This is a genomic window from Mesorhizobium sp. B2-3-10 (assembly GCF_006442275.1).
GTDB classification, from domain to species: domain Bacteria; phylum Pseudomonadota; class Alphaproteobacteria; order Rhizobiales; family Rhizobiaceae; genus Mesorhizobium; species Mesorhizobium australicum.
Map to the genome: position 1 here is coordinate 224,761 of NZ_VFVT01000006.1, position 57,331 is coordinate 282,091.

53 protein-coding genes (2 of these 53 running past the window's edge) are annotated in these 57,331 nt (G+C 63.1%); 30 read left to right on the forward strand and 23 right to left on the reverse strand.

Going from position 1 to position 57,331, the window contains the following annotated elements:
- The 6 genes from FJ943_RS19200 to FJ943_RS19225 form a co-directional block, all read left to right on the forward strand.
- A protein-coding gene (locus FJ943_RS19200; protein WP_181174586.1) for a slipin family protein crosses the window boundary here: on the forward strand, positions 1–752 show its 3' portion. Its footprint begins 391 nt before the window's first position; 752 of the gene's 1,143 nt are visible here — the last part of the coding sequence; the start codon falls outside the window, past its left edge; its stop codon occupies positions 750–752.
- 175 nt (positions 753–927) lie between these two features.
- Entirely contained in the window at positions 928–1,209 is a 282-nt protein-coding gene (locus FJ943_RS19205; RefSeq protein ID WP_010909964.1) for an acyl carrier protein, read from the forward strand.
- Positions 1,210–1,264: 55 nt separating this feature from the next.
- Positions 1,265–2,455 carry a beta-ketoacyl-ACP synthase gene (locus FJ943_RS19210; protein WP_140723841.1) on the forward strand — a complete coding sequence of 397 codons (1,191 nt, stop codon included), beginning with the start codon at positions 1,265–1,267 and terminating at the stop codon, positions 2,453–2,455.
- Between the two features lie 43 nt (positions 2,456–2,498).
- Complete coding sequence (locus FJ943_RS19215; protein WP_140723844.1) at positions 2,499–3,770, forward strand: beta-ketoacyl-ACP synthase; 1,272 nt, start codon at positions 2,499–2,501, stop codon at positions 3,768–3,770.
- 36 nt (positions 3,771–3,806) lie between these two features.
- On the forward strand, positions 3,807–4,835 hold the full coding sequence (locus FJ943_RS19220; RefSeq protein ID WP_140723846.1) for a zinc-binding dehydrogenase: 1,029 nt from the start codon (positions 3,807–3,809) through the stop codon (positions 4,833–4,835).
- Between the two features lie 126 nt (positions 4,836–4,961).
- Entirely contained in the window at positions 4,962–5,945 is a 984-nt protein-coding gene (locus FJ943_RS19225; protein WP_181174587.1) for a lipid A biosynthesis lauroyl acyltransferase, read from the forward strand.
- A 69-nt stretch (positions 5,946–6,014) separates the two neighbouring features.
- Here the strand turns inward: FJ943_RS19225 and FJ943_RS19230 are convergent, their stop codons facing one another.
- Positions 6,015–6,443 (reverse strand): L,D-transpeptidase, encoded by a 429-nt coding sequence (locus tag FJ943_RS19230; RefSeq protein WP_140714882.1) that lies wholly within the window; start codon positions 6,441–6,443, stop codon positions 6,015–6,017.
- Positions 6,444–6,658: 215 nt separating this feature from the next.
- Here FJ943_RS19230 and FJ943_RS19235 point away from each other — a divergent pair, with 215 nt between their 5' ends.
- The 5 genes from FJ943_RS19235 to FJ943_RS19255 all read left to right on the forward strand — a co-directional run bounded on the left by FJ943_RS19235 (position 6,659) and on the right by FJ943_RS19255 (position 13,046).
- Positions 6,659–7,939, forward strand: a complete 1,281-nt coding sequence (locus FJ943_RS19235; protein ID WP_140723850.1) for an acetylornithine deacetylase/succinyl-diaminopimelate desuccinylase family protein — start codon at positions 6,659–6,661, stop codon at positions 7,937–7,939.
- Between the two features lie 161 nt (positions 7,940–8,100).
- On the forward strand, positions 8,101–9,579 hold the full coding sequence (locus tag FJ943_RS19240) for an ABC transporter substrate-binding protein (protein ID WP_140723852.1): 1,479 nt from the start codon (positions 8,101–8,103) through the stop codon (positions 9,577–9,579).
- A gap of 34 nt (positions 9,580–9,613) precedes the next feature.
- Positions 9,614–10,561, forward strand: a complete 948-nt coding sequence (locus FJ943_RS19245) for an ABC transporter permease (RefSeq protein WP_140723854.1) — start codon at positions 9,614–9,616, stop codon at positions 10,559–10,561.
- The gene (locus tag FJ943_RS19250) at positions 10,558–11,427 is read left to right on the forward strand and encodes an ABC transporter permease (RefSeq protein WP_140723856.1); all 870 of its coding nucleotides are present in this window, start codon (positions 10,558–10,560) and stop codon (positions 11,425–11,427) included. Before FJ943_RS19245 ends, FJ943_RS19250 begins: the two co-directional genes overlap by 4 nt.
- Positions 11,424–13,046 (forward strand): dipeptide ABC transporter ATP-binding protein, encoded by a 1,623-nt coding sequence (locus FJ943_RS19255; protein WP_140723858.1) that lies wholly within the window; start codon positions 11,424–11,426, stop codon positions 13,044–13,046. The genes FJ943_RS19250 and FJ943_RS19255 overlap by 4 nt, the downstream gene beginning before the upstream one ends.
- A gap of 16 nt (positions 13,047–13,062) precedes the next feature.
- Here FJ943_RS19255 and FJ943_RS19260 read toward each other — a convergent pair whose 3' ends face one another.
- Entirely contained in the window at positions 13,063–13,494 is a 432-nt protein-coding gene (locus FJ943_RS19260; protein ID WP_140723860.1) for a TerB family tellurite resistance protein, read from the reverse strand.
- Between the two features lie 114 nt (positions 13,495–13,608).
- On the opposite strand from FJ943_RS19260, the gene FJ943_RS19265 reads away from it, so the two are divergent.
- Both FJ943_RS19265 and FJ943_RS19270 read left to right on the forward strand, forming a co-directional pair.
- On the forward strand, positions 13,609–14,394 hold the full coding sequence (locus tag FJ943_RS19265; protein ID WP_140724190.1) for a TSUP family transporter: 786 nt from the start codon (positions 13,609–13,611) through the stop codon (positions 14,392–14,394).
- 51 nt (positions 14,395–14,445) lie between these two features.
- On the forward strand, positions 14,446–14,616 hold the full coding sequence (locus FJ943_RS19270) for a hypothetical protein (RefSeq protein ID WP_023769888.1): 171 nt from the start codon (positions 14,446–14,448) through the stop codon (positions 14,614–14,616).
- Positions 14,617–14,783: 167 nt separating this feature from the next.
- On the opposite strand, the gene FJ943_RS19275 is transcribed toward FJ943_RS19270, so the two are convergent.
- Both FJ943_RS19275 and FJ943_RS19280 read right to left on the reverse strand, forming a co-directional pair.
- Complete coding sequence (locus FJ943_RS19275) at positions 14,784–16,259, reverse strand: cobyric acid synthase (RefSeq protein ID WP_140723862.1); 1,476 nt, start codon at positions 16,257–16,259, stop codon at positions 14,784–14,786.
- On the reverse strand, positions 16,259–16,873 hold the full coding sequence (locus FJ943_RS19280; protein WP_140723863.1) for a dimethylsulfonioproprionate lyase family protein: 615 nt from the start codon (positions 16,871–16,873) through the stop codon (positions 16,259–16,261). The genes FJ943_RS19275 and FJ943_RS19280 overlap by 1 nt, the downstream gene beginning before the upstream one ends.
- Before the next feature lie 136 nt (positions 16,874–17,009).
- On the opposite strand from FJ943_RS19280, the gene FJ943_RS19285 reads away from it, so the two are divergent.
- Both FJ943_RS19285 and mmsB read left to right on the forward strand, forming a co-directional pair.
- Complete coding sequence (locus FJ943_RS19285; protein WP_140723865.1) at positions 17,010–18,176, forward strand: isobutyryl-CoA dehydrogenase; 1,167 nt, start codon at positions 17,010–17,012, stop codon at positions 18,174–18,176.
- 26 nt (positions 18,177–18,202) lie between these two features.
- Positions 18,203–19,087, forward strand: coding sequence for a 3-hydroxyisobutyrate dehydrogenase (gene mmsB / locus FJ943_RS19290; RefSeq protein ID WP_140723867.1), 885 nt, complete (start codon positions 18,203–18,205; stop codon positions 19,085–19,087).
- 283 nt (positions 19,088–19,370) lie between these two features.
- Here mmsB and FJ943_RS19295 read toward each other — a convergent pair whose 3' ends face one another.
- The 7 genes from FJ943_RS19295 to FJ943_RS19330 form a co-directional block, all read right to left on the reverse strand.
- Positions 19,371–20,015: a cytochrome c oxidase assembly factor Coa1 family protein gene (locus FJ943_RS19295; protein ID WP_015317451.1), complete on the reverse strand. Its 645-nt coding sequence runs from the start codon at positions 20,013–20,015 to the stop codon at positions 19,371–19,373.
- 81 nt (positions 20,016–20,096) lie between these two features.
- Positions 20,097–20,462, reverse strand: a complete 366-nt coding sequence (locus tag FJ943_RS19300) for a hypothetical protein (protein ID WP_015317450.1) — start codon at positions 20,460–20,462, stop codon at positions 20,097–20,099.
- A 134-nt stretch (positions 20,463–20,596) separates the two neighbouring features.
- Positions 20,597–21,976, reverse strand: coding sequence for an aspartate aminotransferase family protein (locus FJ943_RS19305; RefSeq protein WP_140661066.1), 1,380 nt, complete (start codon positions 21,974–21,976; stop codon positions 20,597–20,599).
- A gap of 244 nt (positions 21,977–22,220) precedes the next feature.
- Positions 22,221–24,290, reverse strand: coding sequence for a prolyl oligopeptidase family protein (locus tag FJ943_RS19315; RefSeq protein WP_140723869.1), 2,070 nt, complete (start codon positions 24,288–24,290; stop codon positions 22,221–22,223).
- 98 nt (positions 24,291–24,388) lie between these two features.
- The gene (locus FJ943_RS19320; RefSeq protein WP_140723872.1) at positions 24,389–25,549 is read right to left on the reverse strand and encodes an MFS transporter; all 1,161 of its coding nucleotides are present in this window, start codon (positions 25,547–25,549) and stop codon (positions 24,389–24,391) included.
- Positions 25,550–25,645: 96 nt separating this feature from the next.
- The gene (locus FJ943_RS19325) at positions 25,646–26,821 is read right to left on the reverse strand and encodes an MFS transporter (RefSeq protein WP_140723875.1); all 1,176 of its coding nucleotides are present in this window, start codon (positions 26,819–26,821) and stop codon (positions 25,646–25,648) included.
- A gap of 164 nt (positions 26,822–26,985) precedes the next feature.
- Positions 26,986–28,893, reverse strand: a complete 1,908-nt coding sequence (locus FJ943_RS19330) for a phospholipase D-like domain-containing protein (protein ID WP_140723877.1) — start codon at positions 28,891–28,893, stop codon at positions 26,986–26,988.
- Between the two features lie 258 nt (positions 28,894–29,151).
- Here FJ943_RS19330 and FJ943_RS19335 point away from each other — a divergent pair, with 258 nt between their 5' ends.
- The 4 genes from FJ943_RS19335 to FJ943_RS19350 all read left to right on the forward strand — a co-directional run bounded on the left by FJ943_RS19335 (position 29,152) and on the right by FJ943_RS19350 (position 35,312).
- Positions 29,152–30,729 (forward strand): trimethylamine methyltransferase family protein, encoded by a 1,578-nt coding sequence (locus FJ943_RS19335; protein WP_140723880.1) that lies wholly within the window; start codon positions 29,152–29,154, stop codon positions 30,727–30,729.
- A gap of 167 nt (positions 30,730–30,896) precedes the next feature.
- The gene (locus FJ943_RS19340; protein WP_140723883.1) at positions 30,897–31,382 is read left to right on the forward strand and encodes a DUF559 domain-containing protein; all 486 of its coding nucleotides are present in this window, start codon (positions 30,897–30,899) and stop codon (positions 31,380–31,382) included.
- The gene (locus FJ943_RS19345) at positions 31,379–33,949 is read left to right on the forward strand and encodes an FAD-dependent oxidoreductase (RefSeq protein ID WP_140723886.1); all 2,571 of its coding nucleotides are present in this window, start codon (positions 31,379–31,381) and stop codon (positions 33,947–33,949) included. The genes FJ943_RS19340 and FJ943_RS19345 overlap by 4 nt, the downstream gene beginning before the upstream one ends.
- 7 nt (positions 33,950–33,956) lie before the next feature.
- On the forward strand, positions 33,957–35,312 hold the full coding sequence (locus tag FJ943_RS19350; RefSeq protein WP_140723888.1) for a Xaa-Pro peptidase family protein: 1,356 nt from the start codon (positions 33,957–33,959) through the stop codon (positions 35,310–35,312).
- On the opposite strand, the gene FJ943_RS19355 is transcribed toward FJ943_RS19350, so the two are convergent.
- Positions 35,277–36,104, reverse strand: a complete 828-nt coding sequence (locus FJ943_RS19355) for a PhnD/SsuA/transferrin family substrate-binding protein (RefSeq protein WP_140723891.1) — start codon at positions 36,102–36,104, stop codon at positions 35,277–35,279. The genes FJ943_RS19350 and FJ943_RS19355 overlap by 36 nt on opposite strands.
- A 94-nt stretch (positions 36,105–36,198) precedes the next feature.
- Positions 36,199–37,209, reverse strand: a complete 1,011-nt coding sequence (locus FJ943_RS19360; protein WP_181166283.1) for a fatty acid desaturase — start codon at positions 37,207–37,209, stop codon at positions 36,199–36,201.
- Between the two features lie 228 nt (positions 37,210–37,437).
- Between FJ943_RS19360 and FJ943_RS19365 the strand changes: the two genes are divergently transcribed.
- Positions 37,438–38,295, forward strand: coding sequence for a helix-turn-helix transcriptional regulator (locus FJ943_RS19365; RefSeq protein ID WP_140714851.1), 858 nt, complete (start codon positions 37,438–37,440; stop codon positions 38,293–38,295).
- A gap of 121 nt (positions 38,296–38,416) precedes the next feature.
- Positions 38,417–39,439 carry a betaine--homocysteine S-methyltransferase gene (gene bmt / locus FJ943_RS19370; RefSeq protein WP_015317437.1) on the forward strand — a complete coding sequence of 341 codons (1,023 nt, stop codon included), beginning with the start codon at positions 38,417–38,419 and terminating at the stop codon, positions 39,437–39,439.
- Positions 39,440–39,457: 18 nt separating this feature from the next.
- Here the strand turns inward: bmt and FJ943_RS29685 are convergent, their stop codons facing one another.
- The 8 genes from FJ943_RS29685 to FJ943_RS19410 all read right to left on the reverse strand — a co-directional run bounded on the left by FJ943_RS29685 (position 39,458) and on the right by FJ943_RS19410 (position 48,084).
- On the reverse strand, positions 39,458–39,640 hold the full coding sequence (locus tag FJ943_RS29685; RefSeq protein ID WP_224623363.1) for a hypothetical protein: 183 nt from the start codon (positions 39,638–39,640) through the stop codon (positions 39,458–39,460).
- Between the two features lie 219 nt (positions 39,641–39,859).
- The gene (locus FJ943_RS19380; RefSeq protein WP_140615938.1) at positions 39,860–40,555 is read right to left on the reverse strand and encodes a glutamine amidotransferase; all 696 of its coding nucleotides are present in this window, start codon (positions 40,553–40,555) and stop codon (positions 39,860–39,862) included.
- 160 nt (positions 40,556–40,715) lie between these two features.
- Entirely contained in the window at positions 40,716–42,926 is a 2,211-nt protein-coding gene (locus FJ943_RS19385; protein WP_140723894.1) for a VWA domain-containing protein, read from the reverse strand.
- Positions 42,927–42,928: 2 nt separating this feature from the next.
- Positions 42,929–43,489, reverse strand: coding sequence for an RNA polymerase sigma factor (locus FJ943_RS19390; RefSeq protein ID WP_140723897.1), 561 nt, complete (start codon positions 43,487–43,489; stop codon positions 42,929–42,931).
- Positions 43,490–43,609: 120 nt separating this feature from the next.
- The gene (locus FJ943_RS19395; protein ID WP_140724193.1) at positions 43,610–44,788 is read right to left on the reverse strand and encodes an NAD(P)/FAD-dependent oxidoreductase; all 1,179 of its coding nucleotides are present in this window, start codon (positions 44,786–44,788) and stop codon (positions 43,610–43,612) included.
- A gap of 98 nt (positions 44,789–44,886) precedes the next feature.
- Entirely contained in the window at positions 44,887–45,624 is a 738-nt protein-coding gene (locus FJ943_RS19400; protein ID WP_140723900.1) for a dienelactone hydrolase family protein, read from the reverse strand.
- A gap of 107 nt (positions 45,625–45,731) precedes the next feature.
- On the reverse strand, positions 45,732–46,412 hold the full coding sequence (locus tag FJ943_RS19405) for a 4Fe-4S dicluster domain-containing protein (protein ID WP_181174588.1): 681 nt from the start codon (positions 46,410–46,412) through the stop codon (positions 45,732–45,734).
- A 97-nt stretch (positions 46,413–46,509) separates the two neighbouring features.
- Positions 46,510–48,084, reverse strand: coding sequence for a trimethylamine methyltransferase family protein (locus FJ943_RS19410; RefSeq protein ID WP_140615930.1), 1,575 nt, complete (start codon positions 48,082–48,084; stop codon positions 46,510–46,512).
- A gap of 288 nt (positions 48,085–48,372) precedes the next feature.
- Between FJ943_RS19410 and FJ943_RS19415 the strand changes: the two genes are divergently transcribed.
- Complete coding sequence (locus FJ943_RS19415; RefSeq protein WP_015317429.1) at positions 48,373–49,071, forward strand: B12-binding domain-containing protein; 699 nt, start codon at positions 48,373–48,375, stop codon at positions 49,069–49,071.
- A gap of 80 nt (positions 49,072–49,151) precedes the next feature.
- Here FJ943_RS19415 and FJ943_RS19420 read toward each other — a convergent pair whose 3' ends face one another.
- Entirely contained in the window at positions 49,152–49,289 is a 138-nt protein-coding gene (locus FJ943_RS19420) for an entericidin A/B family lipoprotein (RefSeq protein ID WP_015317428.1), read from the reverse strand.
- A 55-nt stretch (positions 49,290–49,344) separates the two neighbouring features.
- Here FJ943_RS19420 and FJ943_RS19425 point away from each other — a divergent pair, with 55 nt between their 5' ends.
- A complete protein-coding gene (locus tag FJ943_RS19425; RefSeq protein ID WP_140723903.1) occupies positions 49,345–49,974 on the forward strand; it encodes a DUF1638 domain-containing protein in 630 nt (209 codons plus the stop codon).
- A 5-nt stretch (positions 49,975–49,979) separates the two neighbouring features.
- Here the strand turns inward: FJ943_RS19425 and FJ943_RS19430 are convergent, their stop codons facing one another.
- The gene (locus tag FJ943_RS19430) at positions 49,980–50,900 is read right to left on the reverse strand and encodes an NAD(P)-dependent oxidoreductase (RefSeq protein WP_140723905.1); all 921 of its coding nucleotides are present in this window, start codon (positions 50,898–50,900) and stop codon (positions 49,980–49,982) included.
- Positions 50,901–51,020: 120 nt separating this feature from the next.
- Between FJ943_RS19430 and FJ943_RS19435 the strand changes: the two genes are divergently transcribed.
- From FJ943_RS19435 to FJ943_RS19465, 7 genes are all read left to right on the forward strand, one after another.
- The gene (locus FJ943_RS19435) at positions 51,021–51,596 is read left to right on the forward strand and encodes a DUF4893 domain-containing protein (RefSeq protein ID WP_015317425.1); all 576 of its coding nucleotides are present in this window, start codon (positions 51,021–51,023) and stop codon (positions 51,594–51,596) included.
- Between the two features lie 122 nt (positions 51,597–51,718).
- On the forward strand, positions 51,719–52,501 hold the full coding sequence (locus FJ943_RS19440; protein WP_140723908.1) for a formyl transferase: 783 nt from the start codon (positions 51,719–51,721) through the stop codon (positions 52,499–52,501).
- Between the two features lie 202 nt (positions 52,502–52,703).
- A complete protein-coding gene (locus tag FJ943_RS19445; protein ID WP_015317423.1) occupies positions 52,704–53,006 on the forward strand; it encodes a virulence factor in 303 nt (100 codons plus the stop codon).
- Positions 52,999–53,613, forward strand: a complete 615-nt coding sequence (locus FJ943_RS19450; RefSeq protein WP_015317422.1) for a methylenetetrahydrofolate reductase C-terminal domain-containing protein — start codon at positions 52,999–53,001, stop codon at positions 53,611–53,613. The genes FJ943_RS19445 and FJ943_RS19450 overlap by 8 nt, the downstream gene beginning before the upstream one ends.
- Positions 53,610–54,701: a methylenetetrahydrofolate reductase gene (locus FJ943_RS19455; RefSeq protein WP_015317421.1), complete on the forward strand. Its 1,092-nt coding sequence runs from the start codon at positions 53,610–53,612 to the stop codon at positions 54,699–54,701. The genes FJ943_RS19450 and FJ943_RS19455 overlap by 4 nt, the downstream gene beginning before the upstream one ends.
- Positions 54,702–54,782: 81 nt before the next feature.
- Positions 54,783–55,757 (forward strand): methyltetrahydrofolate cobalamin methyltransferase, encoded by a 975-nt coding sequence (locus FJ943_RS19460; protein ID WP_140723911.1) that lies wholly within the window; start codon positions 54,783–54,785, stop codon positions 55,755–55,757.
- Positions 55,708–57,331, forward strand: partial view of an ASKHA domain-containing protein gene (locus FJ943_RS19465; RefSeq protein WP_140661049.1) — the 5' portion only. 506 nt of this gene lie beyond the right edge of the window; the window shows 1,624 of its 2,130 coding nt (coding positions 1–1,624); the start codon lies at positions 55,708–55,710; the stop codon falls past the right edge of the window. Before FJ943_RS19460 ends, FJ943_RS19465 begins: the two co-directional genes overlap by 50 nt.

Below are 57,331 nucleotides of genomic sequence, written 5' to 3' on the forward strand. Positions count from 1 at the left end.
ATCCGGCTGTCATGCGCCGGCTCGGCCAGGCTCGGAAGGCGGAATTGATGTCCGTTCACCCGGTTGTCGACGGCCAGGCCGGGCTGCTGTTCATCGACGGTGTCCTTGTGCGGACGCTTGCCGCTGGCGTGCACGGCTTCTGGAACGTCGGACGGATGGTGCAGATCAAGGTCGTCGACCTCAAGCGCCAGTCGCTCGATGTCGCCGGGCAGGAAGTGCTGACCAGGGATCGCGTCACGATCCGCGTCAACATCGCGGCCGAATACCGGGTCATCGACCCGGTCAAGGCGGTGAGTGCGGTGAAGGACTTCTCCGAGGCCCTCTACCGCGCCCTGCAGTACGCGTTCCGCAAGACGCTGGGCGCGCTCACGCTCGACCAGATCCTCGAAAAGAAGGTGACGGTCGACGAGGAAGCGGCGGCCAAGGTCCGTGCCGACATGGCCGAGATCGGGGTCGAGGTCAGCGATATCTCGCTCAAGGATGTCATCCTGCCGGGTGAGATGCGCGAGATCCTCAACCAGGTGGTCTCGGCCGAAAAGCAGGCCGAGGCCAACGTCATCCGCCGCCGCGAGGAGACGAACGCCACGCGTTCCCTGCTCAACACGGCCAAGGTGATGGCGGAGAACCCGGTGATGCTGCGGCTGAAGGAGCTCGAGGCTCTGGAAACCATCGCCGGCAAGGTCGAGCGACTGACCGTCCACAACGGAACGGTCGGGCTGCTGAACGACCTTGTCAAGCTCCGCGACAGCTGAGCTTACGTAGCGTCAACGGAAGGGCCGCCGGGTCGACCGGCGGCCCTTCTTGCGTTTCCTGGGCATCCTACCCATCTGCGCCCGGCTTAACAGGCCTTTTCCTGCCGGGAAAAACCGATTAGACAGCGCCCAAACGAATGCGGACAGATTCCGCCCGCAAAGAAGGAAAAGCCCCTTGTCTACAACGTTCGACAAAGTCGCCAAGATCATTGCCGACACCAGCGAGATCGATATCGACACCATCACGCCCGAGAGCCACACCATTGACGATCTCGGCATCGACAGCCTCGACTTCCTGGACATCGTGTTCGCCATCGACAAGGAATTCGGCATCAAGGTGCCGCTGGAAAAGTGGACCCAGGAAGTCAATGACGGCAAGGCTTCGACCGACGATTACTTCGTCATGAAGAACCTGTGCGCCAAGATCGACGCGCTGGTTGCCGCCAAGACCGCCTGAGGTCATCAGGGCGCGTGACTTGACGCGCTCCGTCACCTGACCCACAAAGCCGCTCATGAGCAGCCCCCACGACGTCGTCATCACAGGTATCGGCCTTGTTTCCTCGCTGGGGGAAGGTCCTGACGCCCATTGGCAAAAGCTGGCGCAACCGGGCCGGGAGCCGGTGCTCGAGGCCGGGCGCTTCGCGCCCTACACGGTTCATCCACTGCCCGAGATCGACTGGAACCTGCAGATCGCCAAGCGCGGCGATCAGCGGCAGATGGAGACATGGCAGAGGCTCGGCACCTATGCCGCGGGCCTCGCGCTCGACGACGCCGGCATCAAGGGCAATGACGAACTCTGCACCACCATGGACATGGTTGTGGCGGCCGGCGGCGGCGAGCGCGACGAAGCGGTCGACGCCGACATTCTAGCCGCTTCGGAAAACCGGAACGACCGCGACGTGCTGCTCAACGAGAAGCTGACCACCGAATTGCGACCGACGCTTTTCCTGGCGCAGCTTTCCAATCTGCTCGCCGGCAACATCTCCATCGTCCACAAGGTGACCGGCTCGTCCAGGACCTTCATGGGCGAGGAAGGCGCTGGCGTCGCCGCCGTCGAGACGGCAGCCGCGCGCATTCGCTCCGGCCAGTCGACGCACATCCTGGTCGGCGGCGCCTTCCAGACGGAACATTCCGACATGCTGCTCGGCTACGAGCTGGCCGGTTACCTGCATCGCGGCCCGTGGAAGCCCGTCTGGCAAAGGCAGGGCGCCGAGGGCGGCGGCGTGGTCTCAGGTTCCGGCGGTGCCTTCCTGGTGCTTGAGCAGCGCGAACACGCGGCAAGCCGCGGACGCAAGATCTACGCTGAACTCGGCCCCGTCGTCTCCGGCCGCGCCAGGCGCGCGCGCGGAGAACTCGACGCCGAGATCGCTCTCCTGCTCAAACAGGCGCTGCCGCTGAACGGCAAGCTGCTCGCCATGTCGGGAGCATCAGGCGCGCATGCGGCAACATCGGCCGAAAAGGCGGCGCTCGACGCCAATCCGGCGATATCGGCGCGCGGTTTTGCAACGTTGACCGGGCACATGAAGGAAGCGCAGTTTCCCTTCGCCGTGGCGCTGGCGGCACTGGCGGTCGACCGCAAGGCCGCCTACCCTGTCTTTGACGCCACTGCCGAAAAGCCATTCGAAGGCATTCCCGCGAGCGTCCTTGCAACGGCGATCGGCTATCACCAATTCGAGGGCGTGGCGCTGGTCAACGCCGCTTGAGGCGGCGTTTGGCGAACGCACTGCAGAGATAAGAGGGCTCCCGATGGCCAATTTCAGAGATCACATGGGCAGGCCCGTTGTTGCCGTCACCGGTATCGGTGTGGTGACCTCGCTCGGCGTCGGCAAATCAGACAATTGGGCCGCGCTGACCTCGGGCAAGTCGGGCATCCACCCGATCACCCGCTTTCCGGTCGATCACCTCAACACACGGATCTCCGGCATGGTCGATTTTCTGCCGTCGAGCTCCAAGGGAGCAAGCCTCCTCACCTATGAACTGGCGGAAACCGCGGCGCAGGAGGCTGTTGGCGAAGCCGGCCTGAATTCCGGCGATTTCGGCGGCCCTCTCTTCCTCGCCTCGCCGCCGGTCGAACTCGACTGGCACGACCGCTTTTCGCTCTACAATTCCGACAAGCAGGATTCCGGCGCCGAAAGGCTGCTGCGCGTGGCGCGTGGCCTGAAGGAACTCGATCTCTTCGAAACCACCCAGTTCGGCTCAATCGCCGACCGGCTCGCCGACCGGTTCGGCACGCGTGGCCTGCCGATCACGCTCTCGACGGCTTGCGCCTCGGGCGCCACCGCCATCCAGCTCGGCGTCGAGGCGATCCGCCGTGGCGAATGCGACCGGGCGCTGTCGATCGGCGCCGACGGCTCGGCGACCGCCGAGGCGCTGATCCGCTTCTCGCTGCTGTCGGCTCTCTCCACCCACAACGACAATCCGGAAAAGGCTTCCAAGCCGTTTTCCAAGGACCGTGACGGCTTCGTGTTGGCCGAGGGATCCGGCGCTCTGGTGCTGGAATCGCTGGAGGCGGCGCTTGCCCGTGGGGCCGCCATTCTCGGCATCCTCAGCGGCTGTGGCGAAAAGGCCGACGATTTCCATCGCACGCGCTCCAAGCCGGATGGATCGCCGGCGATTGCCGCTGTCCGGGCCGCACTTGCCGATGCGGGTCTCGGCGAAGACGAGATCGACTATGTCAACGCACACGGCACCTCGACGCCGGAAAACGACAAGATGGAGCACCTGTCGCTGTCGACGGTGTTTGGCGAGCGCATCGGCTCTATGCCGATCTCGTCCAACAAGTCGATGATCGGCCACACGCTGTCGGCGGCGGGCGCGGTCGAAGCGGCGTTTTCCCTGATGACCATGCGCGAAGGCGTCATTCCTCCGACCATCAACTACGACAATCCCGATCCGGCGATCGTGCTCGATGTCGTGCCGAACAAGAAGCGCGATGCGCAGGTTCGCTCCGTTCTGTCGAACTCCTTCGGCTTTGGCGGCCAGAACACTTGCCTTGTCATGGCGCGGGAACCGGTCTAAGCGAGCCCTTTCCGCTTAACAGAACCGACAGGCTCCATGCGCGCACTGCAACTTATCGAGGACCGCCGCCTTGAAACGGTGGACCTACCGCCCCCGCCGCCTCCCGCGCTTGGCGAAGTGACGCTGCGCGTCAAGGCGGTGGCGCTGAACCACATCGACGTCTGGGGCTGGCGCGGCATGGCCTTCGCCAAGCGCAAGCTGCCGCTGGTCGTCGGCGCCGAGGCCTCCGGCGAGGTGGAGGCGGTCGGTCCCGGCGTTTCCAGCCTGCTGCCCGGACAATTGGTATCGATCTACGGCGCACGCACCTGCGGCCTCTGTCGTGCCTGCCGCGAAGGCCGCGACAATCTGTGCGAGCATGTTTCGGGCGTTCACGGCTTCCATCTCGACGGTTTCGCGCAGGAGAAGATCAACCTGCCGGCGCGCCTGCTGGTCCCCGCCCCGCCCGGTGTGACCGATATCGGGGCTGCCGTGGCGCCCGTTACCTTCGGCACCGTCGAGCACATGCTGTTCGACAATGCCAGGCTGCAGCCCGGTGAGACGATCCTCGTCCATGCCGGCGGATCCGGCATCGGCTCGGCGGCCATCCAGCTGGCCAAGCGGATGGGCTGCACGATCATCACCACGGTCGGCTCGAACGACAAGATCGACAAGGCCAAGGCGCTCGGCGCCGACCATGTCATCAACTACCGCGACGATCGTTTCGAGGGCGTCGTGCGCAAGCTGACGAAGAAGAAAGGCGTCGACGTGGTGTTCGAGCATGTGGGCACCGACACCTTTGCCGGTTCGATGCTGTGCCTGAAGCGCGGCGGTCGCCTGGTGACCTGCGGTTCGACCTCTGGCGTGTCGACTCAGATCAACCTGATGCAGCTCTTCCAGCAGCAGTTGAAACTGCTCGGATCCTTCGGTTGCCGGATGGAGAACATGGCCAACGCCATGCAGAAGATGGCCGCTGGACAGGTCGCTCCGGTGATCGACACCGAGGTCGGCTTCGACGATATCGATGCCGCGCTGAAGCGCATGGAAGGCCGCGACGTTTTCGGCAAGATCATCCTGCGCGTCGCCTAGAGTCGGATGATTTCAGGTCGAATTGACCTGAAATCTGAATCCGCCTCTAAATCAAGGAATAGAGCATGATGTCATCCGAAAACCGCTTCACACTTTTCGGCATCATGCTCTAGAGCCTCGATTTCCGTGCTCAAGAAGCTTCGCCGCGATCTGAAATTTCGCTATGGCAGACAATTGCGCCAGGTGAATTACTGGTTTGTTGCGCGTCTCGCGATGGTCATCATGTCGCTGCTGCGCCTGCTGCCGGTCGACAGCGCGCTGAATTTTGCCGACCGCACCGCACGCCTCATCGGTCCAAGGGTCGGACGCCACCAGGTCGCCCTCGACAATCTGCGCAAGGCCTATCCGGAAAAGAGCGAGGACGAAATCCGGGCCATCGCCTCCGACATGTGGGGCAACATGGCCCGCCTTGCCGCTGAATACATCTTCCTCGACGCCCTGTTCGACTATGACCCAGCGGCCGGAAAGCCCGGCCGTATCGAGGTCAAGGGAACAGAGCATTTCGTGGAGATCGCGGCCGAGAAGCAGCCGCACATCGTCTTCACCGGCCATCTCGGCAATTTCGAGCTGCTGCCGGTGGCGGCCGCGACCTTCGGCATGAACATCACGGCGCTGTTTCGGCCGCCCAACAACCCCTACCTCGCCGACTACATCCTTTCGACAAGGCGATCCACCATGGGAGGCTTGCTGCCTTCGATGGCCGGTGCGTCGTTCGCGCTGGCGGGGGTGTTGGAGAATGGCGGCAATATCGGCGTTCTCGTCGACCAGAAATTCTCCAACGGCCTGGACACGACCTTCTTCGGCCGTCCCTGTCAGAGCAACCGCGTGCTCGGCACCCTTGCCCGCCACTATGACTGCGACGTCTATCCGGCGCGTTGTATCAGGTTGCCGGGCAACCGCTTCCGGCTCGAGATCGAGGACAAGTTGGTGCTGCCGCGTACCGCCGACGGCAGCGTCGATGTCCACGCCACCACCCAGATGCTGAACGACGTCGTCGAGCGCTGGGTCCGAGAGGATCCAGGCCAATGGATGTGGTTCCACAAAAGGTGGGAGATCAGCAAGTGGCGGCGGAAAAACCGCACCAAGCCGGCTCCCGTCTCAAACACATGAGCAAGCCGCTGGCGGGAACGTGAGTTCCTCCGCCAGCAAACAAAGCCAGTACCAACAATCTTCAAGTGTCTAATTGGTGACGACAATGCGCGTATTGCCGAAGCCCACTTCGCGGACCATCGAATAGAAGGCCGCGGCATTGGCCGTATGCAGCCTTACGCAACCATGCGAAGCCGGACGGCCGAGCTGCCTGACGGCGCCCGTTCCATGGATGGCATAGCCGCCACGAAAGAACACCGAGTACGGCATCGGCGACATGTCGTATTTGCGCGAATACCACATCCGCGCCGTGCGCTGCGGCCGGTAGGTGCCGCGCGGCGTGAAATAGCCCGGACGGGCGGTCGAGACGGCCCACCTATAGACAGAATCGCCATAACGAACCGTCATCGTCTGCGACGACACGTCGATGTTCGCCACCAATGTGGCCGCCTGACTTGCCGCCGATGCGCCAAACAGCGCAACGACCAATACTGCTGCCTTGAGAAATGACATTTTCATGCGATCAAACCCCTTTGATTGCCCTTGCCTGCTCGCCATCACGTTGTTTTTCACCTTTTTAATGGCGGTGAACAGATAACACACAGTCTTTGACCAATTCGCCAATCCAAAGCAGTGAATTTGAACGATTTCCCGCGATAGTTGCCACAACGACACGTTGCACGGGTTTGATCACGGGCTTGCAAAACCACTGGGATCGCTGCTCAACTCGCGGCATGAACGGGCGACTCCTCAAGGCAATCGACATCAGGCGCGACGAGTTGGTGGCGCTGACCGCCGACCTGATCCGCTTTCCGACCATAAATCCACCCGGCGAAGCCTACGGGCCATGCGCCGACTATATCGGTGCGCGGCTAAGGAAGAGCGGCTTCGAGACCGAGTTCATCCGCGCCGACGGCACGCCCGGCGACACCGATCGCTATCCGCGCATCAATGTCGTTGCGCGGTTTGATGGACGGTCACCTGGTGCCTGCGTCCATTTCAATTCGCATATCGACGTTGTCGAAGCCGGCGACGGCTGGACCGTCGATCCGTTCGCCGGCATCGTCAGGGATGGCAAGGTCTATGGACGCGGCGCCTGCGACATGAAGGGGGGCCTCGCCGCCTCCATCATCGCTGTCGAAGCCTTTTTGGAAGTCTTTCCCGATTTTCCCGGCGCCATCGAGATCTCGGGAACGGTCGATGAGGAATCCGGCGGCTTCGGCGGCGTCGCCCACCTGGCCGGCCTCGGCTATTTCTCGAAACCCAGGGTCGATCACGTCATCATTCCCGAGCCTCTCAACAAGGACCGCATCTGCCTCGGCCATCGCGGCGTCTGGTGGGCGGAGATCGAGACCAAGGGTGAGATCGCGCACGGCTCGATGCCGTTTCTCGGCGACAATGCGGTGCGCCATATGGGCGCGGTGCTGCAGGCATTCGAGAACGAACTGTTCCCGGCACTCGACCGCAAGATCACGCGCATGCCGGTGGTGCCGGAAGGCGCCAGGCGCTCGACCATGAACATCAATTCCGTTCATGGCGGCCAGACCGAGGATTTCCGCCCCGGCCTGCCCTCCCCCAACGTGCCCGATTCCTGCCGTCTGACCATCGACCGCCGCTTCCTTCTCGAGGAGGATCTGGCCACGGTCAAAGCCGAAGTGACCGGCATTCTCGACCGGCTGAAGCGCGAGCGCAAAAAATTCGACTACGAGATCCGCGATCTGATGGAAGTACTGCCGCTGATGACCGAGCGCGACGCGCCCGTCGTCAAGGCGGTGGCGCAAGGCATTCATGCGATCTTCGACCGCGAGCCCGACTACGTCATTTCGCCCGGCACCTACGACCAGAAGCACATCGCCCGCATCGGACATATCCACGACTGCATCGCCTATGGCCCGGGCATTCTCGACCTCGCCCATCGGCCGGACGAGTGGGTCGGCATATCGGACATGGTGGAATCGGCCAAGGTGATGGCGATCGGGCTCAACGTGCTGCTGCGCGGCACGGCCACGGGATAACCCTGCATCGCGATAAGCTTCGGCCCGCCGACGGGGCTGGCACGGCAAAAACATTCCCCGCCATCCCGCCTGGCAGCACGAAACGCAATTTACTCCCACGCGAAATCACGCTTCTATCGCCCGGCTTGAGCACGTGTCCTGAACGCATGGGGAGTTGCACGATGAGATTGTGGAAAACCATTCTGGCCGCCGCGGTTCTCGCATTGGCCGCAGGAACCTCCGCCTTTGCGGCCCGAACCGACCTGGTCATCGGCATTCCGCTCGAACCGCCGCATCTCGACCCAACCGCTGGTGCCGCGGCGGCGATCAAGGAAGTGCTCTACGCCAATGTCTTCGAGGGCCTGACCCGGATCGGACCCAATGGCGAGGTGCTGCCGGATCTGGCGGAAAGCTGGACCATTTCCGATGACGGCAAGGTCTACACCTTCAAGCTGCACACCCGCGTCAAATTCCACGACGGCGCCGATTTCAGCGCCGATGACGTGAAATTCTCGCTCGACCGTGCCCGCGCCGACAATTCGGTCAACGCGCAGAGGGGCCTGTTCGCGGCCATCGACAAGGTCGATGTCATCGATCCGGCGACGGTGAAAGTCACGCTGAAAAACCCGCAAGGATCCTTCCTTAACAATATGGGCTGGGGCGACGCGGTGATGGTGTCGCCGAAATCCGCCGACACCAACAAGGAAAACCCGGTTGGCACCGGCCCGTTCAAGTTCCAGAACTGGGCCAAGGGATCATCGATCACGCTGGTCAAATCTGGCCATTACTGGGGCGCTCCGGTGTTCCTCGACAAGGTCGAGTTCCGCATCGTGCCCGATGCCGCGGCCTATGTGCCGGCCCTTTTGTCCGGCGACATCCAGGCCTTCCCCTTCTTCGATCCCGACAGCCTCGCACAGGTCAAGGACGATCCGCGTTTCAAGGTGGTGATCGGTTCGACCGAAGGCGAGACCATCCTCTCGATCAACAACAAGAAGCCACCTTTCGACAAGCTGCAGGTCAGGCAGGCGATCTCCTACGCGCTCGACCGCAAGGCGATCATCGACGGCGCCTCAGCCGGCCTTGGCCTGCCGATCGGCTCGCATATGTCGCCGGCGAACAAGGACTATGTCGACCTCACCGGCCTCTATCCACACAATGTCGACAAGGCCAAGGAACAGCTGAAGGAGGCCGGGCTGGAGAACGGCTTCAAGGCAACGCTGAAACTGCCGCCGCCCAGCTATGCACGGCTCGGTGGCGAGATCATCGCCTCGCAACTTCGCGATGTCGGCATCAACCTGGAGATCATCCCGGTCGAATGGGCGCAGTGGCTGGACCAGGTGTTCACCAAGAAGGATTACGACCTGACCATCGTCTCCCACACCGAGCCCAACGACATCGATATCTATGCGCGCAAGGACTATTATTTCAACTACGACAATCCGACCTTCGACAAGGTGATCGCCGACCTCAACCTCACCTCCGACGAGGCCAAGCGCAAGGAACTGCTTGGCGAGGCGCAGAAGATCCTGGCCGACGACGCCGTGGTCGGCTTCCTCTACGAATTGCCCAAGGTCGGTGTCTGGGACGCCAAGCTGCAAGGCCTGTGGGAAAATGCGCCGATCCAGGCCAATGACCTGACCAAGGTGAAGTGGAGCGAGTGAGGTTCGTGGTGCGCGCGCCACTCCCTCGCCTTCCATGAGCGCCTACCTCCTCAAGCGCCTCGCCGTCGCTTTAGCCACGCTGGTGCTTGCCTCGATGGTGGTGTTCGCCGTGCTGGAGATCCTCCCCGGCGATCCGGCGCGGCTGATGCTGGGCATGAACGCCAGTGCCGACCAAGTGGAACTCTTGCGCAACCAGATGGGCCTCAACGCGCCGATCGTACTGCGCTATCTGCACTGGGCCGGCGGCTTGCTCACCCTCGATTTCGGCCGCTCCTATACCTACTCGGTCCCGGTCATCGATCTCGTGCGTGAACGGCTGGCCGTCTCGCTGCCGCTGGCGCTGATCGCGCTCGCGCTCTCCACCTTGATCGCCATTCCGGTCGGCCTGTTTTCGGCCAGCCGGCGCGGACGGGCCGGCGATACGATTTCAATGGGCGTCGCGCAGCTTGGCGTTGCCGTGCCCAATTTCTGGTTCGCGCTGATGCTGATCTATGTCTTCGCCGTCTGGCTGCATCTGGTCCCGGCCGGTGGTTTTCCTGGTTGGGGCGCCGGCGCCTGGCCGGCACTGAAATCGCTGCTGTTGCCGGCGGTGGCGCTTGCCTTGCCGCAAGCGGCGATCCTGGCGCGCGTCACCCGCTCGGCGCTGATCGAGGTACTCAACGAGGATTACATCCGCACCGCCCGCGCCAAGGGCCTGCCCTATCGAGCCGTGCTGTGGCGGCACGCGCTACGCAACGCCATGATCCCGGTGCTGACCATCCTTGGCCTGCAGTTCGCCTTCCTGCTCGCCGGCACCATCATCATCGAAAATGTCTTCTATTTGCCCGGACTCGGCCGGCTGGTGTTCCAGGCGATCACCCAGCGCGACCTGATCGTCGTCGAGAGCGTCGTCATGCTGCTGGTCGCCGCCGTCATTGCCGTCAACCTCGTCGTCGACCTTTCCTATGCGGTGGTCGATCCCCGCCTGAGGACCCGGCAATGACGCTGCGCATCGACATCCCCGACGAGACGTTCCGCGGCGTCATGGCCAAGGCGTTTGGGAATACCGCTTTCGTTACCGGTTTCGTCATCACCGTGCTGATCCTGGCGATGGCGGTCGTCTCCTATGTCTGGACACCCTACGATGTGACGAGGCTGGTCATTGCGGACAAGACGCAAGGTCCCTCGCTGGCGCACTGGTTCGGCACCGACCATTTCGGCCGCGATATCCTGTCGATGATCATGGTTGGCGCCCGCAACTCGATCGCCGTGGCGCTGGTCGCCGTCGGGATCGGCATGGGTGTCGGCGTGCCGCTTGGCGCCTTCGCCGCCGCGCGCGGCGGCCTCGTCGACGAGGCGCTGATGCGCATCAACGACCTCGTCTTCGCGTTCCCCGCGCTGCTGTCGGCCATCATGATAACAGCCATCTTCGGGCCGGGCGCCGTCAATGCCATCATCGCCATCGGTATCTTCAACATTCCGGTGTTCGCCCGCGTCGCCCGCGCCGGCGCGCTGGCCGTCTGGCCGCGTGAATTCATCCTTGCCGCGCGCGCCGCCGGCAAGAGCAGCACGCAGATATCGATCGAACACGTGCTGCCCAACATCGCCACGCTGCTCCTAGTGCAAGGCACAATCCAGTTCGCGCTGGGCATCCTGGCCGAAGCCGGGCTTTCCTATCTCGGCCTCGGCGCTCAGCCGCCGATGCCGAGCTGGGGCCGCATGCTGTTCGACGCCCAGACGCGCATGGTGGTGGCGCCGTGGATGGCGATCTTCCCCGGCATGGCGATCGTCGTCACCGTGCTCGGCCTGAATCTTCTGGGCGACGGCATCGCCGACATTATCGACCCGAAATCGCGGCGACAGCGATGAGCCTGCTCGAAGTCGATAATCTGTCGCTGGTCATCGGCGACACACAGATCCTGAAAGACATGGAGCTCTCCGTCGCGCCCGGCGAAGTGATGGGGCTGGTCGGCGAATCCGGCTCCGGCAAATCGATGACCGCGCTGACGGTGATGCGGCTCCTGCCCCATGCCGCACGCGCCACCGGGCGCATTACATTCGACGGCATCGATATTCTCGGCGCGACCGAGGACCAGATGTGTGCCTTGCGCGGCGACGACATCGGCATGGTTTTCCAGGAGCCGATGACGGCGCTCAATCCGCTCAAGACGATCGGCGAACAAGTCGCCGAAGGTATACGCTGGCACACCAGGGCAAGCCGTGCCGACGCCGAGGAGCGGGCGCGAAAAATGCTCGACCGCGTCGGCCTGCCCGAAGCGAAATTCCCGCTGTCGCGCTATCCGCACGAATTGTCGGGCGGCCAACGCCAGCGCGTCGTCATCGCCATCGCCTGCGCGCTGAAGCCGAAGCTGCTGATCGCCGACGAGCCGACGACGGCGCTCGACGTGGTGCTGCAGGCACAGATCCTCGACCTCCTGCGCGATCTCGTGGCGGAGAACCGCATGGGCCTGCTGCTGATATCGCATGATCTCGCTGTCGTGACGGAGATGGCCGACCGCATCACCATCCTGCGCCATGGCGAGGTGATGGACGCCGGCGACACGGCGCGCACGCTCTCCGAACAGTTCCATCCCTATACGCGCCAGCTGGCACAGGCCTCGATGCATGTTCCGGCGCGCGCCAAGCCTCATCATGTCGGGATGGACCAACCTTTGCTGCAGGTTGAGGGCGTCAGCCGCGACTACCCCGGCCGCCGCATCTCGCTGTTCAGGCGCGCGCCCGACATACGTGCGGTCGACGATGTCTCCCTGTCGATGGCGCCGGGCCAGTCGGTGGCGCTGGTCGGCCGCTCCGGCTGCGGCAAGTCGACCCTTGCCCGCATGATCCTGGCGTTGGACCGGCCGAGTTCGGGCGTGATCCGCTTTCGCGGCGAACCCATCACCGGCAGCAGCGAGGCCGAGCTGAAGCCGGCCAGGCGCAATATGCAGGTCGTCTTCCAGGACCCCTACGGCTCCTTCGATCCGCGCCAGAAGGTCGAAAAACTGGTCGCCGAACCCCTGCATGTCCTGGAGAAAAAACCGACGCGCGCCGAGCGCCGCGAGATGGTGGCGCATGCGCTGCACGAGGTCGGCCTCGACCAACGCGACATGGACAAATATCCGCACGAATTTTCCGGCGGCCAGCGCCAACGCCTGTCGATCGCCCGCGCCATTATCACGCGCCCCAAGCTTGTCGTTGCCGACGAGCCGGTGTCGGCACTCGATGTCTCGATCCGTGCACAGATCCTGGACCTCTTCGCCGGACTCAACCAGAAACTCGGCATCGCCTACCTCTTCATCACCCATGACCTGGCCGTCGCCCGCGCCATCACGGATGAGGTGCTTGTCATGCATGACGGCAAGATCGTCGAGCGCGGCAGGACGAGCGAACTGCTCGATCACCCACAATCAGAGGCGGCCAGGGCGCTTGTCGCTGCGGCGCCGGATCTGCGCCGGGCGATCGCGAAACGGATGCAGGAACAAGGGTGAGTTGCCGATCCGCCCGCTACTCTTCCGGCTTCACCACGTCGACCGGGCTGATGTCGAGCAAATCGAGCGTGCGGCGCAACAGGCGCACCTCGGTCTCGGCCAGTTGCGAATCCGCCTTGGCGATTTCCGCCATGTGCTGCGCCAATTGCTTGCGCCGCCCGACGTCGAGGTCGCGAAACAGCGCGATCGCCTGCGAGCCGTTGGTCTCGTAGCCGAATTCGTTGAGATATTCGATGACCGCGTCGATGCTGGCCTCCGGAATGCCGAAAGCATCCTTGCAGATGCGCCGGAAGGCAACCATCTCGCTCTCGCTCACCGTGCCATCGGCCAGGATCATCCGGAACAGCATCAGCAGTTCCGCCGACAGGACGGGATCGTCCGCGACCTTTCGTACGCCCGGGTCGCCGTCGAAGATCGAGCGTATCTGGTCCAGCAATGCGAATGCCATGAACGGCCCCTTTCCGATTCCTCTTCAACAGAATTAGCGCGGAATCGGCCTTGCGCAAACGGGGTGGCCGTGGTCGAACGCGCGCTGCAGCCGACGGACATCTCGACATATCAGATGATCGACCTCACCGCCCAGACCATCGCCATGCTCGCTTTCGCCGCCTTTGCCGCGGGCTTTGTCGATTCGATTGCCGGCGGCGGCGGGCTGATCACCATTCCGGCGCTGCTGCTCGCCGGTTTTTCGCCGGTCGAGGCGCTTGGAACCAACAAGCTGCAAGGCATGTTCGGCTCCGGGTCGGCGACGATCCACTACGCCTCGAAAGGCCATGTCGACCTGCGCCGGCAGTTGCCATCGGCGCTGCTTGCCCTCGCCGGCGGCGCCATCGGCGCACTGCTGGCCACGGTCGTGCCCGGCGACCTGTTACGCGCGGCCCTGCCGCTGGTGCTGATTGCCATTGCGCTCTACTTCGCGCTCAAGCCCAACATGAACGATGTCGACCGGGCCGAGCGCCTGTCGCCCTTCCTGTTCGGCGTGACCGTGGTGCCGGCCATCGGCTTCTATGATGGCGTATTCGGGCCGGGCGCCGGTTCCTTCTACATGCTGGCCTTCGTGACGCTCGCCGGCTACGGCGTGCTCAAGGCAACGGCGCACACCAAACTGCTCAATTTCGCCTCCAACATCGGCGGCTTCATCATCTTTGCCGCTGTCGGCGTCATCTCATGGAAGATTGGCCTGATGATGGGCGTCGCCCAGTTCCTCGGCGCCCGCGTTGGCGCGAGCTTGGCCATGCGTATCGGCGCCAAGCTGATCAAGCCGCTGCTGGTCATCGTCTGCGTGGCTCTGGCGGTGAAGCTGCTGGCCGATCCGGCCAACCCGTTGCGTGTCATGATTGGTCTGTGATCACGCGCCTGTTACAGTGCTGATGTTCGAATCATGTTGGAGGAGCCAGACATGAATCTCAGCGCGCCTACCCAGATTGTTTTCATCATCTCCGTTGTCATCGCCATCATCGGCATTCTTGCCGCGCTTGGCGTCCTCGCGTTCATTCCAATCGCATCGGTGTGGATTGTTCTTATCGCCTACATCGTGCTGGCCGCCGGCTGCCTGATGCGCGGCGCCTGACAAGTTTCCCTCGACAAGCGGGGACTGAGAGCGCCCGGCCAAGCCGGGCGTTTTTGATTCTAATGCGGGCTCTGCTAGATTCGCTTGGCGGAAGGATGGGCAATGCCAATCGAGATGTCTGGTCGTTCGGCACCTACTGGCCGAAGGCCAGCGAGAAGGCCTGACCTTCAACGCGCCAGCGAAAAAATCGCGTCGCAGTCCAGATGGGTCTCCAACTCGGCGGCGACTTCGTCCAGCGCCCGCTCGACTTCGGCACGATAGTCGAGGCCACCGCCCTTGATGCCGAGGCTTTCGAGAAATTTCCCGCGAAAGCCGTCGGCGCCGAACAGGCCATGCATGTAGGTGCCGATCACCTTGCCGTCCGCCGAGATCGCGCCATCCTCGGCACCATTGATGATCGCCGACGGGCGCCTGGTGTCCGGACCCGTGGTGCGGCCGAGGTGGATCTCGTAGCCTTCGAGCGGCAGGCCGAACGGCACTGACCGGGCGCTGACATTTCGCACCGTCTTTTCCGGCTCCATCACCGTCTCGACATCGAGCAGGCCGAGCCCCTCGGCTTCCATGACGGAGCCTTCGATGCCGTCGGGATCGCGTACCATGCGGCCGAGCATCTGGAACCCGCCGCAGATGCCGACGACATGGCCGCCGCGCTTGCGGTGCGCCGCAAGATCCCGATCCCAACCATTCTCGCGAAACTTCAGGAGATCGCCGATCGTCGACTTGGAGCCGGGAATGACCACCAGCCCGGCATCGGCCGGCAGCTTCTTTCCCGGCGGCACGAATACCACCTCGACCTGCGGTTCGGCCTTGAGCGGGTCGAGATCGTCGAAATTCGCGATGCGGCCAAGCATCGGCACCGCGACTTTGAGCGCGCGCGCCTCGCCGGATGCCAGCCGCTCCAGCACCACGGAATCCTCCGACGGCAGCCGCGCCGCCGCCTTCAGCCACGGCACGACGCCGAAACAGCGCCATCCGGTGAACTTCTCGATCGCCTCGATGCCGTCATCGAACAGCGAAACATCGCCCCGGAACTTGTTGATGAGATAGCCGACGATTATGCGCCGATCCTCTTCCGGCAGGATCAGATGCGTGCCCGCGACCGAGGCGATGACGCCGCCGCGATCGATGTCGCCGACCAGCACCACCGGCACATCGGCGCGCGTGGCAAAGCCCATATTGGCGATATCGCGGCTGCGGAGGTTGATTTCGGCCGGCGAGCCGGCGCCCTCCACGATGACCAGGTCGGCGCCCTCGCAGACCTGGCCCCAGGACTCCAGCACTGCATCCATCAGCCGGCCCTTCAGCGCCTGGTAGTCGCGCGCCCTTGCTTCGCCGAACACTTTGCCCTGGACGATGACCTGCGCGCCGACATCGGTCTGCGGCTTGAGCAGCACCGGGTTCATATGCACCGATGGCGGCACGCCGCAGGCGATCGCCTGCAGCCATTGCGCGCGGCCGATCTCGCCGCCGCCATGGTTGTTGTCGCCGGGGATATCGGCGACGGCGGCGTTGTTCGACATGTTCTGCGGCTTGAACGGCCGCACCTGCAAGCCACGCTTTTTCGCGGCGCGGCACAGGCCTGCGACCAGCACCGTCTTGCCGACATCCGACCCTGTGCCTTGCAGCATGATCGCCCTGGCCATCAGCCCCTGCCCTGCGTCGCGGTGCCGGTGATCGTGGATTTTTGCGCCAACGGCCCGCCGCGCCAGATATAGAGCGCCAGCAGCGGCTCCTTGCCCGTTCGCATGGCATGGTTGACGTTGGAGGCATGGTGGACGACCTCGCCGGCCTCCCGCCTGCGAAAACCGCTTTCGCCCATGCGCCATTCCGTACCGCCGGTCAGCGGAATATAGATTTCCTCGGCGACGTGATGATGGTCGGGGTAGACGATCCCGGGTCCAAGAATCAGCAGCCCGGCGGCAGCCTCTTCGTTGACGAAGTGCCCACGCGTGCCGAAGATTTCCAGCCAGCCGTAATTGTCGATAAAGGCCCTGCCGAAATCAGCCTCGGTGTAGGTCTGTCCCCAATGCAGTTCGTTGCGCAGCTCGGCCAGCAATCGCACCAGCGGCCTCGCATCCGGCGGTGCCAGTCCGGCCGCGCGATCAAGATGGCGCAGGCAGCCAAGCGCATGCGGCTCCAAATTTCGGGCTGGCATATCCCAGCCGATACGCGCCACCGCCTCGCGCACCAGAGCGTCATCGACGGAAGCGAGATAGGCGTGGAACTTTTCCAGCAGCTTATCGAATTTTGTCGTCACATCTTGCTCCGGGCATGCATTGGTGCACAGCCGCTCCGCGGCGGGTCGGGTTGCGCGGCGGCATCATTGGTCTAGATTGGTCCGCGCGCAAAGCCAAAAACGACGGGCCAGCAGGTCAGACATCAGGGAGCACGCCATGGACGCCGCGGTCGATGCGAGCACCAGCCAGTTCGAACTCAACGAGGAACAGCGTGCCATCCAGGAGATGGCGCGGGCCTTCGCCGCCGATCGCGTCGCGCCCAATGCGCTCGACTGGGACCGCAGGCGACATTTCCCCGCCGATGTGATCCGCGAGACGGGGCCGCTCGGCCTCGGCGGCATCTATGTCAGGGACGATGTCGGCGGTTCCGCGCTCGGCCGGCTCGACGCCGTACTGATCTTCGAGGCGCTGTCGCATGCCGACCCGGCCTTTTCGTCCTTCATCTCGATCCACAACATGGTGGCCTCGATGATCGACCGCTTCGGCAATGAAGAACAGCGCCAGCGTTTCCTGCCGAAGCTCGCCTCCATGGAATGGCTGGCGAGCTATTGCCTGACCGAGCCTGGCTCGGGTTCGGATGCGGCGGCGCTGAAGACGCGCGCGGTGAAAAGCGGCGGCGATTACATCCTCAACGGCGCCAAGCAGTTCATCTCCGGCGCCGGCGACAGCGATGTCTACGCCGTCATGGTGCGCACCGGCGCCGACGGCCCGAAAGGCATCTCCACCATCGTCGTGCCCAAGGATGCGCCCGGCCTCTCCTTCGGCGCCAATGAGCACAAGATGGGCTGGCACATGCAGTCGACCCGCCAGGTCATCTTCGAGGATTGCAAGGTGCCGGCGGAGAACCTCTTGTCGGGCGAAGGCGCCGGCTTCGGCATCGCCATGGCCGGGCTCGACGGCGGCCGGCTGAACATCGCCGCCTGTTCGCTGGGCGGCGCCCAGTCGGCGCTCGACAAGGCGCTCTCCTACACCGCCGAGCGCAAGGCATTCGGCTCGAAGATCAACCAGTTCCAGGCGCTGCAGTTCAGGCTGGCCGACATGGAGACAGAGTTGCAGGCGGCGCGCATATTCCTCTATGCGGCGGCCTCCAAACTCGACCGCAAGGCGCCGGACGCCGGCAAATGGTCGGCAATGGCCAAGCGCTTCGTCACCGACACCGGCTTCAACGTCGCCAACGACGCGCTGCAACTGCTCGGCGGCTATGGCTATTTGCATGATTACGGCATCGAGAAGCTGGTGCGCGATCTCAGGGTGCACCAGATCCTCGAAGGCACCAACGAAATCATGCGCGTCATCATCGCGCGCGCCCTGATCGGCCGCTGACGCCAGCAAACTCCGGGAGAGAGACTATGACGACGATCGCCTTCATCGGCCTCGGCAATATGGGCAATCCGATGGCCGCAAACCTGGTCAAGGCTGGGCATGCCGTGCACGGTTTCGACCTGATGCCGGAAAACCTCGCGGTCGCGCGCGAACATGGCGTCGTCGTTATGGCCAATGCGCTCGCGGCGGTGAAGGATGCCGGCGTGGTCATCACCATGCTGCCGGCCGGCAAGCACGTGCTGTCGGTCTATGGGGACATTGCTCCCAAGGCCAGGAACGGCGCGCTGTTCATCGATTCCTCGACGATCGACGTCGAATCGGCGCGCAAGGCTCATACGATTGCAGCAAAGCACGGCCTGCTGTCCATCGACGCGCCGGTTTCGGGCGGCACCGGTGGTGCCACGGCCGGTACATTGACCTTCATGGCTGGGGGAGCCGACGATGCTTTCTCGGCCGCCGAGCCGATCCTGAAGCCGATGGCCGGCCGCATCGTCCATTGCGGCGGTGACGGCGCCGGACAGGCGGCGAAGATCTGCAACAACATGATCCTCGGCATTTCGATGATCGGCGTCGCCGAGGCGTTCGTGCTGGCGGAAAAACTCGGCCTGTCGCATCAGGCGCTGTTCGACGTCGCCTCGACCTCGTCGGGCCAGTGCTGGTCGCTGACCACCTATTGCCCCGTGCCTGGCCCGGTTCCCACTTCGCCCGCCAACAGGGATTACAAGCCCGGATTTGCGGCGGCTCTTATGCTGAAAGACCTGAAATTGTCGCAGGAAGCAGCGCTTGGCGCGGGCGCGGTGACACCGCTTGGCGCAGAAGCGGCGCAGCTCTATGCCCTTTTCAACGCCCAGGGCCATGGCGGCGCCGATTTCTCCGGCATAATAAATTTTCTGCGCGGCAACTCGGCGTAAGCAGCGGATTTGGTTTAGTTTTTTTCGGGTTCTTCCGGACCAAGGGCCGCAAATTTAGATTTGCTTAAGCTCTCGATAACTCCGCGGTAACGATGTCCCTATAAAACAGATTGCGAGGCGGACATATCGCATCCGCCCGGCGCTCCGGATCAGGTCTCGCGTACCGGAGCCCGTAAGTTTCGCAAGTGTCTTGGTAGCGAAACGCCATGCGTATCTGGCAAAGCCGCGTTCCCGATGGGGCGCGGTTTTTGCATTTCCGGCCCCTTTATTACCGACGATCCGTCTATATTCCGATCGCCGCACCCGGGATCGGCACATGGTCTTCATTGGTCAGCACGATCGGTGCATCGACGCCGTCGACGCGGACCACGAGCAGGCGCGTGCTCCATGTGCCGGCATTGCGAACCAGATGGGAATATACGGTGCCCTTGCCCTTGGCGCCGTGGACGGGAATGCTGAACTGGGCGTCGCCCGCGCCATTTGCATTGACGTTGAGATGACCGCCGACCCAGAAATTGTCGGCCAAATCGTCGCCGATGGCGGCCTTGACCCGAACATCGGTGCGGACGGCGTCCATGGTCATGCGGTAGGCGTCGCTGCCTTTGAGCACGAAAGGGATGCTGCCGACCATCGTCGCACAACCGCCGATACTGACCACCCATACGGCAAGGCCGGCAATCGCCCAATTGCGCTGCGTCTTGCGGAACTGCTCGGCGTCGCGCCAAGCCCGGTTCTGCCAAGCCCAGCGGCTGCCGCGCGCGCCGAGCACGAAGATCATGATGAGGTTGACGACGGGGATCAGCGCCAGCAGCGCGATGAAGGTGCTGTTGCCGATGCCCCAAATCCAGTTGAGGAAGAAGGCGCCCCAGTTCCAGCGATCGAGTTCGGCTGGAATTTCAGCCGGTTGGTTGAGCGGTTGTCCGGCCATGTTGTTCCCCATCGGCGTGTATGCCGATTGGTTCTAGCGCAAGACTTCGACGATGCGCAAAAAAGTTCCGGGGCTTCCGCCTCAACCCTTTGTGGAAAGGCGGCGAAAATTTGCCCTCACCGCGCGGCCGGCCGGCTTCAGCGCTGCGCTGATCGACCGTTCGGCCGCGACGCCGTTGAACAGCGACGGCGTTCGACCCGAGAGAACCTCCGGCCAGAAACGTGACGCCGATTGCAGGAAAGACATTTGCGCCGCAAGCGCGCCCTCGGCCATGGCGACGGTCTTCTCGCTGACAGCCATTGCCGTCTCCGCGCTCCAGGGCTCGCCGCTTCGCGCCTCCATGGCCATCAGCGGCAGCCGCATCATCACCACCAGCGGCGCCAGCATCAGGTCCGCGCCAAGGCTGGCCGCCTCTTGCACGCGTCGGCTTTTGCCGGTCTTTCTCATGTGGGCAATCCCCTGTCGCGGCCGGATCGGCCGCCCCTTACATTACGCGCCGAAGGCGAAATTCGTTCCCGCTCATAGCGCATATTTCCGGGATTGGGCGTTTCTTCGCAAAAACGCCCAATCGAGGTTTGCTCCTATCGCTTGCGCAGGTCCGCCTGTGCCAGGTCGAGCGCCTTGCCGATGCGCTCGCAAGCCATGTCGATCGTATCGCGGGTCCAGATCAGCGGCGGCGACAGGATCATCGTGTCGCCGGTGGCGCGCAGCATCATGCCGTTGGCGATCGCGTGGTCGCGCACCGTCACCGCGGCACTCCCCGACGGCAGGAAGCGCTCCTTCGTCGCCTTGTCCTTGACGATCTCGATCGCGCCCATCAGGCCGATCGAGCGCACCTCGCCGACCAGATCATGCCCGGCAATACGCTCCTGCAACGCGCTAGCGAAATAAGGTCCGGTGTCGTTCCTGACACGGTCGACCAGCCCTTCCCTCTCGATGATCTCCAGGTTCTTCAAGGCCACGGCGCAAGCCACCGGGTGCCCCGAATAGGTGTAGCCATGGTTGAACTCGCCGCCCTTCTCGACCAGCGTCGAGGCAATGCGGTCGCCAACCAGCAGCGCCGAAAGAGGCTGATAGCCCGAGGTCAGCGCCTTGGCCGTGGTGATGGTGTCCGCCTCGATGCCGAAGGTCTGCGCCGCGAACCACTCACCTGTGCGGCCATAGCCGGTAATGACCTCGTCCAGCATCAAAAGCACATCGTATTTGCGGCAGATGCGCTGCACTTCGGGCCAGTAGCTCGTCGGCGGTATCTTGACGCCGCCAGCGCCCATCACCGGCTCGCCGATGAAGGCCGCGACCTTGTCGACGCCGGCCTCGAGGATGGCGTCCTCGACGGACTTTGCCGCGCGCAGGCCGAAATCGTGGTCGCTTTCGCCCGGCAGAGCCAGCTCGTAGGCATAGGGCATCATCACATGGACGATGTTGGGCACCGCACCGTTGAGCTGCTTGTGCATGGCATCCATGCCACCGAGCGAAGTGCCGGCAATGGTCGAGCCGTGATAGGCCATCTTGCGCGAGATGACGCGGTTCTTCTCCGGCTTGCCCTCAAGCACCCAGTAATGGCGCACCAGGCGCAAGGCGGTGTCGTTGGCCTCCGAACCGGACGAGCCGTAAAACACCTGGTTCACGTTGCGTGGTGCGATCTCGGCCAGCTTCTTCGACAACAGCACCGGCGTCGGCGTGGAGCATTTGAAGAAGGAATTGTAGTAAGGCAGTTCCTTCATCTGTGCATAGGCGGCCTCGGCCAGCTCGTCGCGGCCGTAGCCGATATTGACGCACCACAGGCCGGCCATACCGTCCAGCAGTTCCGTCCCTTCGGAATCGTAGATGAACGGGCCATTGGCGCGGGTGATGACGCGCGCGCCTGCCTCACGCAGCTCCTTATGATCGGTGAAGGGATGCAGGTGATGCGCGGCGTCGATCTGCTGAAGCTGCTTCAGCGAATAATTCTGGTAGGTCATTGATTTGGTCTTTCCTCTGAAATCATTCCGGCGTTGCCGGGGCGAATTCGTCAGAGGACGGCAGGCGGCGAATAGCCGATGCGGGCGCACAGCCGCAAAAGCTCGGCGCGCAGCGTGCGTGACGACGGTGTCACCGCGACCCGGAATGCGCGAGCTGATAGTCTAGCGAGAGCCATGAAGGTACCTTAGAGCAAAGGGCGGTCGAGGTGAACCACCCTTTGCTCAGGGGTGCCATGGAATGAGGTCAGGCTTTTCCGCCCAGTGCCCGCTGCAGGAAGACATACTTCATCGCCGTCTGCGCCGCCTGCGGTCGGCGGTCGCCGCGCCCGCCATGTCCGCCTTCGGTCTCCTCGAAGAACAGCGTCTTGCCGTGTCCTGCCTCCTGCAGGCGGGCCGCCATCTTGCGCGCATGGCCGGGATGGACCCGGTCGTCGGCGGTCGAGGTCGTCAAGAGCACCGGCGGATAGGCGGCATCGGCCTTGACATGTTGATAGGGTGAATAGGCGGAAAGCCACTTGGCGTCTTCCGGCTTTGACGGATCGCCATATTCGGCCATCCACGAAGCGCCCGGCGGCAATTCGGTGTAGCGCAGCATGTCGAGCAGCGGCACCTCAATGATGACGGCGCCGAAAAGCTCGGGATGCTGCGTCAGGGAAGCGCCGGTCAGCAGGCCGCCATTGGAGCCGCCCTGGATGCCGAGCGATTGAGCCGTGGCAATACCGCGCCTGACGACATCTTCGGCCACTGCCGCGAAATCATCAAACCCGTTCTGGCGCTTGCCTTTCAGCGCCGCCTGGTGCCAGGCCGGTCCGAACTCGCCGCCGCCGCGAATGCAGGCCTGCACATAGGCATTGCCTTTCTCCAGCCACAGCCTGCCGCGCACGCCGGCATAGCCGGGCAACAGCGGCACTTCGAAACCTCCATAGCCGTAGAGTAGCGTCGGCACCGGACCGTTCTGGTCGCGCCGCCTGACGACGAAATATGGGATCATCGTGCCGTCCTTCGAGCGCGCCTCGAACTGTTCCGAGATCAGTGGCGAGGGATCGAAGCGGGCCGGCTGCGATTTCACGGTCGCCAGCGTCTCGCCATTGTCATCGGACCAGATGATCGAGCTTGGCGTCAGGAAATCGGTGAAGGAAAAGGAGACGGTGGAGCCGAAATGCTCGGCATGGCTGATACCGACAGTGCCGTTTTCAGGCAGCACGAGGGGTTTCAGCGACCAGGCACCGCGCTCGCGCTCGCAGACGAGAACCTTGCCGCGCACATTGTCCATCAAGCTGATGAACAGGCGGTCCTGCGTTCTGGCGAGCCCGGCAATGGAAACCCGGTGCGCCGGCGCCAACAAGGTTTCGATGGCGCCAAAACCGCCGGTTTCGATCCAATGCGCGAAGTCGAAGGAGTAAAGCCCGTCCGGCTGGCATGCGGTGCCGTCCGGCGCCGTCCATGGCGTGCGCACCCCGAACACCAGTTGATCCCTAAAGAGCGAGGTGTCGGTGACGTCGTCGGGCAGCGGGATGCGGCGGTTCTCGCCCGAAGGCAGCCTCAGGAAACTGTGCGATGCGAAGAAGTTGAGTGTCCGCGCCAGAAACAGGTGACGCTTCTCGCCGTCGAACTCGACACCGGCGCCAACGGCAAGATCCTCGATCTCTCCCTCGAAGATCGGAGTCGCCTCTTCCAGCCTGGTGCCGCGCTTCCAGAGCTTGACCACGCGCGGATATCCGGATTCTGTCTTGTCGGCCCCTTCGAAAGCGGCCGAGACGATGACCGTATCCTCGTCCAGCCACCCGAAGCCCGATTTCGACGCCGGTGCCTGAAAACCGCCTTCCACGAAGGACTTGGCCGCGATGTCGAACTCGCGCATCGCGCTGGCGTCACCGCCATCGGGCGACATCGAGACCAGGCAGCGGTTGAAATCGGGGTAGAGCCTGACGGCGCCGCCGAACACCCATTTTATCCCCTCCTTCGCAGCCAGCTGGTCGAAGTCGATGATTGTCTCCCAGTCGGGCTTGTCGGTCTTGTAGGAAGCGACTGTCGTGCGGCGCCACAGGCCGAGCGCATTGGTCTTGTCCTGCCAGAAATTGTAGACATGACCGGCGATCGCCGCGCCAACCGCGATATTGTCCTCGGCCGTCATCAGGTCGAGCGCCGTCTGGAACGACGCCTGATAGGATGGATCGCCCTGCAATTCCGCCACCGTGACCTCGTTCTGGCGATGCACCCAGTCGAGCGATTCCTTGCTTGTCCTGTCCTCCAGCCAGAGGAACGGATCGCCGGTCTTCTGAAAGGGCTGGGTTTTGGTCGTCGAAGCGGTCATGCAGGTCTCCGGGATTTTGAACGGCTTCGCCTACATTGCGTTGGCGGCGCTGACATTCAAGGTGCGATACGGCCTTTCGCGGCCCTTGCGGCGTTGCTTCACCGCACCCGCCGACGGATAATCGTCGCCAACGCAAGCACGGCGCAGATCGCGCCGAGCGTCAGCGGCAGGCCGCTCGCACCGGTCACATCCATTATGCCGCCCGCTAGCGGCGGGACGACAATGCCGCCGACACCCCACATCAGGGAGAATGCCGCATTGCCGGCAACCAGCGCCGAACCGGTGAAGCGCTCGCCAAGTTCGATGATGGACATCGTGTAGATGCCGTAGGACACAGCTCCCCAGACGAAGACGCAAGGCCAGATCAGCGGCGAGTCGATCAGCATCGGCAAAAGCACGCAGCCAAACAGCGTCAGCAGGACGCAGATGAAGCGCACGAGACGGGCCGTCAGCCGCTCGGCCAGGAGGCCAAGCGGAACCTGCATGGCGATGTTGCCGGCGATCATGACCGACAGCAGCGCCGACATGCGAGCCTCCGCGATGCCATGATGCGTGCCGTAGACGGGCAGCAGCGCCAGCACCGCCTGCTCGAAGCCCGCGGCTACGACCACCGCCGACAGAAGCAGCCATGCGAGCGGCATGAAACCCATCACCGAAACCTGATGCCCGGCCTCGTCTACTCTGGGCAGCCGTGGCAGAACCGACGCCAGGCAGATGCCGCAGAGCACGAAGGCGCCAATGCCAACAAGGAACGGCGGCCAGCCTTCTGTGCCAACGGCGAGCAGGCAGAGCGGGCCGGAGGCGAAGCCGGCCGAAATGATCGTCGAATAGAGGCCCATGATGCGGCCGCGCCGGGCCGGCGGCGCCAGCGCGATTACCCAGATTTCGCTGAGCACATAGAGCGGGTTGGTCACGACGCCGATCAGCAAGCGCAGCGGAAACCAGAGATAGACGTTCTGCGTCCAGCCGATCAGCGCCAGCACGACAGCCGAAAGCGCCGCGCAAGTCAGAGCCGTGCGCCCTGCTCCGAACCGCCTCGCCAGCGCTGGAATAATTGGCGACGAGACGATGAACCCGATCGGCGTCATCGCCGCCGACAGGCCGATCATCGCGGGCGAGACACCCTGGCGCTGCAGGATGAAGCTCAGCAGCGGATAGGACAGGCCCTGCGCGATGGCGAAAACGGACACGGTCGCGATCACACCGGTGATCGCTGCCCATTGCATCGTCTCGTCGCTTCTCGTATCCACCAGGTCCATGATCCATAACGCTGTCGCGGTTGCAGACTTAGCGGTTCGGCCCGGCGGCGGTAAGCCCCGCGGCCCGGACGGATGCCCGGCTCCAGCCAGACCCTGTCAGGACCCTCCGCGGTTGGCCGATCTATAAAGCGCGAACGCGACCAGCAAAGCGTCGAGGCCAATGATCACGGTTGGCAAACCCACCGGCCCGATCGCCTGCATCAGCAGGCCCGCGCCCGGCGGACCAACGATACCGCCGACACCCCATAGCAAGGCGAACGCCGCATTGCCGGTGACCAGCAGCGAACCCCTGAAGCGGCTGCCGAGTTCGACCAGCGCCATCGTATAGACACCGTAGCCCACCGCGCCCATCACCAGAAGCACGCCCCAGATCAGCGGTGTGGTGATCAGCAGCGGGAGCAGAACAGCGCAAACGGTCGTCGCCACCGCGCAGGCCAGGATCATCGGTCGGCCACCGAAGCGTTCGGCGAGCAGGCCGAGCGGGATCTGCAGAAGGATGTTGCCCAGCGACAGCGACATCACCAGCGCGGCGAGCACCGCCTCCGGCAAGCCATAGCCGGCCCCAAACACGGGAACCAGGGCATAGGTGCTTTGCTGGACGGCGGCCGAGACCAGCACCGCCAGCAGCAGCGCCGGCGCCAACCGGGCAAAACCGACAAAGCTGCCGGCAGGCTGGCCGTCATCCTCGAAACCGGCGAGCTTCGAGGAGGCAAGGCGCAAAATGACGGCACAGAGCAGGAAACCGACGATGCCGACGCTGAAGGGAGCCCAGCCCTCGATACCGACCAGAGTGAGCGTAAAGGGGCCGGCGGCATAGCCGGCGCCCATCAGTGTGTTGAACACGCCCATCACTCGCCCGCGCCGAGACGGCGGCGCCAGCGAGAGAGCCCAGACTTCGCCCAGCACATAGAGCGGGTTAATGACGATGCCGATCGTGAAGCGGATGACGTACCAGGCCACCCAGTTCTGGAGGTAACCGATGCCCAGGAAGCACAGCGCCCCGATCAGCGAGCAGCCAACCGCCAGATTTCGCGCGCCGACCAGCCGCACGGCAGCCGGCACGAAAGAGGCAGACAGAATCAGGCCAACCGGCATCATCGCCGCCGACAAGCCGATCAGGGCGGGCGACATGCCTTGCTTCTGCATCAGGAGCGTAAACAGCGGCGAGCTCAACCCTTGCGCCGCTCCGAACATGGCTAATGCGGCGGTGACGCCCGCGAGCGCCGCCCATTGCGTTCCCGCTTCGCCTTCGCTCGAGCCGGTCGCGACCATGCCGTCATCCATGTCAATGCGGCCATCGGCCAGCAAGCACGACTAGCTACTGGTTCGACCAGAGGAAAGAAAGAGCCGGACCGGAGATCCGCTTGCACCAAGGAAATCGACCGGCCGGCCGACGCCAATCGGTCCCGAATGAACTTGGATGCAGAACGCGACGGCTACGGGAAGTAGCGGGCGATTGCGCCTTTCTTGCCGTCCGCATAGGGCTTCAGCCACTTGTCGTCGATGGCAATCCCGTCAGCGTCGGAAGGCCCCTTGCCGATCGTCCTGCGCCAGGCCCGGAACTTGTAGTGGTCGAAGACGTCGAGCATGTGCACGGCATAGGCCGCGGCAAAGGTCTTGTCGCCTTCCACGATGACCAAATTCTCGTCGTTTTCGTAGGACGCCTTGTAACCGAGGTTGTGGCTGCCGGTAATGACGGTGGCGTTGTCCTCCATCGGATCGATGATAACGATCTTGTCGTGCACGATCGCGTGGCCGACGGTGAGCACTTCGGCCTGGAAATCCGTGGCAATCGTGGCCCCGGTCAGGTTCGCCGCCCGTACGATGGAGACATTCGGGGCCTCCCAGACTTTCTCCGGATAGACAAAGGGCGACTTGCCGTCCTTGTTCGAGTTGTGGGTGACCGGATCCTTGGTGGAAGCGACATAGTTGGGCATGGCCGTTTCGTCGCTGATCGCGCCCTGCACGATGAGGTTCGGATCGGCTTTCGCCGCCGCAACCGCCTGGTCCACGATCGAATTTTCGCCGAGCAGCGAAGGGTTGAACACCAGGAACAGCACGGCGCGCTTCGCCGCTTTGATGCGGGCAAAGACGTCCTGGAGGTCGACCGGACGTACCGAAATGTCCTTCTTGTTGCGGTTCGGGTCGTTGGGCGAAAACCACACCGTCATGCCGTCCAACACCGCCGAGGCGCCGTTGAGCGGGTTTGGCATGTGGTTCTCCTTGCGGAACGGCACGCCCTGCGTCTGCGCGACGTGGCCGGCAGCACTTTCCGAAGCCGGTGGCGGAAACCCATCGGCTTTCATGCGTTCCCAATAGGCGTCGAACACCTCCGCCATCGCCGGATCGTCGCGGACAAAAGCGTTGTTGGACTGGCCGCATATGCCGGTCGACGTCCAGTTGGTACTGCCGGTCATAACCGCTTGCGGATTGCCCTGGGTGTCGCGGTAGACGGCGAACTTGTTGTGGCCAATATGGTTGTTGTTGAACAGGCGGTCCGTCACCACGACGCCTGCATCGTGCAAACGCTTCCTGTAGGGTGCGTTGCCGGCATCCCAGGCCTTGGTCTGGTCATCCCTGCCCGAATTGGAGAGGATAACTTCGACTACATCCCTGGCTGCGATGATGGCGTCGCACAATTCGTCGTCGCCGAGCTCATAGAGCGCAAGCCTGACCGTGCCGCCTTCGGCCTTGGCCCGTTTCAACAGGCTGGTCAGCACGTCAGGCACGTCGCCATGCAGATAAGCGCGGATCTTGCTGGTCGGGTCTTGCAGCACCGCCCTGATTTTGTCGCGCTGGCCGACCTTGATGCCGGCTTCCGCCAGCGCATGCGACATCCATTGCGTCGAAAGCACGCCGTTGGTGAAGGCAACGCGTGCCTTGCCGAACATTTGGCCCAGGAAGATTGGCGGACTGACCGCGCCCTGCCCAAGATAGCCAAGGGGCCGCGCCGGTCCGGTATAGGCGGGTTTGCCGTCGACGACCTGATCGGGGCGCACCGGCACGGGATCGAGGCCCGCCTTCATGTCGCCAACGGGACGCACGCGGTAGACGATCATTTCGCCGTCCGGCCTGACGTCTATGCTGTCGCGGCGGCGCCTGACAGTCAGATCGCGCCAGAATGTCTTCTGCACCGGCCAGACACCGGTATCCTGCGGAATCCATCGGGGATTGCGCTGACCCTTGAAGGGCACCCAGGACGCAAGGCAACGCTCCTCGCCTGTATCGGGATAGAGGCGTACGATCTCGAAACCGAGGCAGCCTGGGATCATCCCGTCAACATCCCAGGAAAGGAACGCGACTTCGTTGTTTGTCGCGGCACGCACTTTGACGACGTCAGGCATGGCGTCCCTCCAAAAGCAGTTCAACGCGCAAGTATGTCAGAAGTAAAAGACGGTACTGTAATGCCTCTTTAAATCTGCACCATCCGACAGCCTCACGCAGACCCTGCCGGCGCGCCGGTGTGGTCAGGGCGGAGTCGCGGCCACCTGGCTGCCGTTCCGGCATGTCGCTTCCCTCGCTCTAGTGGTCGCCGCCTCCGCAATGGCCGGAGGGGCGCCGGTCCATTATGCCGCCCGTTATCGCATCCTACGAGGACCATCATGACCGCCGCCCTACAACCCTCAGAACCGGCATTGGCGCCCGACCGTGCCCGCCGCGGCGGTCGCGCCGGCAAGCGCGCCGGTGGCTCGGCCGCGTTCGAGCAGCCGGCTTTCCGCCAACTGAAAAATCCGCTGACGCCGACCAAGCTGGTGTCCGAGGACGAGCTGGAATCGATCCACCTCGCCTCCTTGCGGGTGTTGCGCGAGATTGGCGTAGACGTCCTGCACGACGAAGCCCGCAGCATCATGAAGGCTCACGGCGCCGACGTACGCGAGGGCTCGGAGCGCGTGCGCTTCGACAGCGACATGATCCTGGAGCTGGTGTCGAACTGCCCGTCCGAATTCACCATCCATGCCCGCAACCCCGAGCACAATGTGCGCTTTGGCGGTGACAATCTGATCATCTCGATGATGGCCTCGGCGCCCAATTGCTCCGACATCGATCGTGGCCGCCGGCCCGGCAACCAGCAGGATTATCGCAATTTCCTGCGGCTGGCGCAGATGCACAACATCCTGAATTGCACGGGCGGCTATCCGGTCGAGCCGACTGACATCCACCCATCGGTTCGCCATCTCGAATGCATCCGCGACCTCGCCACGCTGACCGACAAGGTGTTCCACATCTATTCGCTCGGCAAGGAGCGCAATGTCGACGGCATCGAGATCACCCGCATCGCGCGCGGCATCAGCCATGAGCAATTGCTCGCGGAACCGTCCGTCTTCACCATCATCAACACCAATTCGCCGCTCAAGCTCGACGTGCCGATGATGGAAGGCATCATCCAGATGTCGAGCAAGGGCCAGGTCGTCATCGTCACGCCCTTCACCCTCTCGGGCGCCATGGCGCCCGTCACCATCGCCGGCGCGCTGGTGCAGCAGAATGCCGAGGCGCTGTCCGGCATTGCCTTCGCCCAGATGGTCAGGAAGGGCGCGCCGGTCGGCTATGGCGGCTTCACCTCTAACGTCGACATGAAGTCCGGTTCGCCGGCCTTCGGCACGCCCGAATACATGAAGGCACAGCTCGTCGGGGGCCAGCTCGCCCGCCGCTACAACATCCCCTACCGCACCTCCAACACCTGCGCCGCCAACACCGTCGATGCGCAGGCAGCCTATGAAAGCGTGTTCTCTCTGTGGGGCGCGGTGCAGGGCGGCGGCAACCTGATGATGCATGCGGCCGGCTGGCTGGAAGGCGGCCTGCGCTGCTCCTACGAGAAGACCATTCTGGATATCGACCTGTTGCAGATGGTGGCCGAATTCCTGACCCCGCTTGACCTTTCCGATGAAGCGCTCGGCTTCGACGCCATCCAGTCGGTCGGCCCCGGCGGCCACTTCTTCGGCACCCAGCACACGCAGGACCGCTACAAGACCGCGTTTTATTCGCCCATCCTTTCGGACTGGCGCAATTTCGAGACCTGGGCGGAAGCCGGCTCGCCAACGGCAATGGAAAAGGCCAACAAGGTTTGGAAGGAGCGGCTGGCCTCCTATGAAGAGCCCTACATGGATCCCGCCATCCGCGAGGAGCTCAACGCCTTTGTTGCGAAGCGCACAGCTGAAGGCGGCGCGCCGACCGATTTTTGAGCGGCAGTGTTCGTTTTGATGAGCCGATCATTCGTATGGATTCGATGAATAGTCGACCCCCACTCCGTCGAGCTTCGCTCGACACCTCTCCCCCGATCGACGGGGGAGAGGAAAAGCGCGAGCCTAGCCCAGTTGGCTCCCTTCCTCTCCCTCCGGAGGGGGGAGAGGTGGCGCTGCGAAGCAGCGACGGAGTGGGGGAAGGCGCTCCTCAAACGCGCAGTCGCCGAAAAACAGGCACAACCCAGAGAGCCAGAAAACTCAGGCAAGGCGACAATCAAGCGGAAGCACTGCTTTGGCTCGAACTAAAAGCCCGCAAGCTTGGCGGCTACAAGTTCACGCGACAGTTCTCTATCGAACCCTACTACGCTGACTTCGCCTGCCGCGAAAAATGGCTTGTTGTCGAAGTCGACGGACACCAGCATGCGGACAGTCCCTATGACCGCCGCCGCGACGACTTCATGCGCGCTCAGGGCTATTCGATCCTGCGCCTTTGGAGCCATGACGTCGTGAAACATCGCACTTCCGTCTGTGAAACCATCCTTGCCGCGCTTGACGGCAAGCTGATCGAAAACATCGCTGTATCCGACCTCCGCTTTGTCTTCGTGTCCCATTCCTCCGATTCAATCTCTTCAAAAACGGACGTATCCTCATGAAATCCCATGCAAAAGCGGTTGTTATTGGCGGCGGTGTCGTCGGCTGCTCGGTGCTCTACCACCTGGCCAAGGCCGGCTGGACCGACATTATGCTGATCGAGCGCTCGGAGCTCACCTCCGGCTCGTCCTGGCATGCGGCCGGCGGCTTCCATACGCTGAACGGCGATCCGAACGTCGCCAAGCTGCAGGCCTATACGGTCCAGCTTTATAAGGAGATCGAGGAGATTTCGGGCCAGTCCTGCTCGCTGCACCTGACCGGCGGCGTGATGTTGGCCGATACGCCCGAGCGCATGGACTTCCTGCGCCTTGCCCACGCCAAGGGCCGCTATCTCGGCATGGACACCGAACTGATCACGCCGTCCGAGGCCAAGGCGATGTTCCCGCTGATGGACGAGACCAATTTCGTCGGCGCCATGTGGGATCCGGTCGAAGGCCATCTCGACCCCTCCGGCACCACCATTGCCTATTCCAAGGCGGCCAAAAAACTCGGCGCCGAAATCGTGCTGCGCAACCGCGTCGTCGACCTGACACAGCAGCCGGACGGCACCTGGAACGTCGTCACCGAACAAGGCACGGTTCACGCCGAACATGTCGTCAACTGCGGCGGCCTGTGGGCGCGCGAGATCGGCCGCATGGTCGGCGTCGAGCTGCCGGTGCTGGCCATGGAGCACATGTATCTCTTGACCGAGCCGATGCCGGAGGTCGAGGAGTTCAACAAGTCGACCGGCCGCGAAATGATCGGTGTGCTCGACTTCAAGGGCGAGATCTACACCCGCCAGGAGCGCAACGGCATCCTGCTCGGCACCTATGAAAAGGCCTGCAAGCCGTGGTCGCCGGTCAACACGCCGTGGGACTTCGGCCATGAACTGCTGCCGCCCGATCTCGACCGCATCGCGCCGTCGCTGGAAATCGGCTTCAAGCATTTCCCCGGCATCGAAAAGGCCGGCATCAAGCAGATCATCAACGGCCCCTTCACCTTCGCGCTCGACGGCAATCCGCTGGTCGGCCCGGTGCAGGGCCTGACCAATTTCTGGTGCGCCTGCGCCGTCATGGCCGGCTTCAGCCAGGGCGGCGGCGTCGGCCTGGCGTTGTCCAACTGGATGGTGCATGGCGATCCGGGCTTCGACGTCTGGGGCATGGATGTCGCCCGCTTCGGCGAATGGGCTGGGCTGCGCTACACCAACGCCAAGGTGCGCGAAAACTATTCGCGCCGCTTCTCGATCCGCTTCCCCAACGAGGAACTGCCGGCTGCCCGCCCGGCGCAGACGACGCCGCTCTACGACACCATGCTCGCCAACAATGCCGTGATGGGAGACTCTTGGGGTCTCGAAACCCCGCTCTGGTTCGCGCCTAAGGGCAGCGAGCCGAAAGACGTCGTCTCCTTCCACCGCTCCAACGACTTTGGACCGATCGGTGAGGAAGTGCGCGCCACGCGCGAGCGCGTCGGCGTCACCGAGATCGCCAACTTCGCCAAATACGAAGTGTCGGGGCCGGGCGCGGAAGAGTTCCTCAACCGGCTGATGACCAACCGCATGCCGAAGACCGGCCGCATCGTGCTGACACCGATGATCAACGAGTTCGGCAAGCTGATCGGCGACTTCACCATAGCCAAGGCCGGTGAAGACCGCTTCATGATCTGGGGCTCGTCGGCAGCGCAGAAATACCACATGCGCTGGTTCGAAAAGCACCTGCCCAAGGATGGTTCGGTGCGCATCCACCGTTTCGACCAGACACTCGTCGGCCTGTCGATCGCCGGCCCGAAATCGCGCGACCTCCTGCAGAAGCTGGTCGATATCGACATCTCGACCAAAGCTTTCCGCTTCATGGATTTCCGCGAGATGGCGGTCGGCGGCGCGCCCTGTATGGTCAACCGCATCACCTATACCGGTGACCTCGGCTACGAGATCTGGATGGCGCCAGCCTATGAGCGCCTAGTCTACAAGGCGATCAAGGACGCCGGCGAGGAATTCGGAATCGTCGATTTCGGCATGCGCGCCTTGCTGTCGATGCGCCTGGAAAAGAATTTCCCGACCTGGTTCCGCGAGTTGAGGCCGATCTACGGGCCGTTCGAAGGCTCCATGGACCGCTTCATCAAGCTCGAGAAGAACGACTTCATCGGCCGTGAAGCCGCCGCCAAGGAACAGGCGCAAGGGCCGAAACTACGCCGCGTCTCCTTCATCGTCGATGCCGCCGATGCCGACGTGATGGGCGACGAGCCGATCTGGGCCAAGGTCGACAAGGATTACGGCACGGTTGAAAAGCCGCATGGCTACGGCGCGCCGCGCTTCGACACGTCAGGCAAGGAAATACGTGGCTCGAAGGCCGCCGAAGGTGCGTCGGCCGTGCGCGGCATCGTCGACGGCGACTGGCGCGTGGTCGGCTGGGTGACATCGGGCGGCTATGCGCACTACGTGCAAAAGTCGATGGCGCAAGGCTATGTGCCGGCCGCCCTTGCCGAGGATGAAAGCGCGGGCCTGTTCGAGATCGAGATTCTTGGGTCTCGGCGTCCGGCCCGCATCAATGTCGAGGCACCCTTCGACCCAAGCGGCGAAAAGATGCGGACCTGAGGACCGGATGGACAGCGGGGCGCCAAAGGGAAGCTTCGGCCGGCACCGCAAGATCATGCCGTTTGTATCAGGCTCGATCGAGGCGCTGCGCGACGCCTCCCGCGAGAAGGCGGCTTCGCTCAACCAGCATGTGCTGGGCTATGGCGCGCAAGCCGAAGCGGAATGGGCGGCGGCGGGTATTACCGCGCCCGACCTGCCGGCAATGCGAAAATACCGGCTCGAGCGCATCCGCGCCGAGCTGAAGCGCCGCGGCTATGCCGGCGCCTTGCTCTATGATCCTGTCAACATCCGCTATGCGACCGACTCGACCAACATGCAGCTCTGGGTCGCGCACAATCCGACGCGGCATTGCTTCGTCGCCACCAAGGGTCCGGTGGTGCTGTTCGACTACTTTTCCTGCGAGCACCTGTCCGATCATTCCGGCATCGTCGACGAAGTTCGGCCGGCCGTGTCGTGGATGTATCTTTATGGCGGCGAGCTGACCGAGCAGAAAGTCCGCCGCTGGGCCGCCGGTATCGCCGATTTGGTCAGGGAGCATGGTGGCGGCAACAACCGCATCGCCATCGATCACATCAACCCGGAAGGCGTTGAAGAACTCCACCGCCTCGGCATTTCCATCGGCAATGGCGAGGCGGTGATGGAAAACGCGCGGCTGATCAAGTCGCCGGATGAAATCCTTGCCATGCGCCGCGCCATCATCGCTTGCGAGGCGGCGATGGGCGAGATGGAACAGGCGCTCAAGCCCGGTATCTCCGAAAACGAATTGTGGGCGCAACTCCATCGCGGCAACATCGCGCGCGGCGGCGAATGGATCGAGACGCGGCTGCTGACGTCGGGACCGCGCACCAATCCGTGGTTCCAGGAATGCTCGTCGCGGATCATGGAGGCGGGCGATCTCGTCGCCTTCGATACCGATCTGATCGGCCCTTACGGCTTCTGCGCCGATCTCTCGCGCACCTGGCTCTGTGGCGATACAAAGCCGACCAACGAACAGCGCGACCTGTTCCGCATCGCCGCCGACCAGATCGAGTACAACACCGCTTTGATGCAGCCCGGCGTCTCGTTCCGCGATCTGGTCGAACGCTCGGCTGTACCGCCTGGAGACTGCTTCCCAACCCGCTACGGCGTACTCTACCACGGCGTCGGACTGGCCGACGAATATCCGACCTTGCCGCATGCCAGCGACTGGACATCCGACACACCCGACGGCGTGCTGGAACCGGGCATGGTGCTGTGTGTGGAGAGCTATATCGGCCGGCTTGGCGGGCGTGAGGGTGTCAAGATCGAGGAACAGATCCTGATCACCGACACCGGCAACGAAAAGCTTTCAACCTACCCGTTGGATTCGAGGCTGCTCGGCTAGCCCGGCAAGCGCTTCGCGCATCGCGCGCACGGTCTTTTCCGGCGTCGTCCTGGCGGTGATGTAGGGCAAGCCTTTGCGTCGCGCCGTCCAGCCGACGATCACGATCTTGCGCGCCGCCGGCTCGAAACGCCGTGCCAGCGCCCAGCTTTCGCAATCGATCGCGGCGACGTCCGCTTTGCCTTCGGCGACCGCCACGATCGAGTCGCGATGGCCGCCGCTTTCGCTGTGCGATGAAAATATGTCCAGGTTTTCGCCGGCCGCTTTCAGGTCGCGCGTCAGCGCGATGATGCCCGACATGGAATCGAGGCTGTTGAAGGTGAAGCGCCTGCCCCGGATGAGATCGAGCGGCAGCAAGGCCTTGCCATCGGTGGGCGACCGAACCTCCGGCCCCTCGCCCGACCGCATCACCAGCGCGCTCGAATAAAGTTCGCCCTGCCCGCCTTCATAGGCTTCATAGCTTGGCTGACCGACCACCTGCACATGCCGGGACAGACCGAGTTCCATCGGCCCCCAGCAGGTCTGCGCGAACAGCAGCGCCGGATGCATCCAGAGCTTGTGGAAATCGAGTTCGTCCGGCGGCAGCGTCGCCGGATCGGGCGCGACGAGTTTACCTTCGCCGTCCCGAATGCCGCCCGGCACCGGCGGCAGGTCGCCATTGCGGCGCACGATGGATTGCGGCGCATCGATACCCCTTCGCCGGAATGAATCGCGCAACCACGCCCATTGGGCGTCGACCTCGTCGCGCGCCTCCGGCCAGTCATACATCGGCAACGCCGCAATCAATTCGCTCATGCCGATATCAAACCACCATGCCGGGACAAAGGATCGCAAAAACGCGGCGCCCAATCAGAATTGGCCGACACGTTATCCACTCTACACGCGGATACTATTCCTTGGGCGGTTCGGCGGGAACCGGCGCGCTGCCAAGCCCACTGATGCTGCGTGCCCTGACGCGCGGCTTGAACGCCCTGCCCGGCTCGGGCGCGCGCCGCAGAACCGGATGCACGATCGGCTCCTTGGCCTTGAAGGCATAGGATCTGAGCAGCGCGAAATAGTTCGGATAGGCATAGCCATTGTTCATCCGCAGCCATTCCTCACGCCGGTCACGAAACAGCTTCGGCAGCCGGTACCAGGCGATGGTCGGGCTCTTGTGATGGACGAAGTGCAGATTGTTGTTGAGGAACAGGAACGACAGCGGTGAGCGCTCGACAATCACCGTGCGGCCTTCCGGATGCTCCGACCACTGGTGCTCGGCATAGGTGCGGATCGAGATCAGCGACTGGCCGAGCCAGACCGGCACCAGCACATAGAGCCAAACCGGCATGCCGAAGCCGAACTGCACGACCGGCAGCACCACGGCAAGGCCTATCGCATGCAGCAGCCAGGCCTTGCGGATCGCCTTGTCTCCGGCAATCACGTGCTTGGCGTCATCGATGAAGAAGCCGATGCAGGACAGCCATGGCCCCAGGACGAGGCGACCGGCCATGGTGTTGTTGACCTTCAGCACGAATTTCATCAGCGGCGGCATTTCTTCGTGCATCCAGAGCGCCTGGTAATAGCTCTCGGGATCGTCGAGCGGATCGGTCAGCCGCTCGTCCGCGTGGTGGCGCAGGTGAATGGTCTTGAAACGGCGGAACGGCCAGGCAAGGCCGATCGGCAGGAAGACGAAAGCTTCATTGACGAGGCCGTTGCGGGTCGGGTGACCATGCAGCACCTCGTGCATGATAGAGGATTGCAAAGCCAGCGTGACGGCCATGACGATCAGTGCAGCTATGGGATATGACGGCCAGAGGAAGAAGCCGGCGGCCAACCATGTGCCGTAGCAGAAGAAAGCGAGAACCACGGTCGGCCATTCGATGGCCGATCTGCTGCTTCGACGGATGCTCTTGCCAGTCATGCTATCGACCACTGTCCTCAGTCGCCGGAACCCCAACCGGTTCCTGACAGCATTGTGTCAGGAGATATGATTCCACTCAACGCGACAAAGTGCACAAAATGGTGCGTCTGCGCATTCTTGGCTGCATATGTTATACATTGTAAACAGTCTTAGGGATTCGTTTACGCCTGAAGCGCTTCTTCGGCCGCTTCGGCGAAAAATTTTCCTCCCGATCCAAGGAGTGAGATGATGGACAAGCGCGACTTGTCGGCAATCTTCCGGGAGCGTCTGAAGCTCCTCCTGACACGCTCCGACCTCAACCAATCGGCTTTCGCGTCAGCAGTCGGCATCGACAGGTCGGCGCTGTCGCAACTGATGTCAGGTGCCTCGACCCGCCTGCCGCGCGCCGAAACCTTGCTCAACATCGCCGCCGAATTCAAAGTGTCGCTAGACTGGCTGCTTGGTCTTAGCCAGGACGAGGGCGTGACCGGCGAAATCCGCGAGAGCCTGGAGATCGAGGAAGCGCCCGACGGTTTCGACCGCACGCTGCTCGCCAAATGGTTCGCGGAAGCGGCGGGCACCAAGATCCGCTATGTGCCGGCTGGCATTCCCGATCTCCTGCGCACCCACGCGCTCGTCGACTACGAAGCCAACATCACCAACAGGAGCCGACTGGCGCAGGCCAGCGAAACGCAATACCGCATCGAGTACAACCGGCGGCCGGAAACCGACATGGAAGTCTGCATGCCGCGCCACACGCTGGAGATCTTCGCCCGCGGCCTCGGTGTGTGGGACCGTTTCCCGGCGGCCGACCGCCAGCAGCAGCTTGCCCATATGGCGACGCTGCTCGACGACCTCTACCCGACCTTCCGCCTGTTCCTTTATGATGGCCGCATGCGCTATTCGATCCCGCTGACCATATTCGGCCCCTATCGCGCGGCGATCTATGTCGGCGACATGTATGTGGTGCTGAACGCCACCCAGCCGGTCCAGGCCCTGACCCAACATTTCGACAATCTGATCCGCGCCGCCGACATCAATCCGCACGAAGCGGCCGCCTTCGCGCGCAACCTGGCCGGCATGTCGTTCGCATCAGGCTCTACCTGAGCGCTCAGCACCGCATTCTCATTGACTGGACATAAAGACTTCTTTATATCCTTATTCGAATTCCCAGACATGTTCGAATTCCAAGACACGGTTCGAATTCCAGGACACGAAAGCCAATCCGATGACGACGAGCAATCCGATCGATGCGCTGCTGGCTGAAAAGGGTGTGCTGCTGGCCGATGGCGCCACGGGCACCAATTTGTTCGCCATGGGTCTGGAGGCCGGCGAGGCGCCGGAACTGCTGAACGAAACCGCGCCCGACACCATCACCAGCCTGCACCAGAATTTCGTCGACGCCGGCGCCGACATCATCCTGACCAACTCGTTCGGCGGCACCCGCCACCGGCTGAAACTGCACCATGCGCAGGACCGCGTGCATGCGCTGAACAAGCGCGCGGCCGAGATCGCCCGCGCTGTCGCCGACAAGGCCGGCCGCAAGGTGATCGTCGCCGGCTCGGTCGGTCCGACAGGGGAACTGCTGGTGCCGCTTGGTGCCATGACCTATGACGAAGCGGTCGACGCCTTTGCCGAGCAGATCGAAGGTCTCAAGGAAGGTGGCGCCGAAGTCGCCTGGATCGAGACGATGTCGGCGCCCGACGAGATCCGCGCGGCGGCCGAAGCCGCTATCCGCGTCGGCCTGCCCTACACCTATACCGGCTCGTTCGACACCGCCGGCCGCACCATGATGGGCCTGCTGCCGAAAGACATCCACGGCGTCGCCGACGGCCTGTCGCAAGCGCCGCTCGGGGTTGGCGCCAATTGCGGCGTCGGCGCTTCCGACATCCTGGCCTCGCTGCTCGACATGACCGAGGCCAAGCCGGAGGCGACTGTCATCGTCAAGGGCAATTGCGGCATTCCCGAATTCCGTGGCACCGAGATCCACTATTCCGGTACGCCGGAACTGATGGCCGATTATGTCCGGCTCGCCGTGGATGGCGGAGCCAAGATCATCGGTGGCTGCTGCGGCACCTCGTTCCAGCATCTGGCCGCGATGCGCAAGGCGCTCGACGCCCACACCAGGGCGGATCGCCCGACCGTCGAAAAAATCGTCGAGCGCATTGGCCCGATGCGCAACAAGGTGGCGACGGCAAACACCGCCGAGACCAGCGAAGCCCGCCGCGAGCGGCGGCGCAGCCGCGCCTGAGGCGATTTCTTTTTGCGGTTATTCGCTGTTGTCGGCGTAGCTTGACTGCGCCGACTGGAAATCGACCACGTTGTCGCCGCGCATTGTTGCCAGCGCACCGGATGCGCTCGGATCGGAAATCTGCTCCAGCATGACGCGGAAGCGGTCATTGGTCAGCGCCGACATGGCGGTGTGGCGCGCCTGCGCGACATCGTCGCTCATGCGTCTGGATTCGGCTGACGGGGCTGATAAACTCGCCGAAGCGTCCCGTGCCGGCGGAGTCGGGTTGGCGATGGTTGTGATTTTCAATTCCGGCTCCCTCAAGCCTTAGACATGACCGGTGTAGCGAGAGGAAATTGCGATCCGGTACCGGAAATGCCGAGCAATTTAACGATCCCGTGCGGGTCGCTCCAATCTTGCGGCAGTATCGTCGTCGACCAGCTAGATCAAAGGCGGAAAAAGTTTACGCAGGAACCCGTTGAACCAGGCGGCCTGCGCTGCATCATGCAGGCTCATAAGACGATCCTGTTCTTCACGCGTCTGCGCGCCCGGCTTGTCATAGTTCGCGGTCGGGCGGTCCTGTACACGTCGAAAACCTGTACGCGTGACTTCCGCGTGGAACTGCAATCCGTAGATCTTATCACCGATGCGAAAAGCCTGGTTGGGAAACGAGGCGCTCGAAGCAAGGTGCTGGGCGCCTTCAGGCAAATCAAAGCCGTGCCAGTGTGATTGCGTGACATGGATCGGCTCGGACAGAAAATCCTCCGCTCCCGCTGTCGGGTAGAGTGGATAGCAGCCAAATTCATGCACGCCGCTCACCGGCGGACCGACATGAGCACCGCGATGCCAGGCGATCTGCTGCGCGCCTTGGCAGATGCCGAGCAAGGGGATATCGGAACTCATGCAGAAGTCGATAAATCGGTACTCGTTCACCAAGAATGGATGCAGTGACGTGTCGTAGACATTGTACATTCCGCCGTAGACCACGCCGCCCGCGACATCCTCATCCGCCTCCAGCGCCTCTCCGGCATAGGCTCGACGCAAGACGGGCTGGTAGCCGCTTTGCTGGAGGTAGGCGAACACACGGTCGTCGGCAGGTTCGTCGCCGTGCCGCACCAGGATAATACGTCTCTTCATTGCTCTCTGCCTTCCTCCCGCCAGAATGGGTGGTGGACGACCATGGCGCAACGAAAAAAAGGCCGGCAAGGGCAAAGATCCCTCGCCGGCCTGCCTCACCGCCCGTGGGCCGGTTATCAGAACGATCCCATCATCTGAAAGAAACCGGCCGTCATCGCCACTACCGGTTGCCGCCCAGCGCCGAGGCAAGGCGCACAAGCGAAAGGAACTCGGACCTGTACCCAAACGGGTCGGCTCCTCGGGCGGCAGTGGCAATCTCCATGATCTTGTCGTAGCCGAACTTCGCGGTCGCATCCTCGTCGCGCAGCTTCTGGCCGAAGGCCGCGACGGCGACGGAGAAACGCTGGTCGGTACTGGCCTGATCGAAGGACGCGACCTCGTTGGCCGAGGTCACCGGCGTGGTGATCAGCTTCGAGACGTCCTCGTTGGGCAGCTTGTAGCGGATCTTGACGAAGGCATATTCGTCCGCATTGGCGACGCCGCCATTGTTGACTGTCGCCTGGCCGTAGCGCAGCGGATCGATCTGCTCGCCGCCACCGCCTTTGGGCGTGACCTCGTAGATCGCGGTGACCGAATGGCCCGAGCCGATATCGCCGGCATCGACGCGGTCATTGTTGAAATCCTCGCGGTTGAGCGCCCGGGTCTCGTAGCCGATCAGCCGGTATTCCGACACCTTGTCCGGGTTGAACTCGACCTGGATCTTGACGTCCTTGGCGATGGTGAACAGCGTCGAGGAGGCATCTTCGACCAGCACCTTCTCGGCCTCGGCCAGCGTGTCGATATAGGCGGCGGTGCCGTTGCCGTTCTGGGCAATGGTCTGCATCATTTCATCGTTCAGATTGCCGCGGCCGAAGCCGAACACCGACAGAAACACGCCGGTCTTGCGTTCGCTCTCGATCAGCCGCTTCAGGTCATCATCATCGGTCTGGCCGACATTGAAGTCGCCGTCAGTGGCAAGCATCACTCGGTTGACGCCATCCTTGATGAAGGACTGCTGGGCAAGCTTGTAGGCTTCCTTGATGCCGGCCTCGCCTGCCGTCGAGCCACCGGGCTGCAGATTGTCGATGGCATTGAGGATCTTGTCCTTCTCGGCAACCTTTGTCGGCATCAGCACGGTGCCGGCATCGCCCGCATAGGTGACGATCGAGATGGTGTCGTCGGCCTTCAGCTTGCTGACCAGCAGCCGGAACGCCGACTTGAGCAGCGGCAGCTTGTCCGGTTCGTCCATCGAGCCCGACACGTCGATCAGGAAGACCAGATTGGCCTTCGGCTGCTCGGTCGGCTTGATGTCGAAACCCTTGATGGCGACGTGCATCAGCTTGGTGTGCGCGTTCCACGGCGTCGGCATGACGCTGACGGTCGAGTTGAACGGCGTTGAGGCCGATTCCGGCCCCTTCCAGTCATAAGGGAAGTAATTGATCATCTCCTCGACGCGGACCGCGTCGGCTTGCGGCAGGTAGCCCTGCTTCAGCGAGCCGCGCACGAAGGAATAGGACGCGGTGTCGACATCGATCGAGAAGGTCGAGACCGGGTCTTGCAGTGCCGCATGCACGGGATTGGTCTTGAAATCCTGGACGCGATCGCGGTTTTCCTCCTGCGGCGCGATCTGGTCGGCCGGGATGGCCGCCGGCTGCTGCGGGGCCATAAGCTTGGGCTCGGCTCCCTGGACGCGATTGGCCCGCGCGGCATTAGGCGCGTTTGGCATGAGGCCGGCACTCTCCCGTGAAACCTCGCCGCTGGGTGCGGGGGCCGGCCTGGAGGTCGGCAAAGTTCCATACTCCACCTCCTTGCCGCTGTAGGTCTTTAGGTCAAACCTCGACGATACAGTGGGGCTCACCGGCGCGCCCGGTTGTGCTGCGCCACCGGCGGCATCCGATTCGGAGTTCGGCGGTGCGGCCGGCGTAAGAGCATCGCTGGCGTCGCGGCTTTCCACTTCCGCGGCGGCCTTCTTGTCCTTGGCCGGCGCGGTGGTCACGGTCGGTTCGTTGACGGCCTGATCTCCCGGTGCCTGCTTTGCCAATGGCTTCTGCGTCGCCGGCTTGTCGGCCAGCGTCTCGGTGATCTTCTCGTCGCCGCCGAACGGCGACGGCTGTTCCCTCAGCAAATGGAAGGTGGCGTACCCAGCGATCGGCAGGGCGACGAGCCCGGCAAGGGCCGGCGTGGCAATGAGTTTCTTTTGCATGATCTCGCTCCAGAGCTTTTGTGCTCGCTCCGTGAGACGAAGGCCGCCAACCGATCCTTGGGTGACGGCGGAAATATTTTCCTGATCATAGGCGCGCAGGGCGGCTTCGAAGGCGCGCGCCTTCGCGCTCTCGCCCGGCGCCGGTACCGCTGCATTGCGCAGCTTTCTGAGTTCGTTGTCGTCGACCATGGTCACACTTCCCCGGCTGAACGCATCAACGTCTTCAGCCGTTTCTTCGCTTCATGGATGTGCCAGGAAACCGTCGTCTCCGAGATCGCCATCGCTTCGGCGGCGGCCGCGTGGCTCAAGCCTTCGCCATGGACAAGCATCACGGCATCGCGCTGCTTGTCCGGCAATTGCCGCACCGCCGCCCACAACGCCTCGGTCGGGTCTTCACCCTCGGCCGGGCCTTCGCCCGAAATCAGCGCATGGACGCCATAGGCCTCGATCTTGACCGTCTCGCGCTGGGTCTTGCGCATCGTGTCGCGCGCGGCGTTCATCGTCATGGTGTAGAGCCATGTCGTGAACGCGCCGCTGCCGCGATAATCGCGGATCGCCTTGCCCAGCCTGACACAGACTTCCTGGGCGATGTCTTCGGCATCGGCCTTCCTGCCGCACCAGCGATAGGCGGCGCGATAGACGAAGTCATAGTGACGCTCCAGCAATTTGCCGAAGGCCCCCCTGTCTCCGCCCTTCGCCCGCCCGATCAGTTCGGCGTCGGAGGCTTCGCTCTCATCCAGCATCATCGCCATCATTTGCCTGTTGGACGAAGGCTAATGGCTAATCCTTGGGGTGATGGAAAGATTTTTCTCGAATTTGGGCGTTTGCGTCCAGGGCGTACCGAGTGAGGGCAGGCCGGCCTCACCTGAATGTCAACACGCCTGGCCCGCCGCCCAGCCCGACGACCACGCCCATTGGAAATTATAGCCGCCGAGCCAGCCGGTGACGTCGACGACCTCGCCGATGAAGAACAGGCCCGGCACCAGCTTCGCCTGCATCGTCTTCTGGTCGAGGCCGTTGGTGTCTACCCCGCCGAGCGTCACTTCGGCCGTCCGGTAGCCCTCCGAACCGGCTGGCTTGATGCGCCAGTCGTTGACCGCGGCCTCGACGGTTTTGATCTGGGCCTCGGAAAGATCGGCGAGGTTGCCGGCCAGCCCGGTTCGCTCGGCTATCGCCTGTGCCAGCCGTTTCGGCAAATGATTTGCCAGCACGGTCTGCACCGCTTGCCGGCCATTGCCACGCCTGGCGGCGCGGACGAGCTCAGCCACATCCGTGCCCGGCAGCATGGCGATGCGGATCTCATCGCCCTCGCGCCAATAGGAGGATATCTGCAGGATGGATGGCCCGCTGACGCCGCGATGCGTGAACAGCATCGCCTCGGAAAACCGCGTCTTGCCGCAGGCAATCTCGGCGTCGACCGCGTTTCCGGCCAGGGGCGAAAGCCGCTCAAGCGTTTTTGCGTCGAAGGTCAGCGGCACCAGGGCAGGCCGTGTTTCGACGACGGCAAGGCCAAACCGTTCGGCAAGCTCGTAGCCGAAGCCCGTCGCGCCCATCTTGGGGATCGACTTGCCGCCACAGGCCACGACCAGGGACTGGCAGGAAACCGAGCCCGTGGAGAGGACGAGTTCAAACCCTTCCTCGGTTCTGCCGATAGCCTCGACGCGGGTCGACAATACCAGCTCGGCGCCCCTGCCCCGCATTTCCGAGACCAGCATATCGATGATCTGGCGCGCCGAGCCGTCGCAGAACAGCTGCCCCAATGTCTTCTCGTGGTAGGCAATGCCGTGGCGTTCGACCAGCGCAATGAAGTCGCGCTGCGTATAGCGGCTGAGCGCCGAGATGCAGAAATGCGGATTCCTCGATATGAAATTCTTCGGGCTCGCATGGATGTTGGTGAAATTGCACCGGCCGCCGCCGGAGATGCGGATCTTTTCGCCAGGCGCCGCCGCGTGATCGAGGATCAGCACCGAACGGCCGCGCTTGGCGGCTTCCACGGCGCACATCATTCCGGCGGCGCCGGCGCCGATGATCACGACATCATAGGATTGCATCAGGTTGATCGTTCCCGCGCGGCTCCCGCTCATTCAGCGAGACCGCCCTGATACCGCGAACGGATCGGGCAGCCAACAGGCGGGAATAGCCGCTAGACTCAGGTCATTGTCTCGGCAAACAGCGCCGTCAGCCGTTTCCAGTGACGCTCGGCTCCAGCTTCGTCGTAGACACTGTGGTCGGGCACGCACCAGCCATGCGCCATGCCGACATAATTCTCCAGCAGATAGTCGACCCCCGCCGTCCTCAGTGCCTCGGCCAGCTTGGTCGACTGCTCCGGTGGGAAACTCCGGTCGACGCCCGCCATGCCGACATACACACGCGCCTTGATGGAGGCCGCCTTGCGGTGCGGGCTGTCGGCGGCATCGCTGGCGAGGTTGCCGCCATGGAAACTGGCGGCGGCCTTGACCCTGTCGGGGTAGGTTGCAGCGGCGTTGAGCGCCCGCGCCCCGCCCATGCAATAGCCGACAGTGCCGATCGGTCCCGTGACGCCTTCGCCGGCGAGCGCGTCGACAAAGGCGGCGCTGTCGCTGATGGTCATTTCCTGCGTCGTGCCGGTGACCAGCGCCATCAGCGGCGCCCTGGTCCTTTCTTCGACAAAAGCGGTCTTGGCGTCGAACGGCCCGTAAGGAGCATTGCGGTAGAAGAGATCGGGCACCAGCACCGCATAGCCCTCGCCCGCCAGCCGTTCCGCCATCAGGTCAAGCGCCGGGCGCGGACCGAAGGCGTCCTGGTAGAGAATGACGCCAGCCTTGGCTGAAGAAACCTTGGCCGAGCGGAACAGGCCCGCCTTCGCCACACCGTCACGGGTCTTGATGTGAAGGTCCTGCTTCGTCATTGCATGCTCCGTCTTGCCAGATGCGCGATACATATCCGCGCAAACCGCCACGGCAAGGCGTTCCCTGAGCCCGGCGGTCAACATTTCGTGCGGGATCGCGTGATGCGCTAAGGACCAGCGAACGCAGCCATGTGGAAGGCCTGGACCTCCGGCGGATAGCGATACTGCGCGCCATAGGGGCAGGCATTGCGGTCAAGACAACCACCGGCCCGGCACGGCTCGCCATTCGCCCCCCGCACATGCGCGAGGCAGGCCTGGTAGGCGAAACCATCCGTCGAATAAGCGGCAACCGGACAGGATTTCAGACAAGGTTTGTCGACGCAGGTGTCGCAAAGATGGATCGTCTCCCGAAATTCCGGAAGCGTTATCTCGTCCTCGAACAGCAGCGCGCCGCGATAAGCATGCCAAAGCCCGTATTGCGGATGCATGAGGATCCCGAGCGGCGACGGCCTCAGCCCTTCCGCCCGAACAGCCCATTGCTGAAACGGCAGGTAAGGCTTGTCCGACGGCGAAACGGCGCGGGCACCAAACTCTTGCGCCACCTCGCCGATGACCTGCCGCGACCAGGTGTCGAGCGGATCGGCGATCGCCTTTGGCTGCTGGTCCCGCCAGCGCAGGAAATACGGCCAAGGCGCGGCACCCGCCTGCCCTACCAGCAGGACAGACTTTGCCGGCTCACCCGAGGCGCCATCAGGGCCACCCTCGTCATCGGGAAAGAGAAAGCCGCCACGCAGGATGAGGCCGTTGGCGCCAAGCGCGGCCGTGATCTCGTCGATCATGCCGCGCACGCAATCATCCCTTCTTGTCCGGATCGGAGAAGGCACTCCGCCAGACTTCCTTGTGGATGATGTTGGCGACTTTAGCCCCGCCTGACTCGGGCTCCTTTCAGGTGAAGGCGTCGGGCATCGACCCCTTCTTCTTGGCGATGAAATCCTTCAGGGCTTCATCGATGCCTTCATCAAGGTGCGGCGCTTCGTAAGCCTCCAGCCAGCGCCGCGCCAGATCGTTGGCGCGCTGCGGTGCGGTCTTCTGGCCCTCGGCCAGCCACTGCTCGTAGGAGTTGTTGTCGGCGATCGACGAGCGGTAGAAGGCGGTCTGGAAATTGGCCTGGGTATGGTCGCAGCCGAGATAGTGGCTGCCTGGGCCGACCTGGCGGATGGCGTCCATCGCCTGGCCGTTCTCCGACAGGTCGACGCCCTCGGAGAATTTCTGGGTCATGCCGAGCTGGTCGATATCCATCATGAATTTTTCGTAGCAGGAGGCCAGCCCGCCTTCGAGCCAGCCTGCCGAATGCAGGACGAAATTGGTGCCGGCGAGAATGGTCGAGTTCAGCGTGTTGGCGCTCTCATAGGCTGCCTGTGCGTCCGGAACTTTCGAAGCGCAAAGCGAGCCGCCGGTACGGAACGGCAGGCCGAGCCGGCGGGCCAGTTGTGCAGCGCCATAGGAGACCAGCGACGGCTCCGGCGTGCCGAAGGTCGGCGCGCCCGACTGCATCGAGATCGACGAGGCGAAGGTGCCGAACAGCACCGGCGCGCCCGGGCGGATCAGCTGCGTGAACGAGGCGCCGGCCAGCACTTCGGCCAGGACCTGCGTCAGCGTGCCGGCGACCGTCACCGGGCTCATCGCGCCGGCCAGGATGAACGGCGTGACGATGCAGGCCTGGTTATGACGCGAATAGACCTTCAGGGCGCCAAGCATGGTCTCGTCGAACACCATCGGCGAGTTGGCGTTGATCAGGCTGGTCAGCACCGTGTTGTTCTCGACGAAGTCGTCGCCGAACACCAGCTTGGCCATCGCCACCGTGTCCTCGGCGCGCTCCGGCGCGGTCACCGAACCCATGAACGGCTTGTCGGAGTATTTGATGTGCGCGTAGACCATGTCGAGATGACGCTTGTTGACCGGCACGTCGACCGGCTCGCACACCGTGCCGCCCGAATGGTGGATCGACGGCGCCATATAGGCGAGCTTCACGAAGTTCTGGAAATCCTCGATCGTCGCGTAGCGCCTGACGCCGTCGAGATCGCGCACGAAGGGCGGACCATAGACCGGCGCGAACACCGTCGCATTGCCGCCGATCTGCACCGAGCGTTCTGAATTGCGGGCATGCTGGGTGTAGATGGGCGGCGCGGTCTTCAAGAGCGAACGGCAGAGCCCCTTGGGAAAATGCACGCGCTCGCCCTTGACGTCGGCGCCGGCCTCTTTCCAGAGCTGCAACGCTTCCGCGTCATCGCGAAAAATGATGCCGATCTCTTCCAGCACCGTGTCGGTGTTCTTCTCGATCAGCGCCAGGCCTTCCTCGTTCAGCACCTCGTAGACGTTGATCTTGCGCTTGATGTAGGTGAGCTGGGTGCCGGGGCCGCCGCCGGAGCGCGCCGCACGCCTGGCCGCCGCTCCGCCGCTGGCGCCGCGCCCACGCCGCGCGTTTGACGCTTCCTGGTCGACTGCCGCGTGTTCGCTCATGATCGCTCTTCCCTGAATATGGCCCGCCTGACTATGGCTGGTCCGTAACCGTTGCGGCCGCATGACGCGGCTTTGCCCGGATCGTAGCCATGCACCCTATTCGAAACGGCCCGTCCGCGCCAACGCCTGTCGCAAAATCGACAAGAAAACCGATAGATTTTCCAGTCGCTTTCCTTTTGCGGGAAGTCGCAAATCAGCTATGGATACCCGCCCGTTGCGGGTTAGGTATGAACACCATTATTTTGTGCCTTGCGACACAGTCGCGATGCCGTGAGGAGCTGGATAAAAATGTCCGACGACGAGATCATCCTTTCCGAGCTTTCCGACGACGAGCTGGTGCAGCAGATGCACGACGATCTCTATGACGGGCTGAAGGAAGAGATCGAGGAAGGCACCAACATCCTCCTCGAGCGCGGCTGGGCGCCCTACAAGGTGCTTACCGAGGCGCTGGTCGAAGGCATGCGTATCGTCGGCGAGGATTTTCGCGACGGCATCCTGTTCGTGCCGGAAGTGCTTTTGTCCGCCAACGCCATGAAGGCCGGCATGTTCATCCTGCGTCCGCTGCTCGCCGCCACCGGCGCGCCGAAACAGGGCAAGATGGTGATCGGCACCGTCAAGGGCGACATCCACGACATCGGCAAGAACCTCGTCGGCATGATGATGGAGGGTGCTGGCTTCGACGTCATCGATCTCGGCATCAACAACGCGGTCGAGAAGTATCTCGACGCGATCGAAAAGCACCAGCCCGACATCATCGGCATGTCGGCACTGCTCACCACCACCATGCCCTACATGAAGGTCGTCATCGACACGATGAAGGAAAAGGGCATTCGCGACGACTACGTCGTGCTGGTTGGCGGCGCGCCGCTCAACGAGGAATTCGGCAAGGCCGTCGGCGCCGACGCTTATTGCCGCGACGCGGCGGTAGCGGTCGAGACCGCCAAGGATTTCATGAAGCGCAAGCACAACGTGCGTGCTTCGGCCTGACCCAAGGCATCAGGGCGACGAAAAAGAAGCCGCGCCTTGCAGCGCGGCTTTTTTGTCCCCAGATGAGAGACGGCCGCCGATCAATTGGCGACGGTGTCCTTGACCGCCCTCGCCGTCGATTTGACATCCTTGCCGACACCCCGAACGGTGTTGGCGCAGGCCGTAAGTGCAAGAGCGCAGGCAAGGATAGCCATCGGCGCTATGCGTAGCAGTTTCATGGACGGTGTCTCCCTCGACAGATAAATTAGCCCCGCAGCGAAAAGCCGGCTCGACTTGGTCAAGACGAAAAAAACAAAACCGAATCAGACAGACAGGCTGCTCGTCATCGCCTGCGGGATGATTGCGCGCGAGGTGTTGGCCGTCAAGGAACAGCTCGGGCTGGATCACCTCGAATTGACGTGTTTGCCGGCGGAGTTTCATTTCCATCCCGACCGCATCGCGCCGGCCATGGACAAGGCGATCGAAAAGGCCAGGGCGGAAGGCTATGAACATATCTTCGTCGGCTATGCCGATTGCGGCACTGGCGGCCTGCTTGACCGCGTGTTGGAGAAGCATGGCGTCGAACGCATGGCCGGCCCGCATTGCTTCGCGTTCTATCAAGGCATGGACGCCTATGCGAAGGTCGCCGACGACGACATGATGTCCTTCTACATGACGGACTTCCTGTGCCGCCAGTTCGATGCCTTCTTCATGAAGCCGCTCGGGCTGGACAAGCACCCGGAGCTGATCAAGGACTATTTCGGCAATTACGAGAAGCTGATCTATCTGGCGCAGACCGATGATCCGGAGCTCGACAAGGTCGCGGAAAAGGCCGCCGCCCTGCTCGGCCTCGCCTATGAGCGCCGCTCCACCGGTTTTGGCGACCTGACGCCAGGCCTGGCGCGGGCGGGCGCGAACGCCTGACGGCTTCAGGCCGGGTCTTCGGCTGCCAGCGCCGCCAGCACGTCGGCAAAGCTCGTCCTGCAGGCAAAACCCAGCCTGTCCCTCGCCCGCGACGCGTCATAGATCCGGTCGATCGAGGAAAACATCGTCCAGCCCTTCCTCGCGTAGAGAGCGGGAAATTCAGGAAAATACCGCGCCACCACGGACGGTGCGTCCTTGATCAACGCCTCGCAATCTTCGGGTTGGAACGGCGTCGGCGCACAGATGATGAAGGTGTCGAAGCCGAGCTCCGGTGCCTTCTCCAAGGCGGCGACATGCGCCTGCGCCGCGTCCTCCACCATCAGCCGCCGAAACAGCAGTTCGTTCGCCTTGGTGTTGGCGTCCGACTGCTCGATGGCATGCGCCATGTCGTCGGCCTCGGGGAAGAAACGTGCCGTGCGCAGCACCACCACCGGCAGGCCGTGCTGGAGGTGGTAGAGACGGCAGAGATGCTCGGCGGATAGCTTGGTGACGCCATAGATGTTGCGCGGCTCGGGCGACATCGCTTCCGTCAGCCACGCCGCCTTGCGCGCACCGCCCTTGAAGCCGTCGCGTATCGCCTGCGAGATCATCAGCGAGGTCGTTGACGTGAAGACGAAGCGTTGCACATTGGCCGCCACCGCCGCGTCGAGCAGGTTTAGCGTGCCTTGCACGTTGACCGCGATGAAATCGCTGTTGGCGTGGCTGTCTATGTTGGGCTTGTGCAGCGCGCCGCTGTGAATAATGGCCTCTATCCGGTTTTCTCCGACGGCACGCATGACGAGGTCACGGTCGGCAATCGAACCGACGATCCGCGTTTCGGCCGATGGAACGGGATCGAGGCCGGTCACGTCATGTCCAAGCTCACGCAGGAGTGGCGCCAGCGCGCTGCCCAGCCAACCCGACGATCCCGTAAGCAAGATTCGCATGCGTCACACCATGAGTTTTGACCGAGACGCTGTTAAGCACGGATGACAGGCGCCAGCGACCCGGTAAGTTATGCGCCAGGCGGCGGCAGCGCCGTTCCAGACAAAACAGGGAATTCTTTGATGATCCTTCGCTCATTGATCGCCGCCCTTGGTCTCCTCTGCTGTACTTTGCCCGCCCTTGCCGACGGACAAGTTCAAAAACTGATCACGCCTGCCGATAAGGCGCGGCTCGACAAATATGGCGACACGCGCAAGGCGGCGCTCGCCGAAGCAAAGGCGGCCAACCCCGCCGAGCTCAAGCAGCTCGACACGCTGTTGGCCAAGCCGCTGGTCGCCTTCTCCGACAAGGATCTCACCGGCAACTGGCGGTGCCGCACGATCAAGGTCGGCGGACTGAGCCCGCTCGTTGTCTATGGCTGGTTCAAATGCAGGGTCACCGATGATGGCTCCGGCTGGCGGCTGGAAAAGATCAGCGGTTCTCAGCGCACCCAGGGCCGCTTCTTCGACGACGGCGACAAGCGCTCGATCTATCTTGGCTCCGGCTCCGTCAACGACGATCGGGCAAAGCCCTATGGCAGCGGCCCGCAGACCGACCAGGTTGGTTACGCCTTCCGAAACAGCGCCAAGGAATGGCGCATCGAGTTCCCCGCGCCCTACTATGAATCGAAGCTCGACATCATGGAGTTCAAGCGCTGACCAAGTCTTCATGCGCTGACCGGGGTCTTCATGGGTTGGTAAGGCTTCCGGCATACCAAGGATTAACCCGCCCGCCCTAAGGTCCGGCCACATCAGCCGGTCCCTGGAGCACGGAAAGATCAATGGCAGCGTCGCAACCAAATCCGCGACCTATTGTGGTCGTCACCGGTGGCGGCGCGCATGTCTGGGCCATGATCAACGACCTCGCCGACCGCGTCGGCCCTGTCAACGTCGTCCTCGAAATCCCTGAATCTAAAAAGCAATTGCTGCGGGGCCGCGCCCGACGCCAGGGCTGGATCTCTGCCATCGGCCAGCTCGGCACAATGGTGCTGAGCAGGCTCGGCAAACGGCTTAATGTCAAACACGCCGCCCGGTTGATTGCCGAGGAGAAGCTTGAAACGGAACCGCGGCAAGGCCAGGTCATCATCCATGTGGCATCCGCCAACGGGCCGGAATGTCTGCAGGCAATCGAGACGATCAAGCCCGGCGTCGTGCTGCTGAACGGCTGCCGGCTGATTTCCAGGGAGATGCTGGCCAAAATGCCGTGTCCGGTGCTCAACTATCATGCCGGCATCACCCCGAAATATCGCGGCATGAATGGCGGCTATTGGGCGTTGACGTCAGGCGATCCGCAGAATTTCGGCACCACCGTCCATCTGGTCGATGCGGGCGTCGACACTGGTGGCGTGCTGAAGCAGGTGCGCGGCGAGCCGAAACAAGGTGACACCATCTCAAGCTATGCGCTGCGCCAGGCGGCGTTTTCGCGCGACATCTGCGTCGAGGCGGTCAGCGACGCGCTGGCCGGAAAACTTGCAACGTTCGATCCAGGGCTGCCATCGAAGCAGTGGTACCACCCGACGATCTGGTTCTACGTCTGGACAGGGCTGAGAACCGGCATTTGGTAACGTATCCAGTGTCCGGAACAGCGCAAATTCCGCCGCCATTACCGCTGCAGTGACCCCGTCGCGGCATGGGTCGCAAACGAATAAACGCACCTTTCATTTTACGACATCCAAATGCGTCGCTTTTGAATGCGCGCGCGTCGTCCCATAACAAGCGGGCCCACTGCGCTTGCGGCAATGCTCGGGGATCGAGGAGCGAGAATTCATGGCCGATCTTATCGTCGTCTACTGGCGCGACATTCCTGCCCAGGTCATCGTCAAGAAGGGCCGGCAGAACGCCAAGCGCGAACTGCCGTTGCGCTTCACCGAGGCGATCGACATGTGCGCCATGCGCACCGGCGCCGGCGGCACGGACGACTATCTGGCCGAATGGCGCAAGGCTGATCCAGTTCCGGTCGGTGACGATCTCGAAGCCGAGGTCGAAAAGGCCTTCAACGAGATCGACGCGAAATATGACCGCGAGCGGCTGGTCGCTCTGGTCAAGGCCGGCGGCAAAGAAAATGTCTGAAACCACTCCCGTCAGCAAGGAAGGCGTGGCCATTACGCAGGCCACTCAGGTCAAGAAGGCGGCGCCGAAGTCCGACTACAAGCCGGCCGATGTCTCGCCGCAGCGGCGCGTACAGCGCTCCTTCGCGATACGGCTGTGGTCGATCAGGCATTCGCGCTTGCTCGAATGGTTCTACGCCCGCTTCGCCGACACCTTCTTGCTGCTGCACCCGTTGTGGAAGGGTATCGGCTATGGCCGCGTCGAGGCTCCAATCAAGTTCGTCGAAAAGCGCGTAAAAGGCTTCATGTTCGACTGCCGCATGTGCGGTCAGTGCATCCTGTCCTCGACCGGCATGTCTTGCCCGATGAACTGCCCCAAGCAGTTGCGCAACGGCCCTTGCGGCGGCGTGCGCGCCAACGGCAATTGCGAGGTCGAACCCGATATGCCCTGCGTCTGGGTCAAGGCCTGGGAAGGTTCGCAGAACATGGTCAACTCCGACAGGATCCTCACCGTGCAGAAGCCGGTCGACCAGTCGTTGCGCGAAACCTCTGCCTGGCTGCGGGTGACCGCGCAGGCTGCGGCAGCCCGTGAAGCCGCCGCTGCCGCGAAGACCGGAGCCTCCGCGTGACCGGCCGCCAGCTCGACGAAAATCCGGCCGGCATCCATTTGCCGCTCGATCCCCTGCCCGGCCACACCTCGCGCGGCCGGCTGGAGCGCGTGCTCAGGCGCGGCGAGTTTGCGGTGACGACCGAACTGAACCCGCCCGACAGCGCCGATCCGGAGGATGTCTACAACCGTGCGAAGATCTTCGACGGCTGGGTCGACGCCATCAACGCCGTCGATGCGTCCGGCGCCAATTGCCATATGTCGTCGGTCGGCATCTGTGCACTTCTGACCCGCATGGGCTACGCCCCGATCATGCAGATCGCCTGCCGCGACAAGAACCGCATCGCCATCCAGGGCGACGTGCTGGGCGGCGCCGCGATGGGCGTCGCCAACATGCTGTGCCTGACCGGCGACGGCGTGCAGGCCGGGGACCAGCCGGGCGCCAAGCCGGTGTTCGACCTCGATTCCATGTCGCTGTTGGAAACCTGCCGCATCATGCGAGACAACGGCAAGTTTCTGTCCGGCCGCAAGCTGACGACGCCGCCGCAGCTGTTCCTGGGCGCTGCCGTCAATCCGTTCGCGCCGCCTTTCGACTTTCGCCCGATCCATCTCGGCAAGAAGATCGCCGCCGGCGCGCAGTTCGTGCAGACGCAGTATTGCTTCGACGTGCCGATGTTCAAGACCTTCATGCAGAAGGCGCGTGATCTCGGCCACACCGAGAAAGTGTTCATCCTGTGTGGCGTCGGCCCTCTCGCTTCCGCCAAGACGGCAAAATGGATCCGCTCCAACGTGCCGGGCATCCATATCCCTGACGCTATCATCAAGCGGCTGGAAGGCGCCCAGGACCAGAAGAAGGAAGGCAAGCAGCTCTGCACCGACATCATCAACGAGGTGAAGGAAATTCCCGGTGTCTCCGGCATCCATGTGATGGCCTATCGCCAGGAGGAATATGTCGCCGAGATCGTCGATGAATCGGGCGTGCTGAAGGGCCGCCAGCCGTGGAAGCGCGAGATCCGCCGCGACGACCAGATGGTTGCCGACCGGCTGGACCGCATCCTGCACGACGACATTACCGAAACCCAGGTGGACATGGTGAAGACCGCGCATTGACTTCCGCGGAGAGCGACCATTCGCTTGATCGACAAGAGATAACGATATAAAGAACTCTTTATATCACGACGGAGAGATTTCATGACCCGGACCATCGTCGCCTCGGCGACACGAGAAATCATCATCGGCTTCGACCAGCCTTTCTGCGTGATTGGCGAACGCATCAACCCGACCGGCCGCAAGAAGCTCGCCGCCGAGATGGTGGTTGGCAATTTCGAGACCGTCATCAAGGACGCGCTGGAGCAGGCCGCCTGCGGCGCCACCATGCTCGACGTCAATGCCGGCGTCACCTCGGTCAACCCGAACGAAACCGAACCTGGCCTTCTGGTGCAGACGCTGGAGATCGTCCAGGGACTGGTCGATCTGCCGCTGTCGATCGACAGTTCCGTCACCGCCGCGATCGAAGCCGCGCTGAAAGTCGCCAAGGGCCGCCCGTTGGTCAATTCCGTCACCGGCGAGGAGGAAAAGCTCGAGGCCATCCTGCCGCTGATCAAGAAATACAATGTGCCGGTCGTCGCCATCTCCAACGACGAGACCGGCATTTCGATGGATCCGGACGTGCGCTTTGCCGTCGCCAAGAAGATCGTGCAGCGCTGCGCCGATTTCGGCATCCCGGCGCATGACGTCGTAGTCGATCCGCTGGTGATGCCGATCGGCGCGCTGGGCGATGCCGGCCGCCAGGTGTTCGCCCTGCTGCGTCGGCTCCGCGAAGAGCTCAAGGTCAACACCACCTGCGGCCTCTCCAACATCTCCTTCGGCCTGCCGCACCGCCATGGCATCAACGCCGCCTTCATCCCGATGGTGATCGGCGCCGGCATGACCTCGGCAATCATGAACCCGGTGCGCCCGCAGGAAATGGAAGCGGTGCGCGGCGCCAACGTGCTGAACGGCACCGACGAGAACTGCACCAAATGGATCAAGACCTACAAGGATTACAAGCCGGCCGAAGGCGGCCAGGCGGTGGCGGCGCCGACAGCGGTCAACGCGCCGGGCGAAGGCGGCGGCAATGGCGGCCGCCGACGCGGTGGCCGTGAAGCCCGCATGGGCCGGGGATAAGCGCGCAATCGTGAACTCGCCTGCAAACATAACCGATCCGCTCGTGCTGTTCATGCCGTCAGGCAAGCGCGGGCGGTTCCCTGTCGGCACGCCCGTGCTCGACGCCGCGCGCCAGCTCGGCGTCTATGTCGAGAGCGTGTGCGGCGGACGCGCCACTTGCGGACGCTGCCAGATCGAGGTGCAGGAAGGCAATTTCGCCAAGCACAAGATCACCTCCTCAAACGACCACATATCACCCAAAGGCCCTAAGGAAGAGCGCTATGAACGTGTGCGCGGCCTGCCCGAACGGCGCCGCCTCTCCTGCTCCGCCCAGATTCTCGGCGATCTCGTCATTGACGTGCCGCAGGACACGGTCATCAACGCCCAGACCATCCGCAAGGATGCCGACACCAGGGTCATCGCCCGCGATTCCGCGATCCGCATGTGCTACGTCGAGATCGAAGAACCAGACATGCACAAGCCGCTTGGCGATCTCGACCGCCTGAAGATCGCCCTGATGAAGGACTGGAACCTCAAAAGCCTGGACTTCGATTTTTATCTGCTGCCGCAGGTGCAAGGTATTTTGCGCAAGGGCAACTGGACGGCGACCGCCGCCATCTACAAGGATACGGACACCGAGACAGCGCGCGTCATCGCGCTGTGGCCGGGCCTCAAGAACGAGGCCTATGGCCTGGCCTGCGACATCGGCTCGACCACCATCGCCATGCATTTGGTGTCGCTGCTGTCGGGCCGCGTCGCCGCCTCGTCCGGAACGTCGAACCCGCAGATCCGCTTCGGCGAGGATCTGATGAGCCGCGTCTCCTATGTGATGATGAACCCGGATGGCCGCGAAGGCATGACGGTTGCTGTCCGCGAGGCAATCTCCGGCCTCGTCGATAAGGTTTGCGCGGAAGGCAATGTCCAGCGCAACGACATCCTGGATTCCGTCTTCGTCGGCAATCCGATCATGCATCACCTGTTCCTCGGCATCGATCCGACCGAACTCGGTGGCGCGCCCTTCGCGCTTGCCGTCTCGGGCGCCGTTCGCATCAAGGCCTCCGACATCGGGCTGAAGCTCAACCAGGGCGCACGGCTCTATATGTTGCCTTGCATCGCCGGTCATGTCGGCGCCGACGCGGCGGCCGTGACCCTGTCCGAAGGCCCGCACCGCCAGGACGAGATGATGCTGATCGTGGACGTCGGCACCAATGCCGAGATCGTACTCGGAAACCGTACACGGGTAGTCGCTGCTTCCTCGCCTACCGGTCCGGCTTTCGAAGGCGCCGAAATCTCCGGTGGCCAGCGGGCTGCGCCCGGCGCCATCGAGCGCGTGCGCATCGATCCAGACACGCTGGAGCCGAAATACCGCGTCATCGGCTCGGAACTGTGGTCCGACGAGCCCGGCTTCCTCGACAGCGTGCAGGCGACCGGCGTCACCGGCATTTGCGGCTCTGGCATCATCGAGATCGTCGCCGAAATGTATCTCGCCGGCATCATCTCCGAGGATGGTGTCGTCGACGGATCGCTTGCCGCGCGCTCGCCGCGCGTCGTCGCCAACGGCCGCACCTTCTCCTACGTGCTGAAGGAAGGCGAAC

Bases quoted from the DNA above. Each gene is read 5' to 3' on its own strand.
- FJ943_RS19335 (WP_140723880.1), top strand. From the start codon at position 29,152: ATGACCGCCGCCCTACAACCCTCAGAACCGGCATTGGCGCCCGACCGT.
- FJ943_RS19395 (WP_140724193.1), bottom strand. From the start codon at position 44,788: ATGCAATCCTATGATGTCGTGATCATCGGCGCCGGCGCCGCCGGAATG.
- FJ943_RS19330 (WP_140723877.1), bottom strand. From the start codon at position 28,893: ATGCCTGACGTCGTCAAAGTGCGTGCCGCGACAAACAACGAAGTCGCG.
- FJ943_RS19365 (WP_140714851.1), top strand. From the start codon at position 37,438: ATGGACAAGCGCGACTTGTCGGCAATCTTCCGGGAGCGTCTGAAGCTC.
- FJ943_RS19255 (WP_140723858.1), top strand. From the start codon at position 11,424: ATGAGCCTGCTCGAAGTCGATAATCTGTCGCTGGTCATCGGCGACACA.
- FJ943_RS19320 (WP_140723872.1), bottom strand. From the start codon at position 25,549: ATGGACCTGGTGGATACGAGAAGCGACGAGACGATGCAATGGGCAGCG.
- FJ943_RS19305 (WP_140661066.1), bottom strand. From the start codon at position 21,976: ATGACCTACCAGAATTATTCGCTGAAGCAGCTTCAGCAGATCGACGCC.
- FJ943_RS19260 (WP_140723860.1), bottom strand. From the start codon at position 13,494: ATGGCATTCGCATTGCTGGACCAGATACGCTCGATCTTCGACGGCGAC.
- FJ943_RS19430 (WP_140723905.1), bottom strand. From the start codon at position 50,900: ATGCGAATCTTGCTTACGGGATCGTCGGGTTGGCTGGGCAGCGCGCTG.
- FJ943_RS19415 (WP_015317429.1), top strand. From the start codon at position 48,373: ATGTCCGACGACGAGATCATCCTTTCCGAGCTTTCCGACGACGAGCTG.
- FJ943_RS19440 (WP_140723908.1), top strand. From the start codon at position 51,719: ATGGCAGCGTCGCAACCAAATCCGCGACCTATTGTGGTCGTCACCGGT.
- FJ943_RS19400 (WP_140723900.1), bottom strand. From the start codon at position 45,624: ATGACGAAGCAGGACCTTCACATCAAGACCCGTGACGGTGTGGCGAAG.
- mmsB (WP_140723867.1), top strand. From the start codon at position 18,203: ATGACGACGATCGCCTTCATCGGCCTCGGCAATATGGGCAATCCGATG.
- FJ943_RS19215 (WP_140723844.1), top strand. From the start codon at position 2,499: ATGGCCAATTTCAGAGATCACATGGGCAGGCCCGTTGTTGCCGTCACC.
- FJ943_RS19230 (WP_140714882.1), bottom strand. From the start codon at position 6,443: ATGAAAATGTCATTTCTCAAGGCAGCAGTATTGGTCGTTGCGCTGTTT.
- FJ943_RS19420 (WP_015317428.1), bottom strand. From the start codon at position 49,289: ATGAAACTGCTACGCATAGCGCCGATGGCTATCCTTGCCTGCGCTCTT.
- FJ943_RS19315 (WP_140723869.1), bottom strand. From the start codon at position 24,290: ATGACCGCTTCGACGACCAAAACCCAGCCCTTTCAGAAGACCGGCGAT.
- FJ943_RS19245 (WP_140723854.1), top strand. From the start codon at position 9,614: ATGAGCGCCTACCTCCTCAAGCGCCTCGCCGTCGCTTTAGCCACGCTG.
- FJ943_RS19445 (WP_015317423.1), top strand. From the start codon at position 52,704: ATGGCCGATCTTATCGTCGTCTACTGGCGCGACATTCCTGCCCAGGTC.
- FJ943_RS19450 (WP_015317422.1), top strand. From the start codon at position 52,999: ATGTCTGAAACCACTCCCGTCAGCAAGGAAGGCGTGGCCATTACGCAG.
- FJ943_RS19265 (WP_140724190.1), top strand. From the start codon at position 13,609: ATGATCGACCTCACCGCCCAGACCATCGCCATGCTCGCTTTCGCCGCC.
- FJ943_RS19325 (WP_140723875.1), bottom strand. From the start codon at position 26,821: ATGGTCGCGACCGGCTCGAGCGAAGGCGAAGCGGGAACGCAATGGGCG.
- bmt (WP_015317437.1), top strand. From the start codon at position 38,417: ATGACGACGAGCAATCCGATCGATGCGCTGCTGGCTGAAAAGGGTGTG.
- FJ943_RS19210 (WP_140723841.1), top strand. From the start codon at position 1,265: ATGAGCAGCCCCCACGACGTCGTCATCACAGGTATCGGCCTTGTTTCC.
- FJ943_RS19295 (WP_015317451.1), bottom strand. From the start codon at position 20,015: ATGGCCGGACAACCGCTCAACCAACCGGCTGAAATTCCAGCCGAACTC.
- FJ943_RS19380 (WP_140615938.1), bottom strand. From the start codon at position 40,555: ATGAAGAGACGTATTATCCTGGTGCGGCACGGCGACGAACCTGCCGAC.
- FJ943_RS19300 (WP_015317450.1), bottom strand. From the start codon at position 20,462: ATGAGAAAGACCGGCAAAAGCCGACGCGTGCAAGAGGCGGCCAGCCTT.
- FJ943_RS19350 (WP_140723888.1), top strand. From the start codon at position 33,957: ATGGACAGCGGGGCGCCAAAGGGAAGCTTCGGCCGGCACCGCAAGATC.
- FJ943_RS19275 (WP_140723862.1), bottom strand. From the start codon at position 16,259: ATGGCCAGGGCGATCATGCTGCAAGGCACAGGGTCGGATGTCGGCAAG.
- FJ943_RS19385 (WP_140723894.1), bottom strand. From the start codon at position 42,926: ATGGTCGACGACAACGAACTCAGAAAGCTGCGCAATGCAGCGGTACCG.
- FJ943_RS19250 (WP_140723856.1), top strand. From the start codon at position 10,558: ATGACGCTGCGCATCGACATCCCCGACGAGACGTTCCGCGGCGTCATG.
- FJ943_RS19355 (WP_140723891.1), bottom strand. From the start codon at position 36,104: ATGAGCGAATTGATTGCGGCGTTGCCGATGTATGACTGGCCGGAGGCG.
- FJ943_RS19285 (WP_140723865.1), top strand. From the start codon at position 17,010: ATGGACGCCGCGGTCGATGCGAGCACCAGCCAGTTCGAACTCAACGAG.
- FJ943_RS19270 (WP_023769888.1), top strand. From the start codon at position 14,446: ATGAATCTCAGCGCGCCTACCCAGATTGTTTTCATCATCTCCGTTGTC.
- FJ943_RS19435 (WP_015317425.1), top strand. From the start codon at position 51,021: ATGATCCTTCGCTCATTGATCGCCGCCCTTGGTCTCCTCTGCTGTACT.
- FJ943_RS19235 (WP_140723850.1), top strand. From the start codon at position 6,659: ATGAACGGGCGACTCCTCAAGGCAATCGACATCAGGCGCGACGAGTTG.
- FJ943_RS19240 (WP_140723852.1), top strand. From the start codon at position 8,101: ATGAGATTGTGGAAAACCATTCTGGCCGCCGCGGTTCTCGCATTGGCC.
- FJ943_RS19345 (WP_140723886.1), top strand. From the start codon at position 31,379: ATGAAATCCCATGCAAAAGCGGTTGTTATTGGCGGCGGTGTCGTCGGC.
- FJ943_RS19390 (WP_140723897.1), bottom strand. From the start codon at position 43,489: ATGGCGATGATGCTGGATGAGAGCGAAGCCTCCGACGCCGAACTGATC.
- FJ943_RS19360 (WP_181166283.1), bottom strand. From the start codon at position 37,209: ATGACTGGCAAGAGCATCCGTCGAAGCAGCAGATCGGCCATCGAATGG.
- FJ943_RS29685 (WP_224623363.1), bottom strand. From the start codon at position 39,640: ATGAGCGACGATGTCGCGCAGGCGCGCCACACCGCCATGTCGGCGCTG.
- FJ943_RS19410 (WP_140615930.1), bottom strand. From the start codon at position 48,084: ATGAGCGAACACGCGGCAGTCGACCAGGAAGCGTCAAACGCGCGGCGT.
- FJ943_RS19460 (WP_140723911.1), top strand. From the start codon at position 54,783: ATGACCCGGACCATCGTCGCCTCGGCGACACGAGAAATCATCATCGGC.
- FJ943_RS19220 (WP_140723846.1), top strand. From the start codon at position 3,807: ATGCGCGCACTGCAACTTATCGAGGACCGCCGCCTTGAAACGGTGGAC.